The 57,671-nt window shown below is 68.0% G+C and carries 44 protein-coding genes; 25 read left to right on the plus strand and 19 right to left on the minus strand.

From position 1 onward, the window contains the following. Positions 1-140 precede the first annotated feature (140 nt). From AC3WOE_RS27170 to AC3WOE_RS27180, 3 genes are all read right to left on the minus strand, one after another. Positions 141-449 carry a hypothetical protein gene (locus AC3WOE_RS27170; protein ID WP_492695024.1) on the minus strand — a complete coding sequence of 103 codons (309 nt, stop codon included), beginning with the start codon at positions 447-449 and terminating at the stop codon, positions 141-143. 485 nt (positions 450-934) lie between these two features. After that, positions 935-1,198 carry a hypothetical protein gene (locus AC3WOE_RS27175; protein ID WP_492695026.1) on the minus strand — a complete coding sequence of 88 codons (264 nt, stop codon included), beginning with the start codon at positions 1,196-1,198 and terminating at the stop codon, positions 935-937. Between the two features lie 85 nt (positions 1,199-1,283). After that, a complete protein-coding gene (locus tag AC3WOE_RS27180; RefSeq protein ID WP_492695027.1) occupies positions 1,284-1,550 on the minus strand; it encodes a hypothetical protein in 267 nt (88 codons plus the stop codon). A 126-nt stretch (positions 1,551-1,676) separates the two neighbouring features. Here AC3WOE_RS27180 and AC3WOE_RS27185 point away from each other — a divergent pair, with 126 nt between their 5' ends. Continuing rightward, the gene (locus AC3WOE_RS27185) at positions 1,677-2,321 is read left to right on the plus strand and encodes a phage integrase N-terminal SAM-like domain-containing protein (RefSeq protein WP_492695029.1); all 645 of its coding nucleotides are present in this window, start codon (positions 1,677-1,679) and stop codon (positions 2,319-2,321) included. A 186-nt stretch (positions 2,322-2,507) separates the two neighbouring features. Beyond that, the gene (locus tag AC3WOE_RS27190) at positions 2,508-3,002 is read left to right on the plus strand and encodes a c-type cytochrome (protein ID WP_492695031.1); all 495 of its coding nucleotides are present in this window, start codon (positions 2,508-2,510) and stop codon (positions 3,000-3,002) included. A gap of 1 nt (position 3,003) precedes the next feature. On the opposite strand, the gene pulA is transcribed toward AC3WOE_RS27190, so the two are convergent. After that, complete coding sequence (gene pulA, locus AC3WOE_RS27195) at positions 3,004-5,703, minus strand: pullulanase-type alpha-1,6-glucosidase (RefSeq protein WP_492695033.1); 2,700 nt, start codon at positions 5,701-5,703, stop codon at positions 3,004-3,006. Between the two features lie 117 nt (positions 5,704-5,820). On the opposite strand from pulA, the gene AC3WOE_RS27200 reads away from it, so the two are divergent. From AC3WOE_RS27200 to AC3WOE_RS27210, 3 genes are read left to right on the plus strand one after another with little or no spacing between them, the layout of a single operon-like run. Continuing rightward, complete coding sequence (locus AC3WOE_RS27200) at positions 5,821-7,497, plus strand: alpha-amylase family glycosyl hydrolase (protein WP_492695035.1); 1,677 nt, start codon at positions 5,821-5,823, stop codon at positions 7,495-7,497. A 3-nt stretch (positions 7,498-7,500) separates the two neighbouring features. Beyond that, positions 7,501-9,087 carry an alpha-amylase family glycosyl hydrolase gene (locus tag AC3WOE_RS27205; RefSeq protein WP_492695037.1) on the plus strand — a complete coding sequence of 529 codons (1,587 nt, stop codon included), beginning with the start codon at positions 7,501-7,503 and terminating at the stop codon, positions 9,085-9,087. Continuing rightward, the gene (locus AC3WOE_RS27210) at positions 9,084-10,925 is read left to right on the plus strand and encodes a glycoside hydrolase family 13 protein (RefSeq protein ID WP_492695039.1); all 1,842 of its coding nucleotides are present in this window, start codon (positions 9,084-9,086) and stop codon (positions 10,923-10,925) included. Before AC3WOE_RS27205 ends, AC3WOE_RS27210 begins: the two co-directional genes overlap by 4 nt. A 51-nt stretch (positions 10,926-10,976) precedes the next feature. Here the strand turns inward: AC3WOE_RS27210 and AC3WOE_RS27215 are convergent, their stop codons facing one another. From AC3WOE_RS27215 to AC3WOE_RS27235, 5 genes are all read right to left on the minus strand, one after another. Further along, on the minus strand, positions 10,977-11,642 hold the full coding sequence (locus AC3WOE_RS27215; protein ID WP_492695040.1) for a PEP-CTERM sorting domain-containing protein: 666 nt from the start codon (positions 11,640-11,642) through the stop codon (positions 10,977-10,979). A 146-nt stretch (positions 11,643-11,788) separates the two neighbouring features. Then, positions 11,789-13,297, minus strand: a complete 1,509-nt coding sequence (gene malQ / locus AC3WOE_RS27220) for a 4-alpha-glucanotransferase (protein ID WP_492695042.1) — start codon at positions 13,295-13,297, stop codon at positions 11,789-11,791. Further along, a complete protein-coding gene (gene glgX, locus AC3WOE_RS27225; RefSeq protein WP_492695044.1) occupies positions 13,294-15,384 on the minus strand; it encodes a glycogen debranching protein GlgX in 2,091 nt (696 codons plus the stop codon). The genes malQ and glgX overlap by 4 nt, the downstream gene beginning before the upstream one ends. A 17-nt stretch (positions 15,385-15,401) precedes the next feature. Beyond that, positions 15,402-17,579, minus strand: a complete 2,178-nt coding sequence (gene glgB, locus AC3WOE_RS27230; protein WP_492695046.1) for a 1,4-alpha-glucan branching protein GlgB — start codon at positions 17,577-17,579, stop codon at positions 15,402-15,404. Positions 17,580-17,581: 2 nt separating this feature from the next. Then, positions 17,582-20,038 (minus strand): glycogen/starch/alpha-glucan phosphorylase, encoded by a 2,457-nt coding sequence (locus AC3WOE_RS27235; protein ID WP_492695198.1) that lies wholly within the window; start codon positions 20,036-20,038, stop codon positions 17,582-17,584. Between the two features lie 361 nt (positions 20,039-20,399). Between AC3WOE_RS27235 and AC3WOE_RS27240 the strand changes: the two genes are divergently transcribed. From AC3WOE_RS27240 to AC3WOE_RS27280, 9 genes are all read left to right on the plus strand, one after another. After that, positions 20,400-21,521, plus strand: coding sequence for an ABC transporter ATP-binding protein (locus AC3WOE_RS27240; protein WP_492695047.1), 1,122 nt, complete (start codon positions 20,400-20,402; stop codon positions 21,519-21,521). Next, a complete protein-coding gene (gene malE / locus AC3WOE_RS27245) occupies positions 21,518-22,687 on the plus strand; it encodes a maltose/maltodextrin ABC transporter substrate-binding protein MalE (RefSeq protein ID WP_492695049.1) in 1,170 nt (389 codons plus the stop codon). The genes AC3WOE_RS27240 and malE overlap by 4 nt, the downstream gene beginning before the upstream one ends. 5 nt (positions 22,688-22,692) lie before the next feature. Then, positions 22,693-24,279 (plus strand): maltose ABC transporter permease MalF, encoded by a 1,587-nt coding sequence (malF, locus tag AC3WOE_RS27250; RefSeq protein ID WP_492695051.1) that lies wholly within the window; start codon positions 22,693-22,695, stop codon positions 24,277-24,279. Positions 24,280-24,358: 79 nt separating this feature from the next. Further along, a complete protein-coding gene (gene malG, locus AC3WOE_RS27255) occupies positions 24,359-25,249 on the plus strand; it encodes a maltose ABC transporter permease MalG (RefSeq protein ID WP_439462883.1) in 891 nt (296 codons plus the stop codon). Then, positions 25,246-26,802 carry an alpha-amylase family glycosyl hydrolase gene (locus AC3WOE_RS27260; protein WP_492695053.1) on the plus strand — a complete coding sequence of 519 codons (1,557 nt, stop codon included), beginning with the start codon at positions 25,246-25,248 and terminating at the stop codon, positions 26,800-26,802. Before malG ends, AC3WOE_RS27260 begins: the two co-directional genes overlap by 4 nt. A gap of 47 nt (positions 26,803-26,849) precedes the next feature. Further along, complete coding sequence (locus AC3WOE_RS27265; protein WP_492695055.1) at positions 26,850-29,222, plus strand: glycoside hydrolase family 13 protein; 2,373 nt, start codon at positions 26,850-26,852, stop codon at positions 29,220-29,222. Then, complete coding sequence (locus AC3WOE_RS27270) at positions 29,219-30,097, plus strand: aldo/keto reductase (protein ID WP_492695057.1); 879 nt, start codon at positions 29,219-29,221, stop codon at positions 30,095-30,097. Before AC3WOE_RS27265 ends, AC3WOE_RS27270 begins: the two co-directional genes overlap by 4 nt. Next, the gene (locus AC3WOE_RS27275; RefSeq protein WP_492695059.1) at positions 30,079-31,167 is read left to right on the plus strand and encodes a hypothetical protein; all 1,089 of its coding nucleotides are present in this window, start codon (positions 30,079-30,081) and stop codon (positions 31,165-31,167) included. The genes AC3WOE_RS27270 and AC3WOE_RS27275 overlap by 19 nt, the downstream gene beginning before the upstream one ends. Positions 31,168-31,203: 36 nt before the next feature. Continuing rightward, positions 31,204-32,091, plus strand: a complete 888-nt coding sequence (locus AC3WOE_RS27280; RefSeq protein ID WP_492695061.1) for a hypothetical protein — start codon at positions 31,204-31,206, stop codon at positions 32,089-32,091. Positions 32,092-32,103: 12 nt separating this feature from the next. Here AC3WOE_RS27280 and AC3WOE_RS27285 read toward each other — a convergent pair whose 3' ends face one another. The 8 genes from AC3WOE_RS27285 to glk form a co-directional block, all read right to left on the minus strand. Next, a complete protein-coding gene (locus tag AC3WOE_RS27285; protein WP_492695063.1) occupies positions 32,104-32,943 on the minus strand; it encodes a PA4780 family RIO1-like protein kinase in 840 nt (279 codons plus the stop codon). Then, positions 32,909-33,316 carry a Rid family hydrolase gene (locus AC3WOE_RS27290; protein ID WP_492695065.1) on the minus strand — a complete coding sequence of 136 codons (408 nt, stop codon included), beginning with the start codon at positions 33,314-33,316 and terminating at the stop codon, positions 32,909-32,911. The genes AC3WOE_RS27285 and AC3WOE_RS27290 overlap by 35 nt, the downstream gene beginning before the upstream one ends. Further along, complete coding sequence (locus AC3WOE_RS27295; RefSeq protein ID WP_492695067.1) at positions 33,309-34,055, minus strand: sugar nucleotide-binding protein; 747 nt, start codon at positions 34,053-34,055, stop codon at positions 33,309-33,311. Before AC3WOE_RS27295 ends, AC3WOE_RS27290 begins: the two co-directional genes overlap by 8 nt. Beyond that, positions 34,052-35,443 (minus strand): glycoside hydrolase family 32 protein, encoded by a 1,392-nt coding sequence (locus AC3WOE_RS27300; RefSeq protein ID WP_492695069.1) that lies wholly within the window; start codon positions 35,441-35,443, stop codon positions 34,052-34,054. Before AC3WOE_RS27300 ends, AC3WOE_RS27295 begins: the two co-directional genes overlap by 4 nt. Beyond that, positions 35,440-36,666: an alpha-amylase family glycosyl hydrolase gene (locus AC3WOE_RS27305; protein WP_492695071.1), complete on the minus strand. Its 1,227-nt coding sequence runs from the start codon at positions 36,664-36,666 to the stop codon at positions 35,440-35,442. Before AC3WOE_RS27305 ends, AC3WOE_RS27300 begins: the two co-directional genes overlap by 4 nt. A gap of 72 nt (positions 36,667-36,738) precedes the next feature. Then, positions 36,739-38,253 carry a tryptophan halogenase family protein gene (locus AC3WOE_RS27310; protein WP_492695073.1) on the minus strand — a complete coding sequence of 505 codons (1,515 nt, stop codon included), beginning with the start codon at positions 38,251-38,253 and terminating at the stop codon, positions 36,739-36,741. A 73-nt stretch (positions 38,254-38,326) separates the two neighbouring features. Next, a complete protein-coding gene (locus AC3WOE_RS27315; RefSeq protein WP_492695075.1) occupies positions 38,327-41,134 on the minus strand; it encodes a TonB-dependent receptor in 2,808 nt (935 codons plus the stop codon). A gap of 464 nt (positions 41,135-41,598) precedes the next feature. Then, positions 41,599-42,591, minus strand: coding sequence for a glucokinase (gene glk, locus AC3WOE_RS27320; protein ID WP_492695077.1), 993 nt, complete (start codon positions 42,589-42,591; stop codon positions 41,599-41,601). Positions 42,592-42,934: 343 nt separating this feature from the next. Here glk and AC3WOE_RS27325 point away from each other — a divergent pair, with 343 nt between their 5' ends. The 6 genes from AC3WOE_RS27325 to AC3WOE_RS27350 all read left to right on the plus strand — a co-directional run bounded on the left by AC3WOE_RS27325 (position 42,935) and on the right by AC3WOE_RS27350 (position 50,804). Beyond that, positions 42,935-44,836, plus strand: coding sequence for a glucokinase (locus tag AC3WOE_RS27325; RefSeq protein ID WP_492695079.1), 1,902 nt, complete (start codon positions 42,935-42,937; stop codon positions 44,834-44,836). A gap of 206 nt (positions 44,837-45,042) precedes the next feature. Further along, positions 45,043-46,197, plus strand: coding sequence for an efflux RND transporter periplasmic adaptor subunit (locus AC3WOE_RS27330; RefSeq protein WP_492695081.1), 1,155 nt, complete (start codon positions 45,043-45,045; stop codon positions 46,195-46,197). A gap of 1 nt (position 46,198) precedes the next feature. Beyond that, positions 46,199-48,211, plus strand: coding sequence for an ABC transporter permease (locus AC3WOE_RS27335; RefSeq protein WP_492695083.1), 2,013 nt, complete (start codon positions 46,199-46,201; stop codon positions 48,209-48,211). Positions 48,212-48,219: 8 nt separating this feature from the next. Beyond that, positions 48,220-49,602: a TolC family protein gene (locus tag AC3WOE_RS27340; RefSeq protein WP_492695085.1), complete on the plus strand. Its 1,383-nt coding sequence runs from the start codon at positions 48,220-48,222 to the stop codon at positions 49,600-49,602. Positions 49,603-49,675: 73 nt separating this feature from the next. Then, positions 49,676-50,014 carry a low molecular weight protein tyrosine phosphatase family protein gene (locus AC3WOE_RS27345; protein ID WP_492695087.1) on the plus strand — a complete coding sequence of 113 codons (339 nt, stop codon included), beginning with the start codon at positions 49,676-49,678 and terminating at the stop codon, positions 50,012-50,014. Between the two features lie 4 nt (positions 50,015-50,018). Beyond that, positions 50,019-50,804 (plus strand): glutaminyl-peptide cyclotransferase, encoded by a 786-nt coding sequence (locus AC3WOE_RS27350; protein WP_492695089.1) that lies wholly within the window; start codon positions 50,019-50,021, stop codon positions 50,802-50,804. A gap of 9 nt (positions 50,805-50,813) precedes the next feature. Here the strand turns inward: AC3WOE_RS27350 and AC3WOE_RS27355 are convergent, their stop codons facing one another. Further along, positions 50,814-51,263: a YybH family protein gene (locus tag AC3WOE_RS27355; protein ID WP_492695091.1), complete on the minus strand. Its 450-nt coding sequence runs from the start codon at positions 51,261-51,263 to the stop codon at positions 50,814-50,816. Positions 51,264-51,340: 77 nt separating this feature from the next. Continuing rightward, positions 51,341-52,519 (minus strand): acyl-CoA dehydrogenase, encoded by a 1,179-nt coding sequence (locus AC3WOE_RS27360; protein WP_492695093.1) that lies wholly within the window; start codon positions 52,517-52,519, stop codon positions 51,341-51,343. 136 nt (positions 52,520-52,655) lie between these two features. Between AC3WOE_RS27360 and AC3WOE_RS27365 the strand changes: the two genes are divergently transcribed. The 5 genes from AC3WOE_RS27365 to AC3WOE_RS27385 all read left to right on the plus strand — a co-directional run bounded on the left by AC3WOE_RS27365 (position 52,656) and on the right by AC3WOE_RS27385 (position 57,580). Beyond that, the gene (locus tag AC3WOE_RS27365; protein WP_492695200.1) at positions 52,656-53,549 is read left to right on the plus strand and encodes a LysR family transcriptional regulator; all 894 of its coding nucleotides are present in this window, start codon (positions 52,656-52,658) and stop codon (positions 53,547-53,549) included. Between the two features lie 13 nt (positions 53,550-53,562). Next, entirely contained in the window at positions 53,563-54,528 is a 966-nt protein-coding gene (locus tag AC3WOE_RS27370; RefSeq protein ID WP_492695095.1) for an Lcl domain-containing protein, read from the plus strand. A 78-nt stretch (positions 54,529-54,606) separates the two neighbouring features. After that, positions 54,607-55,905 (plus strand): hypothetical protein, encoded by a 1,299-nt coding sequence (locus AC3WOE_RS27375; RefSeq protein ID WP_492695096.1) that lies wholly within the window; start codon positions 54,607-54,609, stop codon positions 55,903-55,905. Positions 55,906-56,092: 187 nt separating this feature from the next. Beyond that, on the plus strand, positions 56,093-56,875 hold the full coding sequence (locus AC3WOE_RS27380) for a GH12 family glycosyl hydrolase domain-containing protein (protein ID WP_492695098.1): 783 nt from the start codon (positions 56,093-56,095) through the stop codon (positions 56,873-56,875). Between the two features lie 222 nt (positions 56,876-57,097). Beyond that, positions 57,098-57,580 carry a GNAT family N-acetyltransferase gene (locus AC3WOE_RS27385; protein ID WP_492695100.1) on the plus strand — a complete coding sequence of 161 codons (483 nt, stop codon included), beginning with the start codon at positions 57,098-57,100 and terminating at the stop codon, positions 57,578-57,580. Positions 57,581-57,671 lie beyond the last annotated feature (91 nt).

The raw sequence follows: 57,671 nt of genomic DNA on the forward strand, positions 1-57,671 counted from the left end.
CTTGAGGAAAACAGCAACGGCAACTATCGAATACCGCCCACATCAATCCGGTTGATTAACCGGGAAGTCCCTGTAGAAGGGTTAGGCCGCACTCGACGTGGGGCGGCACCGATGTTGTGGAGTTGGATCTCAATGGCCACTTAGTCGAACTCCTTGACTTCTACGCCCCCGGTTCGGATTTGTACCCCGGCAGCCGAATCGAAGACCAAGAACCCATCTCGATCGTCAGCGACCACTTCCAAGCGGGCGTTCGCCCACGAGATCGGCGCTTCGATGCGCAGTGGATCTATGCAAGAGACCAGCAAAAAGCCATTCCGATTTGGAGATTGCAAGAACAGTCTCAGCGTGCGGTGGCTTGATGTCAGCTCTTTTAACTGCGCATCCGCGCCATGCCAACGAGTCAGCAGCGTTGGGAAGTGCCTCAGCATTTCGATGCGACGATCAGTCATTTCGCTCTGGCACCTGTGCCGCCTAACGTGTGAGCTCAGCGGACGGCGAAGCCGTCCGCTGCAGTGAAAGGTTGGACGTCATTGCCGACCAGCGCCTCAAGCTCGCGTACATGAAGGGACCGTGCCAGCCCTTCCCCGCCTGCAGTGGCACAGCTGGCACACCATTGAGCGCGCTCCAACGCGAACCTGAGCATTACTTCCCTGAGCTGCGGAGATGCGACTTGCACACGCGCGGCCTGAAGTGCTACTGCCGCGTAATCGCAATCGCGAAACCAGCCAAGTCGATCTGATTCAGTTGCCAGCCGAGCGAATAGCGGGAGAAGCAACGTCGAGTCTTGCGAGTGCGCAATTTCTTGAACCAAGGCATCCGCAACGGCCGTACTTCCGCCAGTCGCCTGAACTTCTTTGCGATATGCCTGCAACTCACCCATGACGTTCAACGTCTGCGCTCAGCGGGCGGCGAAGCCGTCCGCTGCAGCAATGGGTTAGAAAGCATTGTCTTGCTCCTGCGCAGACGGCCCGCCATTGCAGATCACCGCCTTGAAGTAGTACGCCTCCCTAGGGATGTCAAAGATGAACTTGCGGGTCGTCACGTCATCCAACGGGCCGAAATTGAACCTCACCAGATCCGCACTTTCGGGCACCGCCTCTTCCTGGTACGACAAGCCGTGCTTGACGGCCACCTGACGAACCAGGTCTGCGTTCGCTCGAAGCGCCGTTATGAGTGCGGGATGCTTGACTAGGCGCATGATTTCTAACGTTGGAGTTCAGCCGACCGGCTGGCGCAGCCGGCCAGGGTCGGCTGCAATGAGAGGTTAGAGCGCATGCGCTGAGTCATAGCGGCACACAGGATTCAACTTCGAAGTGAATGTTGTCCGAGAAGTTAATGCAGGCCACCACAGCATCTTGAAACTCATCGAGCAATGCCATCCCAGTGGGATCTCCTTCACTTTGCGTGCTCAGCCGCAGAATGCCGGCTTGCCACTCACAGGTCACCGCTTGGTGCCAAGACCGTTGAGCGAACTCTGAAAGCATGTCTGCAACCGCCTCGGCGGTTTCGCCGTCCTTCAGCCCCTCGCAGATCACAGTGTTTCGAAACATGCGCTCTAACGTGTTCTCGGGAGACAGCCGCTGCTGCCTAACGCTGGCGACTGCGCCACAACACGGGCGCTGCAGCCAAACACAAGCCGTTGACTTGTCAGCGAATCTTGGCGATTGACTGTATTTTTGTACAGCATTAAATTCTTCCCTGAAAGCGGCGGGCGCTTACAAGTTCTCTTTGAACAGACGCCGGGGCCGTGGAGGCGCATCATGCCAGTCAGTCACGCCGACTTGCCGCCCCGGGGAACACTTCGCCCGACTTCGGTCGCCGCGGCATTGCCGCCGCTGCGATCCACCCGGGTTCTGGACCAGCTTCGCGAGAGGCTGCGGCTGTTGCACTACAGCCTGCGCACCGAAGAGGTCTACGTCTACTGGGTCAAGGCCTTCATCCGCTTCCATGGCATTCGGCATCCGGCTGAGATGGCCGGGCCGGAGGTGGAGGCCTTCTTGCTGCATCTGGCCAACGACCGCCACGTCTCGCCGTCCACGCACAACCAAGCGCTGTCGGCGCTGCTGTTCTTCTACGCCAAGGTGCTGCAGCACGACCTGCCCTGGCTGAAGGACATCGGCCGCCCGCAACGGCGCCCGCGCCTGCCGGTGGTGCTGACCGCGCCGGAGGTGGCGCGCGTGCTAGGCCAGTTGGACGGCGAACACCTGCTGCTGGCGCAGCTGCTGTACGGCACCGGGCTGCGCATCACCGAGGCGCTGCAAGGGCGGCGGCGCAGTGCGCAGCCCGCTGGATGTGCTGCCGGCACTGCGGTCATCCTTTGAAGCGTGCCCTGCGCCTCGGCGGGCCGGGACGGCGCTTGGGCTGTGCCGAAGCAGCTCTGCTCACACCCTGACGTCATCCACGAAAACAGCCCCGCCTTTCGCTCCATCACTTGCGCCAGCGCAAACCGCGCGGCGCACTGCCTCCTACAGTGGTCGGCAACCCGACGTCCTCTGGAGGCGCTTCCCATGAACACCCGACCCGACGCCGCCGCCCGGCGTGCCACCGTCGCCGGCCTGCTTGCCGTCGCGCTGCTTGCCGGCTGCAGCGTCGCCGTGCAGAACACCGAGCCCGCCCGGCGGCTCGCGCGTGAAGCCCTGCCGGCGGGCGACCTCGCAATCGGCTGGCGGGTGTTCCAGCAGAAATGCGCCGGCTGCCATGGCGTGGCCGCGACCGGCAGCGCCAATGCCCCCGACCTGCTGCCGCGGCTGCGTGAGATGGGTGCCCATCAGTTCGCCGGCCTGGTGCTGCGGCGCTACGACTGGATCTTCGCGGCCGCCGAGTCCAGCCCCGCCAACACCAGCCAGGACGATCTGGCCGACCGGGTCCTGCGCGGCCGTGAGGGCACGCTGACGATGCCGGCCTGGCAGGGCGACCCGGCCGTCACCGCTCACATCACCGACCTATACGCCTACCTGGCCGCACGGGCCGACGGTTCGCTGGGCACGGGCCGGCCGCGTTAGTTCACTCCAGCACGAACACTGCCGCACTGCGCGCCGGCACCTCGAAGCGGCCGGCCGCAAAGCGCGCCTCGCGCTTCACGCGCTCGTCGGCACCGCCGCGTTGCACCGGGTGCAGGCGCCAGGCCGCCCCCGCCTCCTCGGGCAGCGCCAGCGACTGGGCGGTCGGCGCCACATTGATCAGCGTCATCACCGCCTTGAAGCGCGCGCCGGGCAGGCCGCGGCCGTCGATGCGCGTCGCGACCAGCACCGGGTTCTGCCCCGCGCCGCTGCCGGGGAAGCTGACGCGCTTCTGGATCTCGGCAGCCGTCGGCAGCCGCAACAACGGCGTGCTGGCGCGGATCTTCAGCAGGTCGCGGAAGACGTCGCGCGCCCAGGCGATGTCGGCCGGCGCAGGGGGGATGGAAGCGTCGGCCAGCCGCTCGCGAGCCAAGGCCCAATCGCGGCCGTCGCGGCCGTAGTTGTCCTGCTTCGGCGGCAGGCCGGTGCCGAAGTGGTTGCTCTGGTAGCTCCAGTCGAGGCGGTTGAACCAGTCGCCCGAGTCGTAGCTGTTGCGGTCCAGGCTCTTGCTGCGCAGGATGTCCTGGCCGGCATGGAAGTAGGCCACGCCCTGGCTGAAGGCAACCAGGGCCGCGCCCAGCATCTGCACGCGAGCCCGGTCCTCACGACTCGTCGCCAGCGGCAGCTTCAGCGTGTCGATGTCGAACAGGGTCTGGTTGTCGTGGTTCTCGACATAGTTGACGACCTCGCCGGGCTCTGAAGCGAAGCCGGCAGGCTGGTCGCCGTAGGGCATGGCGTCGAGGCGCTTGGTCTCGCCGCGCCAGGTCGTCAGTTGATAGCCGCGCAGCGAGCCGGCCAGGCCGACGCGGATCATGTCGGCCGTGGCCAGCAATTCCTCCGGCTTCGCGTTGGCGGGCGCGTTGGGCGCGTAGACCAGACCATTCAGCCAGCCCTGGCGACGCACGCTGTCGTCGCCGCCCTCGCCTGCGCCGCCGCCGCGGGCCGCATCACGCATGCGGTCGCTGAAGCTGCCGATGCCGGAGCCGTTGAGCGACAGCTGCGAGGCCTGCACGAAGCGCGCGCCGTTGCCCACCTCGCCGAAGTTCCAGCCCTCGCCCAGCAGTTGCACCGGCCGGCCGGCCTCGGCGTTGACACGCGCCTGCAGGCGCTCCATGGCCTCGCGCGGCTGGTGGCCCATCAGGTCGAAGCGCATCGAGTCGATCTTGTACTCGCGCACCCACAGCGCCGCCGAGTCGATCATCAGCTTGGCCATCATGCGGTGCTCGGTGGCCGTGTTGTCGCAGCAGGTCGAGCGTTCGATTTCTCCCTTCGCATTCAACCGGTGGTAGTAGCCGGGCACGAGGCGGTCCAGCACCGACTTGGGCGCCTGGCCGGCGGCCGCCATGTGGTTGTAGACCATGTCCATGCCGACGCGCAGGCCGGCCTGGTGCAGGGCCATCACCATCGCGCGGAACTCGGTGACTCGCTTCAACGGATCGGTCGCATAGCTGCCTTCGGGCACGCTGAAGTGCCAGGGGTCGTAGCCCCAGTTGAAGCAGTCGTCGGCCGCCACGGCCATCACGGCGGCCTGCTGGGCCTCGCTGTCGGCCGGCGCCCTGGGCACGTCGGGCACCTTGCAGCCTCGCTCGGGCACGCTGGCGAGGTCGAAGACCGGCAGCAGATGCACATCCGTCAGGCCGGCCTTGGCCAGCGCCTTGAGGTGCTTCATGCCGTTGGACGCGCCCTCGGTGAAGGCCAGGTATTTGCCGCGCCAGGCCGGGCGCACCGTGGCATCGCTGGCCGAGAAGTCGCGCACATGCAGCTCGTAGATGACCTGGTCGGTCGCCGCCTTCACGCGCGCCGGGCGCGGCACGGTGTCCCAGCCGCGCGGCTTGAGCGCGGGCGAGGTCAAGTCGGCGACCACGCTGAGCCGCGAGTCGGCCGTCAGCGCCACCGAGTAAGGGTCGGTGACGAGGTTGCGCACGCGGCCGTGGGTGGGCGTGACGACATCGACGAGATAGCGGTAGGCCTGGCCGCTCAGGTCACCCGGCAGCTCGGCGCGCCAGGCGCCGGTGGCGGCATCGAAGCGCATGGCGTCCGCCGCGACGGCCGGTGAATCGGGGCCGCCATGGCGGCACAGCACCACGCGCTGGGCCGTGGGCGCCCAGACGGCAAAGCGCGTCTGCGCCTTGGCGGGATGGGCACCGAAGTCCTTCACGCCCTCGGCAGCCGCATAGAGGTCGTCCAGGGCGCCCGGCAGTTGCAGGCCGGTCGCAGCAATCACGCGCCCGTCGGCGCCTTCGTGCACCAGCACCAGTTGCTCACGCAGCAGTGCGGCGACGTCCACGCCCGCCGCCGTCGCGAAGCGGGGCCCGTCGCCGATGAAGCGAAAACGCATCGGCAGCGCGGCCGCGCTCGGCGCCAGGTCGAGCCCACCATCGGCCCCGCCGACAGCCTCACCCACCGGCGCCTTCACCCCAGCCGCCCGGGCGTGATACAGGCGCAGCCGCTCCCCCGCCTGCAACTTCAGCCCCGGCCATTGCAGCGTATGCGCGTCCAGCCAATAGGCCTCGGCGGCCGGCCGCGCAGCAGCGCTCGGCATCGGCACCTCGGCATTGCAGTCGTCCAGGTCGCTGGCCCGGGCAGCGCCCGCGATCAGGGTCAGGACCAGCAACGTCGACACCAGCCAGGGACGAGAAGGCATCAAGGTCTCCTTTGTGTTTTTGGAATAGTAGCAAAACTACATTCATCGAAATCCCGCTAGCGCTCCTCCCTTGGTCATCGCTATGCTCGGCGCAGTCTTGATGAGTAGTTTGATTACATGAAGCACTTCACGGACAAATTTTCGACCGCTGCGGCCTTGCTAGCGGCAGCCGCCCTGACGGCTTGCGGCGGTGGTGGTGGTGGCAGCGCGGCCCCTGCTCCAGCCCCCGCACCCGCTCCGGCGCCAGCCCCTGCTCCCGCACCGGCACCCCTGCCGGCACCCCTGCCGGCACCCGACGTCAGCGCCGTCACGGCCGCCGACCCCGGCAGCCCCCTGCCCGAGGGCTGGCAGCGCGGCGCCTTCATGCAGATCTTCGTGCGCAGCTACCAGGACAGCGACGGCGACGGCATCGGCGACCTGCGCGGCCTGATCGGCAAACTCGACTACCTGAAGGACCTGGGCGTCGGCGGCATCTGGCTGATGCCCGTCACCAAGAGCCAGGACGGCGACCACGGCTATGCCGTCGTCGACTACCGCGACGTCGAGCCCGCCTACGGCAAGCTGGCCGACCTGGACGAACTGATCAAGCAGGCCCATGCCCGCGGCATCGGCGTCATCCTCGACTATGTGATGAACCACAGCGCCGGCCAGCACCCGCTGTTCATCAATGCCAAGGACTCGGCCACCAACCCCTGGCGCGACTGGTATGTCTGGCAGAACCCGGCTCCCACCGGCTGGAGCATCTACGGCGGCAACCCCTGGCGCAGCACGAGCAACGGCGCCTATTACGCCCCCTTCTGGGACCAGATGCCCGACTTCAACCTGCTGAAGACCGAGGTCGTCGACTTCCACAAGAACGCGCTGCGCTTCTGGCTGAACCGCGGCGTCGACGGCTTCCGCTTCGACGCCGTCGGCAACCTGGTCGAGAACGGTCCCAATGCCTGGGAAGACCAGCCGCGCAACTACACGCTGATGAACGAGATGCGCGTGCTGCTGAACGGCTATTCGCGCCGCTACATGGTCTGCGAGGCCCCGGCCGACCCGCAGGGCTTCGGCGCGCCCACGGCCTGTGGCGGCGCCTTCGCCTTCGACCTGCAGAACGCGCTGATGGGCTCGGCCCGCGGCCAGGCGTCTGCCGTCACCAGCCTGGTCAACTACTTCAAGACGTCCACGCCGGGCATGGCGCCCATGCTGTCCAACCACGACAGCTTCGCCGGCCTGCGCCCGGCCGACCAGCTCAATGCCAACCTGGCCCAGCTCAAGCTCGCCGCCAGCGCCTATCTGCTGCTGCCCGGCACGCCCTTCATCTACTACGGCGAAGAGATCGGCATGCGCGGCGCCACGTCCCTCAGCGGCGACGCGGCCATCCGCACGCCCATGAGCTGGTCCACGGCCGCCAACGCCGGCTTCTCGATCGCGACGCCCTACCGTGCCCTGGCATCCAACGCCGCGACCAACAACGTCGCCACCCAGCAGGCCGACCCCGACTCCCTGCTCAACCACTACCGTGCCCTGCTCGACCTGCGCAAGACCCTGCCCGCCCTGCGCGACGGCAGCTTCGTGGGCGCCAGCGCCGTCGACACGGTGCTGACGTATCAGCGCCGCAGCGCTGGTCAGACGGTCGTGGTTGCGATCAACTTCGGCAGCAGCGCCGCACAAGCCAGCAGCGCCGACCTGCCTGCCAACGCCTCCCTGCAGGGCAAGCTCGGCGCCGCCGACATCGCGGCCGATGCCACAGGTGCCGTCCACATTGCCATGCCCGCCCAGAGCGTGCGCGTCTACGTCGTTCGCTGAACCATGCCCATCAAGTCCTTCATCAGCACCGCTCTTGCCGCCGCGTTGGCCCTTCCGGCCGCGGCTCAGATCGACACCCGCCCCGTGCCGGCCCAGCCCCAGGCCAGCACGCTGCCGGCGAACTGGCAGCACGGCGTCTTCATGGAAGTCTTCGTGCGCGGCTACCAGGACAGCAACGGCGACGGCATGGGCGACCTCAAGGGCCTCACGAAGCGGCTGGACTATCTTCAGCGCCTCGGCGTCAGCGGCCTGTGGCTGATGCCCATCACGGCCAGCTCCGATCACGACCACGGCTACGCGACGACCGACTACCGCAACATCGAGCCGCAGTACGGCACCCTCGCCGATTTCGACGAGCTGATCCGCGAGGCGCACAAGCGCGGCATCGGCATCGTCATGGACTACGTCATCAACCACGCGTCCTGGCAGTTCCCGCCCTTCCAGCAGGCCCTGGCTGACCGCAACAGTCCCTGGCGCAGCTGGTTCGTCTGGAATCCCAACCCCGGCCCGGGCTGGGACATCTGGGGCAAGGTCCCCTGGTACGACGCGGCGCAGAAGCCCTGGACCTGGACGGGCGAATGGAAGGACCTGCCCGCTGTTCAGCCCGGTTCGCCCGACATCTTCTTCGGCACCTTCGGGCCCCATATGCCGGACTTCAACATGCGCAATCCGGTGGTCGTGCAGTACCACGAGGACTCCATGCGCTTCTGGCTCAACCGCGGCCTGGACGGCTATCGCCTGGACGCCGTGCCTCACCTGATCGAGAACAGCGCCAAGGACTGGAACGACCAGCCCGAGAGCCGCGTGCTGACCAAGCATTTCCAGGACCTCATCAAGAGCTACCCGGGCCGCTACGTCGTCTGCGAGGCCACGGCCGAGCCCATCGCCTACGGCAACCCCGAACTCTGCGGCGGCGCCTTCGCCTTCAACCAGAACTACGAAATGATCAAGGCGGCCAAGGGCGACACGGCCGCCGTGCAGAAGATGGCCGACTACTACCGGACCATGTCGCCGACCATGGCAACCTTCCTGCACAACCACGACATCTTCACCGGCCAGCGCGTCTGGGACCAGCTGCATGGCGACGAGGCCCGCTACCGCCTGGCGGCCGCCAGCTATCTGCTGCTGCCGGGCACGCCCTTCGTCTACTACGGCGAGGAGATCGGCCAGGCCGGCATTGATGGCAAGGGTGACGACCCGCTGCGCTCGCCCATGAGCTGGACGGCCGCCGGTGGCTTCACCACCGGCCAGCCCTTCCGCCCGCTGGCGCTGAACCGCAGCACGCACAACGCCGAAAGCCAGCAGCGGGACGCCGGCTCGCTGTTCAATTTCTACCGTGAGCTCATCCAGCTGCGCCGCGACTCCGCGGCGCTGACCCTGGGCCGCTACGAAGCCGACAGGGTGGAAGGCGCCGTCTGGACCTTCCAGCGCGTGCAGGACCAGCAGCGCGTCCTCGTCGCCATCAACTACGGCGACACGACGGCCCGCATCGAACTGCCGGCTCGGGCCCGGGCGCTCTATCCCAAGGGCGCTGCCTCCGCCACGCTGCCACCGCTGTCGGTGCGCCTCTACAGGTTGCAAGCGCCATGAAGAAGTCCCTGATCACCCTGACCACAGCCCTGTTGATGAGCCTGAACACGATGGCCGCCGGCCTGCAGCACGTCGAACCGCCCAACTGGTGGGTCGGCATGCGCGACACCTCCCTGCAACTGATGCTGCATGGCAGCGGCATTGCCGACGCGCAGCCGGCGCTGGCACCCTACCCCGGCGTGACGCTGAAAGGCAGCCATCGCGCCACCAGCGCCAACTATCTCTTCGTCGACCTGGATGTCGGCCCCGAGGCCAAGCCCGGCGAACTGGTGCTGATGCTGGCCGGCCAGACGCTGCGCTACCCGCTGCTGGCCCGCGCACCGGGATCGGCGCAGCGCGAGGGCTTCGGCCCCAGGGATGCCATCTACCTCGTCGTGCCCGACCGCTTCGCCAAAGGTGAAAAGGACGGTGGCAGCGGCCGGCAGGCCAACATGAAGGAGGGCCTCCACCGCGACGACCCCGGCGGCCGCCATGGCGGCGACCTGGCCGGCCTGCGCGAGCATCTCGGCTATATCGCCGGCCTGGGCTTCACCCAGGTCTGGCCCACGCCCCTGGTCGAGAACAACAGCACCAGGTACAGCTATCACGGCTATGCGGCGACCGACTTCTACAAGATCGATCCGCGCTTCGGCACGAACGACGACTTCGGCAGCTTCGTCAGCGAGGCCCGCGCCAAGGGCGTCGGTGTCATCCAGGACATCGTGCTCAACCACATCGGTGGCGGCCACTGGTGGATGGCCGACCTGCCGGCGCCGGACTGGGTCAATGCCTGGCCTCAGTACACCGAAACCCATCACGCCCGCATGACGCTGCAGGACCCTTACGCGTCGACCGAGGATCGCAAGCGCTTCACCGACGGCTGGTTCGTGCCCGGCATGCCCGACCTCAACCAGCGCCGCCCCGAACTGGCCGTCTATCTGACGCAGATGACGCTGTGGTGGATCGAGCGCTACGGCCTGTCGGGCATCCGCACCGACACCTATTCCTACTCCGACCGCGACTTCCTGACCCGCTGGTCGGCCCGCGTCATGCAGGAGTACCCGCGCCTGAACATCGTCGGCGAGGAGTGGAGCCCGCACCCCGCCGTGGTGGCCTACTGGCAGCGCGGCAAGAGGAACCACGACGGCTATGTCTCGCAGGCGCCGAGCATGATGGACTTCCCGCTGCAGACCAACCTGCTCGCCGCGCTGACCGAGGACGACGGCCCGCACACCGGCCTGACCAAGCTCTACGAGGGCCTGGCCCACGACTTCGTCTACCCCGACCCCGCCAACCTCGTCCTCTTCGACGGCAACCACGACACGCCGCGCCTCTTCTCGCTGCTGAAGAACGACGTCGGCCTGACCCGGATCGCGCTGGCCTACCTGGCGACGACGCGGCGCATCCCGCAGCTCTTCTACGGCAGCGAGCTGCTGATGCAGAGCCCCGTGGAACGCGACGACGGCCGCGTGCGCGCCGACATGCCGGGCGGCTGGAAGGGCGACAAGGTCAACGCTTTCACCGGCGCCGGCCTGACGACCGAGCAGCGCGAGATGCAGGACTGGACACGCCGCCTCTTCAACTGGCGCAAGGGCGCCTCCGTCATCCATGACGGCGCGCTGATGCAGTACGCGCCCCTGGAGGGCTGCTATGTCTTCTTCCGCTACGGCGGCGGCCGCACCGTCATGATGGTGCTGAACAAGAACGCCAAACCGGTGGAACTGGCCCTGGCCCGCTTCGGCGAGCGCCTGGCTCCTGGCGACGCGGCGCGTGACGTGCTCGGCGGCCAGGCCTTCAAGCTCGGCACGACGCTGGGCGTGCCGGCGCGCAGCCCGCTCATCCTCGAGATCTCGCGCTAGAAAACAAAAGGGCTCCTTGCGGAGCCCTTTCCTGCTTGCGGCGCAGGCCGATCAACGCGGCTGGCGGCGGCGTGCGAACAGGCCGATGGCGCCCAGGCCGGCCAGCAGCAGCGCATAGCTCTCCGGTTCGGGCACCGGCACGGCTTCGGCCGTGAAGGCGTAGGCCAGCTTGTTCTGGTTCTGGGCCGTGATGGCCGCAAAGCTGGCGGCACCGGCATTGGCCGTCAACACCAGCTTGACGTCCTTGACCGTGAAGGCCGTGGCGTCGTTCAGGGCGCCCGACGTGGCACCGAAGTAGTTGCCGCTGGCCGACCGGTTCAGCGCCGTCTGCGGCAGCACGGTGGTCGCGCCACCCAGCACGCTGAGGGTGCCGCCGGCCGTCAGGCTGGTCGAAGCGGAAGCACCCGCCTCGAAGAAGACCACGTTGCCGGCGGCGCTGTTGAGCGTGTTGCCCAGATTCCAGCCGCTGTTCGCGGTCACGGTGAACTGGGGCAGCAGCAGGTCCTTGGTCACGACGCCCGCGCTGAAGGATTGCACCGACACGTCCTTGAAGCTCCATTCGAAGCCACCGGCGGTCACGGCGCCGAGCACGAAATCGCTGGCGGCGGCGTTGTCATAGCTCAGCTTGTAGGGGCCGGCGTCGATGGTCACGACGGCAGCGCTGGCCAGGCCGGAAACCAACAGGGCCGCCACAGCGGCAAGAGATTTCAACTTCATGCTTTTCTTCCCCTCGAGCACCGGGACGACGGCCCGGTGAAAACCCGGCAATGCTAGTCACCGTAACGGGAAGAAATTCCGTAAACACCGCAGAACTGACGATCCTAGGGGGGTGAAAACACCCCCCGATCTACGGGAAGAACGGTTCAGGGCAGGCGCAGCAGCTCGAAAGGCCCACGGCCCGACGCCGCGGTGATGAGGCCCAGCACACGCGCCGGCTCGCTGCCCAGCATGCCCCAATGGAAGCGCCAGCCCCAGTTGCCGCCCAGCACGCCCGGCACATTCATGCGATGGGCGCTCCCCAGGCCGAGCACGTCCTGCAGCGGGTAGACGGCCATGTTCGCCACCGAGTTGGCGCAGGCGCGGATCATGGCCCAGTGCACGTCCTGCTCACCGCAGGCCAGGTAGGAGCCCGCGAACGCGCGTTCACGAGGTTTCGCCTGGTCCCACCAGCCGCGCACGGTGTCGTTGTCGTGGGTGCCGGTGTAGGCCACCGACGTCTTGTTCCACATATGCGGCAGGAACTCGTGGTCACCCTCGGCACCGAAAGCGAACTGCAGGATCTTCATGCCCGGGAAGCCGCAGCCGTCGCGCAGGGCATGCACGTCGTCGGTGATGAAGCCCAGATCCTCGGCCACGATGGGCAGCGGGCCGAGGGCTTGTCTGATGGCGTCGAACAGGGCCATGCCGGGGCCGGTCTTCCACTCGCCGCGCTTGGCGTCGGGACTGTCGCCGGGGATCTCGTAATAGCCGGCAAAGCCGCGGAAGTGGTCGATGCGGAAGACGTCGGCCTGGCTCAGCGCCCGCCGCACGCGCGCCGTCCACCAGGCGTAGTTCTCGGCGGCCATCTTGTCCCAGCGGTAGAGCGGGTTGCCCCAGCGCTGGCCCAGTGGACCCAGGTCATCGGGCGGCACGCCGGCCACGACGGTGGTCTGGAAGTCCTTGTCGAGCTCGTAGAGGTCGGGGCGCGACCAGCAGTCGGCGCTGTCGTGGGCGACAAAGATGGGCAGGTCGCCCATGAGGTGCACGCCACGCTCGTTGGCATAGGCCTTCAGTGCGCCGATCTGCACATCGAACTGCCACTGCACGAACTGCCAGAAGGCGATCTCGTCGGCGTAGTCCTTGCGAGCCTGGGCAATCGCCTTGGGCTCGCGCTTCTTCAGGCCTTCCTTCCACTCCCACCAGGGCTGGCCGTTCAGCGGCGAGCGGATGGCCATGAAGAGCACATAGTCGTCCAGCCAGCTCTGCGCCTCCAGGCACCACTTGGCGAAGGCGATGCGGTCGGCGTCCACCGCGTTGGCGAAGAAGCCCTTGGCCGCGGCGCGCAACTGCTGCTCGCGCCATGGCGTGACGGAGCCGTAGTTGATCAAGCTGCCGTCGAAGGCGGGCACCTGCGGCTTGGCCAGCCAGCCTTTGGCGATCAGCGGCTCCAGGGCCACCATCCACTGGCTGCCGGCAAAGGCCGACACGCCCTGGTAGGGGCTGTCGCCGGGGCCGATGGGCGTGGTGGGCAGCAGCTGCCAGACGCTCTGGCCGGCGGACTGCAGCCAGTCGACGAAGCGGTAGGCATCGGGGCCGAAGTCGCCCATGCCGTGGGGGCCGGGCAGCGAGGTGATGTGCAGCAGCACACCCGAGGAGCGTTGGTTCAGGTTCATTGATGCCTCAACACGAGGAGGGAGCGGGCCGGCACGTTGAGCGGCTGGCCGGGAAGGACGAGGGGCGCGGCGGATTCGCCGCTGCTGTCGAGCACCAGCTGCCAGGGCCCGTTGCAGAGCAGGAAGGGCAGCGGCGCCGGGTCGGGGTTGAAGACGATCATCAGCCGCGGCGCGTTCGCGTCGGCTTCGCGCAGCTGGGCACCGAAGGCGCGCTGGCCGGCGTCGTGCCAGTCGTGCGGCGTCATCTCGTGGCCGCTGGGGGCGTACCAGGCGATGCTGGCTTCGCCCGGGCCGCTGGCGAACCAGCGTGGGTGGCGCAGCAGCGGCTCGGCGGCGCGCAGGGCCAGCAGTTCGGCGACCAGCTCGGTCATGCGGCCGTCGGCTTGCGCCCAGTTCAGCCAGGTGGTCGCGTTGTCCTGGCAGTAGGCGTTGTTGTTGCCGCCCTGGCTGTTGGCGATCTCATCGCCGGCGCACAGCATGGGCGTGCCCTGGGCCAGCAGCAGCGTGGCCAGCAGGGCGCGGCGCACGCGCTCGCGGGTGGCGTTGACGGCAGCGTCAGTCGTCGGGCCTTCGGCGCCGAGGTTGGCGCAGAGCTCGCCGTCGCGGCCGTCCCGGTTGTCCTCGCCGTTGGCCTGGTTGTGCTTGCCGCTGAAGCTGGTCAGGTCGGCCAGCGTGAAGCCGTCGTGCACGGCGACGAAGTTGACCGAAGCCGTCGGCAGGCGCTGGCCGTGGTGGAAGACATCGCTGGAGGCCATGAAGCGACGCGCCAGCTCGCCGCGGCCAATGCCGGGTCCGGCCGTAGCTTGACCATGGAGCCAGTAGCCGCGCACGGCATCGCGAAACTTGTCGTTCCACTCCAGGAAGCGGCCAGGAAAGCGGCCCACCTGGTAGCCGTCGTAGGCCGCGTCCCAGGGTTCGGCGATCAGGTGCACGCCGGCCAGCAGCGGGTCCTGGCGCAGCGCGGTGAAGAAGGCGGCGTTGGGGTCGTAGCCCTGGTTCGTGCGGCCCAGCACCGGCGCCAGGTCAAAACGGAAGCCGTCGACGCCCATCTCGGCCACCCAGCAGCGCAGCGAGTCCAGCACGAACTGGGTCACGCGCGGGTGGGCGCAGTTGACGGTGTTGCCGCAGCCGGTCAGGTTCTCGTTGCGGCTCTTGTCATCGGCGACCAGCCGGTACCAGGTCTTGTTGTCCAGGCCACGGAAGGACAGCGTCGGGCCGAACTCGTTGCCCTCGGGCGTGTGGTTGTAGACGACGTCCAGCACCACCTCCAGGCCGGCCTCGTGCAGGGCCGCCACCATCTGGCGGAACTCGGCCGTCACGGCGCTGGGGTCATTGCGGTGCGAGGCCTGCGCCCAGCGCGGGTCCGGGCAGAAGAAGCCCAGGGTGTTGTAGCCCCAGTAGTTGTGCAGGCCGCGCTCGGCGAGGTGGGGCTCGTCGATGCAGTACTGCACCGGCAGCAGCGACAGCGTCGTGACGCCGAGGCGCTTGAAATGAGCGACAGAGGCCGGATGGGCCAGGCCGGCATAGGTGCCGCGCAGCTCTTCCGGCACACCGGGCAGCAGCCTGGAGAAGCCCTTGACGTGGACCTCGTAGAGCACGACCTCAGCAGGCGCGCGGCGCGGGCGATGCGCGCGGCCATGCAGCACCGGCGGCGGCGCGACGCGCGCCTTCAGCGCTTGCGTGGCGTTGTCGCGCGTGTCCAGCGAGCGCGGCCCGTCCGGGTGGCCCAGTTCGTAGCCATGGTGCTCGGCGCGCCAGCCGAAGTGGCCGACGATCTCACGCGCATACGGGTCCAGCAGCAGCTTGTGCGGGTTGAAGCGGTGGCCCTGCTCGGGCGCATAGGGTCCGTGGGCGCGCAGGCCGTAGACCAGCCCGGGACCGACGCCGGGCAGGAAACCATGGAAGACGCCGTCGTGCGGGCCGTCCAGCGTGTAGCGGCGCAGCTCGCGCTGCCCTTCGCCGTCGAAGACGCAGAGCTCGATGCGCGTCGCGTTGTCGCTCGCGACGGCGAAATTGACGCCGCCATCACGGGCAAGCGCACCCAGCGGCTCGTGCCAGCCGGGTTGTAGATCAGGCAAATGAGCCATGGACTACAGACTCAAGTTCAGATGGGGACGAAGAAGAGCGTCGCCAGCGGCGGCAGGTTGATGGTGATGGACAGGCGCCGGCCATGCGCCGGCAGTGCCTGCACCGGCAGGCCCGCGGCGGCGACGCCGTTGCCCATATTGCTGCCACCGTAATAGGCGGAATCGGTGTTCAGGGCTTCCTTCCAGGCGGTCACGCCGTCGGGCACACCCAGCGAATAGCCCTCGCGGGGCACCGGCGTCATGTTGACGACGACGATGACCATGCGGCCCGTGCCGTCACGGCGCGCCCAGGCATAGATGGAGTGCTCGGCATCGTGGGCGCTGATCCACTCGAAGCCGCCCTGCTCGCAATCCAGGCGGTGCAAGGCACTGTGCTCGCGGTAGAGCTTGTTGAGGTCGCGCACCAGGCGCTGCACGCCCGCATGGCGGTCGTCCTCGAGCAGGCCCCAGGGCAGCGACTCGGCGTGGTTCCACTCCTGGCGCTGGGCGAATTCCTGGCCCATGAAGAGCAGCTTCTTGCCCGGGTGGCCCCACATGAAGCCGTAGTAGGCGCGCAGGTTGGCGAACTTCTGCCAGTCGTCCCCCGGCATCTTGGCCAGCATGCTGCCCTTGCCGTGCACGACCTCGTCGTGCGAGATGGGCAGCATGAAGTTCTCGCTGAACGCATAGATCAGGCCGAAGGTCATCTTGTCGTGATGCCAGCGGCGGTTGATCGGGTCCTCGGCCATGTAGCGCAAGGTGTCGTTCATCCAGCCCATATTCCACTTGTAGTGGAAGCCCAGGCCGCCGGCGTAGGTCGGCGCCGAGACGCCCGGGAAGCTGGTGCTTTCCTCGGCCACGGTGATCGCACCCTCGATCTCGCCGACATGCTCGTTCATCTCGCGCAGCATGGAGATGGCCTCGAGGTTCTCGCGGCCACCACGAATGTTGGGAATCCATTCGCCCGCCGGGCGCGAATAGTCGCGGTAGAGCATGCTGGCCACGGCGTCCACGCGCAGGCCGTCCACACCCCAGCGCTCGATCCAGTAGACGGCGCTGCCGATCAGGAATTCGCGCACCTCGGTGCGGGCGAAGTTGTAGATCAGCGTGTTCCAGTCGCGGTGGAAGCCTTCCTTGGGGTCGGCATATTCGTAGATGCGCGTGCCGTCGAACTCGGCCAGGCCATGGGCATCGGCCGGGAAATGGGCCGGCACCCAGTCCAGCAGCAGGCCCAGGCCCTGCTCATGGCAGGCCTTGACGAAGCGGGCGAAGCCCTCCGGCGGGCCGAAGCGCGCGCTGGGCGCGTACATGCCGAGGGTCTGGTAGCCCCAGGAGCCGTCGAAGGGATGCTCGCTGATGGGCATCAGCTGCACGTGCGTGAAGCCCATGTCGGCCACATAGGCCGGCAGATGCTCGGCGAGTTCGTCCCAGGTGGGGAATTCGCCCGACACGCCGCGGCGCCAGGAAGCGGCATGCACCTCGTAGACGCTGATGGCCGACTCGCGCCGGTTGGCGCGCTCGCGCTGGCGCGGCAGCGGCGTGGGTTCGGGCAGGGCCGCGACGATGCTGGCGGTCTCGGGCCGCAGCTGGGCGCGTCGCGCATAGGGATCGGCCTTCAGCGGCAGCAGCGCGCCGGCGCCGTTGACGATCTCGAACTTGTAGAGGTCGCCCTCGGCGGCATGCGGCACGAAGATCTCCCACACGCCGGCCTGGTGGCGCAGGCGCATGGGATGGCGGCGGCCGTCCCAGTTGTTGAAGCTGCCGACGACGCTGACGCGCCTGGCGTTGGGCGCCCAGGTCGCGAAGCGCACGCCGGCGACGTCGCCATGCTGGATGAGGTGAGCACCCAGGCTCAGCCAGGGGCGGAAGTTGCGGCCTTCGGCGAAGGACTTCAGCTCCTCGTCGCCCAGCTGGGGATAGAAGGCATAGGGGTCGGCATAGACACCCTCCCCGCCCCCGAGCCAGCTGACGGCCAGGCGGTAGTCGAAGCGATGCTTGCGACGCGGCACCATGGACTCGAAGAAGCCGGCGCGGCGCTGCTCCAGCTCCACCAGGCGCTTGCCGCTGGCCGCATCCACCAGCGCGACGCCAGCCGCACCCGGCAGCAGCGCGCGCACCCAAAGCCGACCCGAGTCGTCCGTATGCAGGCCCAGCCGAGAGAAGGGGTCGGCGTGGCGTCCTGCCAGCAGGGCGTCGAGGTCGGCGTCGGTGATCATCGTCAGCTGTTCAAACTCTTCACGGACCAGACACGGTCCACGTACTCGTTGATCGTGCGATCGGACGAGAACGGGCCCATGCCGGCGATATTGCGGAGGGCGCGCTGGCCCCAAGCGGCACGGTCGGCAAACAGCGCATCGACCTTGGCCTGGGTGGCAACGTAATCGGCGAAATCGGCCATCAGCAGGTAGACGTCGCGGTGCAACAGGCTGTCCACGAGGCTGCGATAGCGCTCGGTGTCGCCGTTACTGAAGACGCCCGCCGCGATGGCATCGATGACGCGCTTGAGCTGGCGATTCTCTTCGACATACAGGCGCGGGTCGTAGCCCAGCTGCTTGATCTTGGCGACGGCGTCCGCCCGCAGGCCGAACACGAACATGTTCTCCACGCCCATGGCCTCGGCCATCTCGATGTTGGCGCCGTCCCAGGTGCCGATGGTGACCGCGCCGTTCATGCCGAACTTCATGTTGCCGGTGCCCGAGGCCTCGGTGCCGGCCGTCGAGATCTGCTCGGACAGGTCGGCCGCCGGGATGATGCTTTCGGCCAGCGTGACGCTGTAGTTGGGCAGGAAGACCAGCTTGAGCTTGTCGCCCACGCGCGGGTCGCTGTTGATGACGCGGGCCACGTCATGCGCCAGGCGCACGATGCTCTTGGCCATCTGGTAAGCGGAAGCCGCCTTGCCGGCAATGATGACGGTGCGCGGCACCCAGTTCGCTTCCGGGTTGTCGCGGATGGCCTGGTAGCGGCTGATGACGTGCAGCAGGTTGAGCAGCTGGCGCTTGTATTCGTGGATGCGCTTGATCTGGATGTCGAACAGGCTGTCGACATTGACCGCGATGCCCAGCTCGCGGCGGATGACGGCGGCCAGGCGTTCCTTGTTGGCGCGCTTGACGGCCAGGAACTCCTCGCCCAGCTCGCGGTCGGCGGCGAGCGGCTTCAGATCGGCCAGCTCGGCCAGGTCCTTGCGCCAGCCATCGCCGATGCGGCTGTCCAGCAAGGTGGACAAGGCCGGGTTGGCCTGCTGCAACCAGCGGCGCGGCGTGACGCCGTTGGTGACGTTGTGGAAGCGCTCCGGCCAGATGCGGGCGTAGTCGGCAAAGATGGTCTGCACCATCAGTTCCGAATGCAGGGCCGCGACGCCGTTGACGCGGTGCGAGGCCACCAGGGCCAGCGAGGCCATGCGCACGCGGCGTTCGCCGCCGTGACTGCCTTCGTCGATCAGCGACACGCGCGAGGCGAAGGCATGGTCGCCGGGGAAGCGCAGCTTCAGTTCTTCCAGGAAGCGGTGGTTGATCTCGTAGATGATCTCGAGGTGGCGCGGCAGCAGGTTCTCGAACATGCGCACCGGCCAGGTCTCCAGCGCCTCGGGCATCAGCGTGTGGTTGGTGTAGGCCACCGCCTGGCGGGTGATCTTCCAGGCCTCGTCCCAGCCCAGGCCATGCTCGTCCAGCAGCAGGCGCATCAGCTCGGCGGGCGCCAGGGCCGGATGCGTGTCGTTGAGGTGGATGGCGTTGGTCTTGCCGAGGTTGTGCAGAGAACCGAACTCGCGCAGGTGACGGGCGATCAGGTCCTGCAGCGAGGCGCTGACCAGGAAGGCCTCCTGCTTCAGGCGCAGCTCGCGGCCGGCCTCGGTGCTGTCGTCGGGGTAGAGCACCCAGTTCAGCGCATCGGCCAGCACCTGATGGCGGGCGGCGCGGGCGTAGTCGCCCTCGCAGAAGGGCTTGAAGGCGATGGGCGCGGCCGTGGCCTGCCACTGACGCAGCGTGGAGACGCGGTCGCTGTGGTGAGCGGGCACGACGAAGTCGAAGGCCTGGGCCTCGATGTTGTCGGCCGGCATCCAGCGCCGCACGCCCGAGGCATCGGCCTCGACGCGGCCGCCGAAGCCGACATGGAAGCGCACGTCATGGCGCGGCAGCTCCCAGGCCGGCGAATCGCGCGTCCAGTCGTCGGGCTGCTCCAGTTGGCGGCCCTGGCTGATGATCTGGGCGAAGGTGCCATAGCGGTAGCGCAGGCCATAGCCGAAGGACGGCAGTTCCAGTTCGGCGAACGAATCCAGGAAGCAGGCCGCAAGGCGACCCAGGCCGCCGTTGCCGAGAGCTGCATCGGGCTCGCGCTCCAGCACATCGCCCAGGGCCACGCCCTGCTCGGCCAGCTTGGCCTCCAGCGGCTCGGTCAGCTTCAGGGCCGCGAGCGCATTGGACAGCGCGCGGCCCATCAGGAATTCCATCGACAGATAGTGGACGCGGCGCACCGGGGCCTTGTCGCCACGCGCGGCGTCTGCGGCCTGCGTCTTGGCCCAGCGGCGCGCAAGCGTCTCGCGGCAGGCGATGGCCGCGGCATGCAGGGCCGCCTGGGGCGTGGCGCCATGGCTGGATTGGGACAGCTCGCGCTCGTAGGCGACCTCGAAGGCGGCGCGCAGCGCCTTGTCTTCGGCAGAGAGGGCAGACGGCTTCTTCATCGCGGTGGAGGCCTTCGCGGCGGGCTTGCGTTGAACGGGCATGCGGGTTGGGGTGTTCATCAGTGCCAGCCCCCGGCGACGGGGGCAAGAATGCTACTCGAGGAGTGGCGTTGTCCGAAGTATCAACCAGCTCCGACCCGTTGTGTAGTTTGACTACATCGGGAAAACCCGGTGAGTTTTATAAATGCTTGATCCGTAAGGGTTTCATGAAGGTTCAAGCGGGTCTTTGCTGTTGTTGTTGGCGAAGTCGGAATGTATATTGTCTACAAAGACGGGCAAAGACGAGAAATTTGAGCCCGATTTGGCGAGACAAGCCGGCGTAGTTCGACAACACGGACGCCCGGAGACTGAAAGGTTAGAAGTGGCAGACGTTCGACTGACCGGCGTGGAGAAGGCCTATGGCGACATCCGCATCCTTCACGGCATCGACCTGGAGATCCGCGACGGCGAGTTCATGGTCTTCGTCGGCCCCTCGGGCTGCGGCAAGTCCACGCTGCTGCGTTCCATCGCCGGCCTGGAGGAGATCACCGGCGGCGAACTGACCATCGGCGGCCGCGTCGTCAACGATGTGCCACCGAGCGAACGCGGCATCGCCATGGTCTTCCAGTCGTATGCGCTCTACCCGCATATGAATCTGTTCGACAACATGGCCTTCGGGTTGAAGCTGGCGAAAGTGCCGAAGGCGGAGATCGAGACGGCCGTGCGCAACGCGGCCAAGATCCTGCATATAGAACACCTGCTGGACCGCAAGCCCAAGGACCTGTCCGGCGGCCAGCGCCAGCGCGTCGCCATCGGCCGCGCCATCGTGCGCAAGCCCGAGGTCTTCCTGTTCGATGAGCCCTTGTCCAACCTGGACGCAGCGCTTCGCGTGCGCATGCGCTACGAGTTCGCCAAGCTGCACGAAGATCTCAAGACCACGATGATCTACGTGACCCACGACCAGGTGGAGGCCATGACGCTGGCCGACCGCATCGTCGTGCTGTCGGCCGGCAAGGTCGAACAGGTCGGCTCGCCGCTGGAGCTGTACGAACACCCGCGCAATCTCTTCGTGGCCGGTTTCATCGGCAGCCCCAAGATGAACTTCATCGCGGGCGAACTGGTCGCGGTCGATGCTGGCCATGTGGACGTGAAGCTGACTGGCAGCGGCATCGTGCTGCAGGCGCGGGTGGACGGCAGCGGCGCCAAGGTGGGTGACAAGGTCACCCTGGGCGTGCGTCCCGAGCACATCCGCCAGGGCGGCCCCGGCAACCTGCTGCAGAGCACGGTGGCCTTCGTCGAGTCGCTGGGCGGCATCACCTTCGCCTACTGCCCCTACCCGGGCCTGGAAGAGCCCCTGACCTGCCAGTTCGAAGGCCGCAACGGCAACGACCGTCTGCGCAACGGCCAGGCCCTGGACCTGCATCTGCCGGCCGAGGCCTTGTATGTGTTCAACGCCGACGGCCTCGCGCTGCGTCGCCTGGCTGCGCCGGAGCTGAACGCATGAAGTGGCTCCCCCTGCTGGCCGCGCTCGCTGCGGCGCCGGCCCTGGCCGAGAGCCCGAAGCTCCTCGTCTGGATCAACGGCGACAAGGCCTATGGTGGCCTGCAGACCGTCGGGAATGCCTTCGAGAAGGTCTCCGGCGTCAAGGTCGTCGTCGAGCACCCGGTCGACCCGACCGACAAATTCCAGCAGGCGGCAGGTGCCGGCAAGGGCCCGGACATCTTCTGCTGGCCGCACGACCGCGTCGGCGAATGGGCCAAGGCCGGCCTGCTGACGCCGCTGCGCCCCTCCGCCAAGCTCAAGGCCGAGTCCGAGGAGCAGGCCTGGAATGCGCTGAGCTACCGCGGCCGCATCTGGGGCTACCCGATCGCCATCGAGACCACCGGCCTCATCTACAACAAGGCCCTGGTGCCCACGCCGCCCGCGACCTGGGACGAACTCATCGCCATCGACAAGAAGCTGCAGGCCAGCGGCAAGCACGCCGTGCTGTGGGACTACAACAAGAGCTTCTTCAGCTGGCCCATGATTGCCGGGGCCGGTGGCGTCATCTTCGGCAAGGACGCGCAAGGTGACTTCGATCCCCGCAAGGTCGACGTCAACAACGAAGGCGCTCTGGCGGGCGCGCAGATGATCGAGCGCCTCATCAAGGACGGCCACATGCCCAAGGGCGCGCGCTACTCCGAGATGGAAGCGGCCTTCGCCCGCGGCGAGGTGGCCATGATGATCTCCGGACCCTGGGCCTGGGACAACGCCAAGAAGGCCAAGATCGACATCGGCGTGGCGCCCATTCCGGCCGTCATCGCCGGCAAGCCCAGCAAGAGCTTTGTCGGCGTGCTGGGCTGCATGATCTCGGCGCCCAGCAAGAACAAGGACATCGCCAAGGAGTTTATCGAGAACCACCTGATGCGCCCTGAGGCCTTGAAGATCCTGGACGCCAACGTGCCCATCGGCGTGCCGGCCAACAAGGCCTTCTATGCGGAGCTGTCGGTGAATCCGCTGATCGCGGCCAGCATGACCAACGCCCGCAACGGCGCGCCGATTCCCAACATCCCCGAGGTGGGTCGTTTCTGGACCGCGATGGACGCGGCCCTGGAAGCCATCACCAACGGCCTGCAAAGCCCCAAGGACGCGCTGGACGGCGCCGCCGCACGGATGCTGCTGAACAAATGAACGCCTTGTCCTCCTCCCTTGGCCAAGGCGCCTACTCGACGCTGCCGCCCACATTGACCGAGAAGCTGGCCAAGTGGCTGCACTGGCCGGTGGCCGCGGGCTCAATAGTCGCCGCGCTCTATCTCGTCTTCGTCGTCTACACCACCGGCCAGGCCGCCTGGGCCGCGGGCCTCTTGGTGTTGTTCACGGCCGGCTTCTATGTGTATCTCAGCCGCGGCGGCTTTGCCTGGCGCTATCTCTTCCCCGGCATCGCCGGCATGCTGGTCTTCATTGCCTTCCCGCTGGTCTACACGGCGCAGATCGGCTTCACCAACTACTCCAGCACCCATCTGCTCAGCGAGAGCCGGGTGCGCGAGTATTTGCTGGAGCAGCACGACGCGGTCGAGGACCAGGTGCTGGCTTACAGCCTGCATGCCGACGGCAGCGAGTTCCGCCTGGTGCTGCAGCCTGAGGGCGGCGCCGCACCGCGCTGGGTGTCGCCGCCGCTCGCTCTTCGCAACAGCAAGCAGCCCGTGCGCGTGGAACTGACGGCAGCGGACGCCGAGCACCTGCCGCTCACCGCGCCGCTGCAGGCCGCCCTGCCCTTGCCTGAACTCATCAAGCACCGCGAGGCGCTGGCGCGGCTCGTACTGGCACTGCCCGACAAGACCGAGTTGCATTACCTCGGCCTGCGCGAGTTCGGCCCCGTCAAGCCGCAGTGGACGGCGAATGCCGACGGCAGCCTGACGCGCACGCTGGACGCCGCCGTCTTCACGCCCAACCGCGACACCGGCTTCTTCCAGACCGCCGCCGGCGAGACCCTGCAGCCCGGCTTCAAGGCCTTCATCGGCGCAGCCAACTACGCCCGCATGCTGTTCGACGCCGAGTTCCGCGGCCCCTTCCTGTCCATCTTCACGTGGACGGTGGTGTTCTCGGCGCTGACGGTCTTCTTCGCCACGGCCATCGGCATGCTGTTCGCGGTGATGCTGAACTGGGAGGGCATGCGCTACCGCACCACCTACCGCACCCTGCTCTTCCTGCCGTATGCGGTGCCGGGCTTCATCTCCATCCTGGTCTTCAAGGGCCTGTTCAACCAGAACTTCGGCGAGATCAACGCCATCCTGAACGCGCTGTTCGGCGTCAAGCCGGCCTGGTTCGCCGACCCGCTGCTGGCCAAGACCATGCTGGTCATCGTCAACGTCTGGCTGGGCTATCCCTATGTGATGATCCTGTGCTCGGGCCTGCTGAAGGCGATTCCGGCGGACCTCTACGAAGCCTCGGCCCTGGCCGGCGCCAGCCCCGCGACCAACTTCTTCAAGATCACCGCGCCGCTCATCATCAAGCCGCTGGCGCCGCTGCTGGTCAGCGCCTTCGCCTTCAACTTCAACAACTTCGTGCTGATCGCGCTGCTGACCGATGGCCGGCCGGACTTCCTGTCCACCAAGCTGCCCGCGGGCCAGACCGACATCCTGGTCAGCTACACCTACCGCATCGCCTTCCGCGACTCGGGCTCGGACTTCGGCCTGGCCGCGGCCATCTCGACGCTGATCTTCTTCCTGGTCGCGGCGCTGTCGCTGATCAACCTGCGGCTCTCCGCAAAGGCGCAAAAGTAAATGAAGCCCCCAGTTCATTCCATTCACTGCCCCCCGAGGGGGCGCTCAACGCCCTACGGGCGGCCGGGCGGGCGTTGACATGGCCATCGTCCTCGGCAAACAAGCCCGCTGGCGCACCTTCAGCGCCCACGCGGTGATGTGGATCTTCATCGCCATCACCCTCTTCCCGCTGCTGGCCGTCGTGTCCATCTCGCTGCGCCCCGGCAACTTCGCCACGGGCAGCCTGATCCCGACCGAGATCAGCCTGGAGCACTGGAAGCTGGCGCTCGGCATTCCCTATCAGGCCGCCGATGGCAGCCTGGTGCAGCCGCCCTTCCCGGTACTGACCTGGCTGTGGAACTCCATCAAGATCGCCACGGCCTCGGCCTTCCTCATCGTCGCCATCTCGACGACCGCGGCCTACGCCTTCGCGCGGCTGAAGTTCAGCTTCAGCAAGCCGGTGCTCAACGGCATGCTGCTGCTGCAGATGTTCCCGCCGGTGCTGGCCCTGGTGGCGATCTTTGCCATCTTCGAGACCATCGGCAACTACGTGCCGGCGCTCGGCGTCGAGACCCACGCCGGCCTGGTGCTGGCCTACCTCGGCGGCATCGCGACGCACGTCTGGACCATCAAGGGCTACTTCGAGACCATCCCCGTCGAGATCGAGGAGAACGCCAAGGTCGACGGCGCCACGCACTGGCAGGCCTTCTCGCGCGTGCTGCTGCCCATGGCCGTGCCCATCCTGATGGTGGTCTTCGTGCTGGCCTTCATCGGCACCATCATCGAGTACCCGGTCGCCTCCATCCTGCTGCGCGAAGAGGGAAATCTGACCCTGGCCGTCGGCTCCAAATACTTCCTGCACGACCAGCGCTTCCTGTGGGGCGACTTCGCGGCCGCGGCCGTGCTGTCGGGCCTGCCCATCACCCTGGTCTTCCTGCTGGCCCAGCGCTGGATCGTCTCCGGTCTGACCGCCGGCGGCGTGAAGGGATGAAACGCGCCCTCGCCGCGGCAGGCCTGGTTCTGCTCGGCACCCTGTCGGCCCAGGCCGGCCCCTACGAGGACCGCGAACGCGACTGGCGCAATGGCGCCGTCGTTTACCAGATCATCGTGGACCGCTTCGCGCCGTCGCAGAACCTCGAGGCCAAGCGCGCTCTCTATCCCGCGCCGAAGCGGCTGCGCGCCTGGAGCGAGGTGCCGACGCCCGGCCCCTACCTCGAGGCGGAAAAGCTGTCGGCCCACGAGCTGGACTTCTGGGGCGGCGACCTCGCCAGCGCCACAAGCAGGCTCGATCACGTCCAGCAGCTCGGCGCGGACGTGCTCTACATCAACCCCATCCATCACGCCTACACCAACCACAAATACGACGCGCTGGACTTCAAGGCCATCTCGCCGGAGTACGGCAGCCGCGAGGACTTCAAGCGCCTGGCCGCCGAGGCCCACCGCCGCGGGCTCAAGGTCGTGCTGGACGGCGTCTTCAATCACATGGGCCGCAATGCGCCGGCCTTCAAGGCCGCGATGGCCGACGCGAAGAGCCCCTGGCGCGAGTGGTTCGCCATCGACCCGCAGTACGCTGGCGGCGCACGGGTCTGGACGGGCTTCCAGAACCTGCCGGAGCTCAACCTCGAATCGCCCGCCGTGCGCCGCTATCTCTACGAAGCACCGGACTCCGTCGTGCGCAGCTATCTGCGTGACGGCGCCGACGGCTGGCGGCTGGACACGGCCTTCGAGCTCGGCCCGACGTATCTCGCGGCGTTGACGAAGTCCGCTCATACCCAGAAGCCCGGCTCGCTCGTCGTCGGCGAGATCGTCAACTACCCCGGCGACTGGCTGAAGTCCATCGACGCGGTCATGAACTTCACGCTGCGCCAGATCATCAACGGCACCGCCGGTGGCGAACTGGACGGGCCGATGGCCGGCCGAATGATCGACCGCATGGTGCGTGATGCCGGCATCGAGCCCATGCTCAAGTCCTGGATCGTCATCGACAACCACGACATCCCGCGCATCGCCAGCCAGTTCCCCGACACCGCGCAGCGCCGCTTCGTGCAGGCCCTGCAGTTCACGCTGCCCGGCGCACCCAATGTCTACTACGGCGTCGAGGTCGGCATGGCCGGCGGCATCGACCCCGAGAACCGCGGTCCGATGCGCTGGGACCTGGCCACCGACGGCAACCCCGAGACCGTCTGGGTGCGCAAGCTGATAGCCCTGCACAAGTCCCACCGCGCCCTGCGCGTCGGCGACTTCCGCCTCGTCGAATCGGCCCGGCTGCTCGCCTTCGAGCGCTACACCGACAAGGCACTGGACACCCTGATCGTCGTCGCCAACCCGTCGGACCGGCCCGTTCGCGACCGCCTCATGGTGGCGAACTGGGCGCTGATGGACGACACCCCGCTGCAGGATGTGCTCGGCCTGGTGCCGAACGCGGCGCCGTTGACCATCGGCTCCGGCTTCATCACGGTCGACGTGCCCGCGCACGGCGTGCTCGTGCTGCAACCCGTCCCGCGCGAGATGGGCGGCTACAACCGCTACAAGCGCGTGCACTGAAGCATCAACCCCATGGCCGCAGTCGCGGCATCACGGATCGCCATTCCATGTTCAAGTCACTCGCGCTCTGCGCCGCCCTGCTCGCGCTGGCGCCTGCCGCCCACGCCGCCGACTGCAAGCCCGCGCCTCTCGGCGACGCCACCCTCTATCTGCGCGGCGGCCTGAACAACTGGGCCGCCCAGGACGAGCAAGCCTTCGAATACCGCTGCGATGCCTACTACCTGAACCTGGCCGCCAAGGGCACGCAAGAGTTCAAGATCGCCGACGAGGACTGGACGGCCTCGCACACCTTCGGCGGCGACGCCAAGGGCAACCCGGCCCGCGGCGCCAGCGGCAACCTCAAGCGCGACTTCAGTGGCGAGCACGCGCTGCGTCTGGCCATCGCCGCGGACGGCGGCGCGACGCTCGCCGTCGGCCCCAAGACCTTCAAGCCCGCGCCGCCCCGGGCCATCACCGACAAGGCCGCGCTGAGCACCCGCTTCGACTCGCGCACCGAGGAGTTCAAGTCGCCCTTCGGCGCCCAACCCCAAGGCCGCGAAATCCGCTTCTACGTCGGCAACGACGTGCCCGGCCTCAAGCGCGCCACCCTCGTCATCGAACGCCGCCGCATGACCGGCAACCAGGAGCAGCTGGCCTACGAGCCACTGACCCGCATCGCGATGACGCCCGAGCCGCGCGGCCTGGGCACCGGCTTCGCCACCCGCTACCGCTTCGACGAGGTCGGCGTCTTCGGCTACTGGTTCGAGATCGAGACCGACCAGGGCCAATACGCGCTGCAGAACAACAAGGACAGCGTCTACTGGACGCGCGAGAAGGGTTCCATGGGCCCGGCCACCGTCGAGCGCCTGCCGGGCAACCTGAACCGCGTGCGCCGCTACCGCCAGACCGTCTACGCGCCCGACTTCAAGGTGCCGGACTGGGCCCGGGACATCGTCTACTACTACGTCTTCCCCGAGCGCTTCCGCAACGGCGACAAGAGCAACGACCCGCGCCCTGGCGGCGGCCGGCCCCAGGACCGCTACCAGGATCGCGACGTCGAGCGCCACGCGAAGTGGAACGAGAAGCCCTTCAAGCCGGGCACGGGCGACGGCTCCGACAACCTCTACAACAACGACTTCTTCGGCGGCGACCTGGCCGGCATCACGAGCAAGCTCGACTACATCAAGAGCCTGGGCGCCAACGCCCTCTATCTGACGCCGGTCTTCCGCGCCCCCAGCAACCACAAATACGACGCGGCCGACTACAAGAACATCGACCCGGCCTTTGGCACGAATGCCGACTTCGAGCGCCTCTGCGCGGAAGCCGCCAGGCGCGGCATCCGCGTCATCCCGGACACCTCGCTGAACCACGTCGGCGCCGACTCCCCCTACTTCAATCGCTACGGCAACTTCCCCGCCGGCGGCGCCTTCGACAACGGCAAGCCCAACCCGACCTCGCCCTACTACGGCTGGTTCAAGTTCAAGCCCGACGAGACCGACCCGAGCAAGCAGTACCAGGGCTGGGTGGGCGTGAGCGACCTGCCGGAGATTGACAAGAACAACCCGTCCTTCCGTGCCTATGCCTACCGCGACAAGGACTCGGTCACCGACCTCTGGCTGGACCGCGGCGCGGCCGGCTGGCGCATGGACGTGGCGCCCTGGGTGCCTGACGATTTCTGGCGCGAGTGGCGCCAGGCCGTGAAGGCCAAGAAGCCCGATGCGCTGACGGTGGCCGAGACCTGGTTCGACAGCTCGAAATATCTCCTCGGAGACATGTTCGACAGCACGATGAACTACATCTTCCGCAACGCCGTGCTGGACTACGCCGCCGGCAAGAGCGGCAAGCTGATGGCTGCCAACCTCGAGCTGATGCGCGAGGCTTATCCGCCCCAGGCCTTCTCGGCGCTGATGAACCTGCTGTCCACCCACGACCAGCCGCGCGCCCTGCATCACTTCGGCGAAGACCAGGATCTCCGGCTCGCCAAGCAGCGCCTGCGCCTGGCCGTCTTCTTCCAGATGACCTACCCCGGCTCGCCCACCATCTACTACGGCGACGAGGTGGGCCTGGGCGGTGGCGATGACCCCTACAACCGCGCGCCCTATCCCTGGGCCGACGAAGGCGGCCAACCCGACGAAGCCCTGCTGGCCGACTTCAAGCGGCTGACGACGTTGCGCCACGACCTGCCCGTGCTGCGCCACGGCACGCTGAGTGCGCCGCTGTACGTCGATGAGCACGTCGTCGTGCTGGCCCGCCAGGACGGCAAGACCTGGGCCATCACCGCCACCAACAACAGCACGACCGCCAAGACGGTCAGCTTCTTTGCACCCGTCGAATCCAGCACGCTGCGCGACGCCCTCGGCGGCGCAGCCGTCACCGTCAAGAACCACGAAATCCAGCTGACCGTGCCGCCCCTGTTCGGCCGCGTCCTCATCACCCCATGATCCTCAATCCCCTCGGCCACACCGGCCTCCAGGTGTCCGCCCTCGGCTTCGGCGCCATGCACATCAACGACGAGCGCACCACCGAAGCCGAGGCCGGCGCCCTGCTCAACCATGTGCTCGACCAAGGCATCAACCTCGTCGACACCGCCCGCGGCTATGGCCTGAGCGAAGAGCGCATCGGCCGCCACATCGCCCATCGCCGCGACGACTTCGTGCTGTCCACCAAGGTCGGCTACGGCGTCGAAGGCCTGCCCGACTGGACCTATGACTGCATCGTGGCCGGCGTCGAGCGCGCGCTGAAGCTGATGAAGACCGATTGGCTCGACATCGTCCACCTGCACTCCTGCCCGCTGCCGGTGCTGCAGCAGGGCGACGTCGCCCGGGCACTGAACGACTGCCGCCAGGCCGGCAAGCTGCGCGTGGCCGCCTACTCGGGCGACAACGACGAGATCGACTTCGCCATCAGCAGCGGCGCCTTCGGCAGCCTGCAGACTTCCATCAGCGTCTGCGACCAGGCCCACCTGAAGACCCGCGCCGCGCGGGCCGACCATGCCGGCATCGGTGTCATCGCCAAGCGCCCGCTGGCCGGCGCGGTCTGGCGCCACGCCGAACGCCCCAACGACTTTGCCGAAGGTCAGTACTGGGACCGCTTCAAGGCCATGGGCCTCCCCGGCGCCGAGGACTGGGCCGACGTCGCGCTGCGCTTCGCCGCTTTCCACACCGGCGCCGCCAGCGCCATCGTTGGCACGGCCAAGCCGGCCAACCTGCGCCGCAACCTCGATGCCATCGAGCGTGGCCCGCTGCCGGCCGAGCTGGTCGTCAGCATCCGCGCTGCCTTCGACCGCCACGGCGACGCATGGCCGGGCCTGATCTGACGCTGGACGCCCGGCGCCAGCAGGCCAACCTGGCCTTCATGGCCAGCGGCGCGGAGTTCGCGTTTGGCGACACGGCAGCCCTGCCCTTGCCGATCGCCGAATTGCAGGCGCTGGATGCCGACAGCCCCGACGTCGAGGCCGTCCACGATGGCGGCCTGACCGCCGAAGTGTTCTGCCTCCACCACGCCGGCCGCCACTGGGCCATCAAGCGGGCGCGCGCCGAATGCAGGGTGCGCAATCCCGACGGCGAGACCTCCTTTCTGAACGAGCTGCAACGCCACGCCGAGCTGGCGCCACTTGACCTGCCCGGCGTCATCGCGCCCGTCTACGGCTCGCTGCGCGACGGTCTGGTCGTGTCGCCATGGATAGCAGGTCGCCACCCCGGCGTGCTGGACGAGCGCCAGGCCCGTGCCCTGCTCGACACCGGCTGCGCGCTGATCGAGCACGGCTTCTTCGAGTGGGACTACAGCGCCGGCAATCTGCTCGACGATGGGCAGCGGCTCTGGCTCTACGACTTCGGCTACTGCTACCGTTTCGACCCGTTGACCCAGCTCAACAGCGCTGGCAACGGCCGCGACTGTCCGCAGTTCCATCTCGCCGAGCGCATCGAGGGCCGACATCTCTTCGGCGCCCTGCTCGATGCCGGCAGCGATGACGAGGCCCTGCCTCACTTCCTGGCCTTCAAGCGCCTCGCCATCGAGGCCTACGACGCCCTGGTTGAGCGGCTGGCCCGCCGGGGTGCGACATCCCTCGTGCTCAACCACTACCGCGGCCTCGCCGCGCACTGGCGCGACGAGCTGGCCCATGCACCGGCCCGCCTCTACCTGGCCGACGCCTGGCAGGCCCACAGCAGCGATCTCGAGGACGACCTGCGCGGCCGCAGCTGCACGCAACGCACGCTGCGCCGCGCCCAGTGGCTGCAGCGCACGTTCCGCGAGCACGGTGCCAGCCTGCGCGCCAGCGGCGCCCTCGCGCCTGCGGACGCGAAACTGAGCGACGCCACCCTGCTCGCCTGCCTGTACGAACGCGAGCTCGAAGCCCGCCATCATCAGCTCCGAGCCCAGGGATAACCCGACATTGCGCCGGCTGCCTCATGATGGCGGCCGATGCCCGTCATCTTTCCGCCGACACGCCGCCGCGCCCTGCTGAGCCTGCCCCTGCTGCTGGCGGCCCGGCCGCTGTTGGCCCAGCCCGGCGAGCCGGTGCGCCTGCCGCGCCACATCACCATGCCCGACCCGCAGCTGGTCTATGTGCGCCGCATCGTCGAGCTGGCCCTGAACCGCACGGGCAACCGCCTGGCCATCCAGCCGGTGGACCTGGACATGACCCAGGGCCGCACCCTCGTCGAGCTGGCGGCCGGCCACGCCCCCATCGACCTGATGTGGACGATGACCGACACCCAGCGCGAATCCAGCGGCCTGCTGCCGGTGCGTATCCCCATCGACCGCGGCCTGCTGGGCTGGCGGCTGCTGCTGGTGCGCCGCAGCGAGCTGGCGCAGTGGCAGAAGGTGCGCACGCTGAAGGACCTGGGCCAGCGCCTTGCCGGCCAGGGCCATGACTGGCCGGACACGGCCATCCTGCGTGCCAACGGCCTGCAGGTGGGTACCAGCAGCGTCTACGACGCCCTGTTCCGCATGCTGGCGGCCGGCCGCATCGACTACTTCCCGCGCTCCATCCTCGAGATCGACGCCGAGATGGCCGGCGGCCGCTACCCCGAACTGGCCATTGCGCCCGACCTGATGCTGCACTACCCGGCGGCGGCCTATCTCTTCGTCAGCCCCGGCCGCCCCGAGCTCGCCGCCGAGCTGAAGACCGGACTGGAGGCGGCAGTGGCCGACGGCAGCTTCCAGCGCCTGCATCGCGAGTTCTACGGCGCCGTGCTCAAGGCCCACCCGATCGCGCCGGACCGCGTGCTGAAGCTGAGCAACCCGCTGCTGCCGCCCGAGACGCCGGTGAACCGCCGCGAGCTGTGGATGCAGCCGGGCGAGAGCTGAGCCGCCTCGCGGTCAGCTCATCCGCAGCAGGCGGTCCGCCTCTTCGCGCCGCGCGTCCTCGATCTCGCGCAGCACGGCCGACAGGTCCACCTCGCCGGGCCTGTGTTCATAGCGCCCCGTCAGCGGCGTGTCGGGCAGCAGGCGGCCGGCGGCATAGAGGGCCCAGATCTCGGGGCCGTACTGCGTGGCCAGCAGGGCCGGCGCATGCTGGCCGAAGAAGTTGCGCAGGTTGTCCACATCCCGCAGCAGCATGCGTGGCGCGTGGTTGTTGCCGGCGGCATCCACGGCCTGCGGCAGGTCGATGATGACCGGGCCGTCGGCGGCCAGCAGCACATTGAACTCGGACAGGTCGCCATGGATGACGCCGGCGCAGAGCATGCGCACCACCTCGCCGATCAGCGTCGCATGATGCTGGCTTGCCTCGTCCTCGCTGAAGGTCAGATCGTTCAGGCGCGGTGCCGCGTCGCCGTCCTCGTCGGCCACCAGTTCCATCAACAGCACGCCGTCGTGGAAGTTGTCCGGTCGCGGCACGCGCACGCCCGCAGCGGCCAGGCGGTAGAGGGCATCGACCTCGGCACTCTGCCACGCGGCTTCCTGCTGCTGGCGGCCATAGGCGGTGCGCTTGCTCATCGCGCGCGCCTGGCGGCTGTTGCGCACCTTGCGGTTCTCGGTGTAGTCGACGGCCTGGCGGAAGCCCCGCTTGTTGGCCTCCTTGTAGACCTTGGCGGCGCAGGTGTCGTCGCCGCAGCGCACGACATAGACATCGGCTTCCTTGCCGCTCTTCAACTGGCGCACGACGCTGTCGATCAGGCCTTCTTCAATCAATGCCTGCAGGCGGGCGGGTGCTTTCATCGACCGATTGTCGGTGCGCCGCGCCAACGGCTGCCGCGACAACCACCAGCTCCACCTGCAGACCGGGCGCCAGGCCGGACTGGAAGCAGGCCCGCTGCGGCCAATGCTCGGGATCGGGGCCTATCCAGGCCTGCCACTGCCGGTCGAAGGCGTCGCGGTTGGCGATGTCGGTGAGGATGACCTGCAGCGACAGCAGATGCGTGCGCGCCGAGCCCGCTTCGGCCAGATGCGCGTCCAGCATCTGCAGGCTCTGGCTGACCTGGGCCTCGAAGCCCGCCGCCGGGTCGCTTGCATTGGCCACCGTCCAGACCAGGCCGCCACAGGCGACCGTGCGGCTGCGGCCCCTGCCGTTGATGGGCCAGCGTTCAATCACGGGCCAGCCCCGGCAGGCGGCCCGACAGCGGTGGCAGGCGGCTCGAGCCCCCCACCAGGCGCTGGTCGTGGCGATAGTCCTCATGCGCCTCGACTCGCCAATCGCGCCCGAATTGCCGGGCGAGCGCGCGGGCCAGCTCGTCGAAGCGCCAGCCCTCTTCGGCGTTGCTGTCCAGATGGTGCACGCCGGGCAGCGGCCGCTCGATCAGCGCCAGCAACGCGGCGGCCGTGTCGGCCATGAAGCTGCAGGCCGGCGTCCAGGCATGGCTCGCCGCCACGCGGCCCTCGCGCTTGTGCCAGTCGTCCAGCGCCATCAGCATGTTGTTGCCCCGCTGGGTGGGGTCGATCTGCCAGCCGATGCGCGCAATGACGGGCGTCTCGCTGGCCAGCAGGATGGCGTCATCGCAGTCGGCCTTGTAGCGGCCGTAGTCGTCCTTGGCCGTGCGCGGGTCGGCCACGTCATGCGGACCGTCGGGACGATGGTCGAAGACCATGGCCGTGCTGGTGAACAGCAGGTTGTGGCAGCGCGCCGCCAGCCAGCCGGCGAAGCGGGCCGAGCCCATGCCCAGGTGGGCCACGGCGTCCACGGACTGGGCCGACAGCCAGGCCGCGGCCAGGGCTTCGTCGTCCGGATTCACGGCGCTGCGATCCCAGCCCACCACCTGATGCCCCGCCGCCCGGGCCGCTTCGGCGAGCCGCGGCGCCAGCGTGCCGTTGAGACCAGTGATGAGGATCTTCATGCCAGCGCCCAGACGGTGAGCACGCTGCGCAGCCAGTCGCCGCCACCCTGCTTCAGCACGGCCACGCCGCGGCTGGCCGGACCGGGGTAGATCACCTCGGTCAGCGCCACGCGGCCATCGTCAGAGAAGACTTCCACCGAGCAGCGGTCCACGATGACGCGCAGCGCCAGCCGCCCGCGTGCGCCATCCCAGGCCTGCTCGCGCCGGCCCTGCCAATGCGCCGCATCGGGCAGCTGGCCGCTGGCGCTGCGATCGATCCAGACCCTACCGCGGCGATGGTCGATGCCGACACGCGTGAACTCGCCGCCCGGCCCACAACGCAGGTCCAGCGTCGATGCCTCGGCCTCGCCCGGATCCAGCTCCCAGTGCACTTCGATGACGTCGCCGGCGGCATCGACGAGGCCGGCGCCGACGAGGTGGCGCGGCTCGCCGCGCAGTGCTCCGGTGGACACCGGCGACTGCAGCAGGCGCCAGCCCTCGGGCGTCTGCGCCAGCGCCAGCTCGCGCGGCAGGCTCATGGCCCCGCGCCAGGGCGCCGTGGGCGTGTGCTTGGCGTAGGCATGCTGGTTCATCCACGCCAGCCACACCGGCGCGCGCCCGGCAGGCAGGCCGGCGAAGGACAGGGCCGCGTAGAAATCGCTGCCGTGGTCGGCCCAGAAGGCCTCGCCCTCGGCCGTGAAACGATCGCCGTCGAAGCGGCCGACCCAGCACTGGGCGCCGCTGCCGGCGGGATGGCCCTCGAAGGTGTCGACCTTCAGCAGCCAGCGGTCCTGGGCCGGGAAATGGATGAGATCAGGGCACTCCCAGATCGCGACGGCGCAGCCCGTCGGGCCGAATTGGCTCAGCGGCGTCCAGCGGCGCAGGTTGGCGCTGGCGTAAAAGGCCACGCGGCGCTCCTCCGGCAGCACGACGGCCATGATCCAGCGGCTGGTGGCCTGATGCCAGAACACCTTGGGATCACGGAACTCGCGCAGGCCCAGGTCCAGCACCGGGTTGCCGGCGTACTTGGTCCAGCTCAGGCCGCGGTCCAGGCTCCAGGCCAGTTCCTGGGCCTGGCCACCCTCGGGCCTGCGCAGGCAGCCCGTATAGCAGGCCACCCAGGCGCCGGCGCCGAAGCCGGCCGTGTCGTGCTCGTCGATGACGATGGAGCCCGAGAAGATGGAGGCCCGTTCGTCCTCGGCAATGGCCAGGGGCAGCTCGGTCCAGTTCAGCAGGTCGGGGCTGCTGGCATGGCCCCAGCTCATATGGCCCCATTCGTCGCTGAAGGGGTTGTGCTGGAAGAACAGGTGGTAGAGGCCCGTGGCCGCGTCGAAGACCAGACCGTTGGGGTCGTTGATCCAGTTCCGCCGCGGCGCGAAATGGAGGCGCGGGCGGAAAGCTTCGCTCATGCGACGGACCAGCCCCAGGCCGGCAGGGTCTTGCCGCCGAACAGCTGCGGCGACTTCGACAGATTGACGGCCACGCTCACGGCGTCGCTGCCCAGGCGGCGCTCGAAGGCGACGACATCGGCAGGCGCCTCCAGCAATTTGACCGGCGCGCCGTACTGGCCGGCGGCCAGGGCCGGGTGCTTGTGCTTGAGGGCGACGAGGCCGGCGTAGAAGTCGCTCAGCTCATAGGTCTTCCAGGCGATGGGGTCCTTCTCGAAGAACTCCAGCTTTTTCGTCAGGCGCGACTCCTGGCCGTTGTAGATCAGCGGCATGCCCGGCAGCGTGAAGCTCAGCACCGCGAGCGCCTGGTAGGCGTCGCCATAGAGATCGGCGTCGGTGCCATGCCAGGAATTGAAGTCGTGGTTGCTGGTGAAGCGCATGCGGTAGGCATGGGCGGGGTAGCCCGCCGGCTGCTTGTCCAGCCATTCACGCAGCAGGGGAGCCCCCGCCTCGCCCTTGCCGATCTTCTTGAAGACCTGGTCGGCCAGGTCCCAGGAATAGGTCATGTCGAAGGCGCCGCTGGTGTGCAGGTCGATGGCGTCGGACTCGGCCAGCATGAACATGGGCTTGACCGCATCCAGTTCCTTGCGGGCGCGCACCCAGAAGTCAACGGGCACCAGGCTGGCCACATCGCAGCGGAAGCCGTCGAGGCCGGTCTCGAGCACCCAGAATTTCATCGCGTCGATCATCGCCGCGCGCAGGCCCTCGCTCTTGTAGTTCAACGCGACGACGTCGTCCCAATGCTCTTCGCTGGGCTGGCCTTCGTTGAAGGTGACCGGATAGATCTCGCCCTTGGCATTGAGCTTGTACCAATCCTTGTGGGCCGTGGCCCAGGCATGGTCCCAGGCCGTGTGGTTGGCCACCCAATCGAGGATGACCTTGAAGCCCATCCGGTGGGCCTCGGCGACGAAGGCCTTGACATCGGCCAGCGTGCCGAACTCCGGGTTCACGGCCGTGTAGTCGCTGATCGAGTAATAGCTGCCCAGCGTGCCCTTGCGGTTGAGCTTGCCGATGGGCTGGACAGGCATCAGCCAGAGGATGCCCACGCCGAGCTTCTTCAGGCGCGGCAGGTCGGCCTGCACGGCCCTAAAGGTCCCCGCCTGCGAGTACTGACGGATGTTGATCTGGTAGATGACGGCCTGGCGGGACCAGGGCAGATGGGACATGTCTTGAGAGGCGCTCATGGCGGGCAACATGACGGAGGAGGCAGCTGCGGTCAGCACGGTGCGGCGGGTGGGCATGTGGTCCTATGGGTGTCAGGCGGCGGTACTGCAGTTCTTCGCAATGAACTCTTCATGCGAGGGCATCACCTCGACGCAGTTGGCGATGACCTCGCGCACGCCCTGCAGATAGGCTTCGGTCTCGCTGTCGTCGATCAGGTCGGCAAGCGGGTGATAGCCCTGTGCGCTGAGGTTCTGGCCGTGCATGACCTGCAGCCAGCCCACCTCGGCGAACAGTTCCGCGCCCTCACGCACGATGCGGCCGTTGCGTTGGTAGAGCTCAATCTTGGCAGCCAGCGTGTCGGGAATGGACATCTGGCGGCAATGGCGCCAGAACGCCGAGTCCTCGCGCTGGTTGACGTGATAGTGCAGGATCAGGAAGTCGCGGATGCGCTCGTACTCGAAGCGCGAGAGCCGGTTGTACTCGTCGATGTCGGCCTGGTCGAAACCGGTCGAGGGGAAGAAATCGATGAGCCGCGCGATGGCCGTCTGCACCAGGTGGATGCTGGTCGACTCCAGCGGCTCCATGAAGCCGCTGGCCAGGCCCATGGAGACCACATTGCGGTTCCAGGACTGGCGGCGCATGCCAGTGGTGAACTTCAGCATGCGCGGCTGGGCCAGCGGCTTGCCATCGAGGTTGTCGAGCAGGATGCGCTCGGCCTCGGCCTCCTCCATGAAGCGGCTGCAGAACACATGGCCGTTGCCAATGCGGTGCTGCAGCGGGATGCGCCACTGCCAGCCGGCGGTGTGGGCGGTGGCGCGCGTATAGGGCAGTAGTTGCGCCGAGCTTTCACAGGGCACGGCGATGGCGCGGTCGCAAGGCAGCCATTGCGACCAGTCTTCGTAGCCCGTGTGCAGCACCTGCTCGATGAGCAGGCCTCGGAAGCCCGAACAGTCGATGAAGAGGTCGCCGGCCACGGCGCGGCCGTCGGCCAGCAGCACCGACTCGACACGGCCGCTCAGGCCGCTGAGGCGTGCGTCGACGATGCGCCCCTCGACGCGCGTGACGCCACGGGCCTCCGCGTACTTGCGCAGGTAGCGGGCGTACAGCGAGGCGTCGAAATGAAACGCATAGGCGATCTCGGCCAGCGGCGAGTTGCCGGCATCCGTCACCGGCCGCATGAAGCGCCCGCGCGCCGCGGCGGCGCGGGTGATGGAGTAGTCGGCCAGGTCACCGGCCTTGCCTGCCTGGTTCAGCTTGCGCCAGTAGTGCTCGAAAGGCACGGTACCCAGGGCCTGGCCGATGCGGCCGAAGCCGTGCATATAGCGCTCGCCGACCTTGCCCCAGTTGACAAATTCGATGGCGAGCTTGAAGGTCGCCTGCGTCTCCCGCATGAACTCGTTCTCGTCGATCTCCAGCACCTGGTTGAAGCGCTGGATCATCGGGATGGTGGCCTCGCCGACGCCGACCGTGCCGATCTCTTCGGATTCGACGACGGTGACCTGGATCTTGTTTTTCAGCAGCTTGGATAGGGCCGCCGCGGTCATCCAGCCTGCCGTGCCGCCACCGACGACAACGACGTTGCGGATGAGACGTTGTGCTTCGTGCATGAATTCCCCGAAATGAAAAGGCCCCCGCCCGGACGATACCGAACAGGGGCCTTGCAAAGAACCTTTTCGGTGGTCAGAACTTGTAGTTCACGCCCATCAGATAGGTCTTGCCGTACTTGCGGTTCGTGGACGGGTCCAGACGCGACTGCTTGTACTCGGTGTAAGGCTCGTTGTTGACGTTGTTGGCTTGCAGCAGCAGCGTCAGGCCCTTGAGCCAGCCGTCCTGGAAGTTGTAGGACATCTGGGCGTCGGTCACGCGCTCGGCCTTGATGTAGATCAGCTGGCTGTCGCCGTACTGGTCGCTGATGGAGCCGACGAAGTCCGTGCGATAACGCTGGCCCACGCGCGCCTCGAAACCCCACTTCTCGAAGTACAGCGCCCAGCCGCGCGTTTCCTTGGACAGGCCCGGCATCGAGATCGAGGGCGTGGTCAGGCCGCTGTTGAAGCCGGAGCTCGGCAGCTGCAGCGAACTGTGGGTGCGCGAGTAGTTGCCCTGCACGCCGAAACCATCCAGCCAGCTGGTCACGATGTTCAGCGGCAGCGAGGCAGCCAGTTCCATGCCGCTGATGTTGCCACCGTCGCCGTTCACCGGCGCCGTGCGCAGGCCGACATTCGACAGCGGCTTGGGCGTGTTGGCGGTGATGTAGGGCGTGAAGTCGTAGGCCTGAGGCACGCGCAGGATGTAGGTGTTGAGCTTCTTGTAGAAGCCCGCCACGCTCACGTATGCCTGCTTGCCCCAGTACTTCTCATAGGACAGGTCCAGCGCCGTGGCTCGGAAGGGCTTCAGCTCCGGGTTGCCGCCGTTGCCGCTGATCACGTGGCTGGTGCCGTCGACGTTGAAGTCCAGGCTGGCGCGCATGTCGTCCAGCGTCGGGCGGGCCAACTGGCGAGCCAGGGCGAAGCGCAGCGTGTTGCCGTTGCCCAAGTCGCCGACCAGGTTCATGCTCGGCAGGAAGTCGTAGTACTTCTTGCCCAGCGTGTTGGTACCCAGGGCGCAGACGTCACCCGGGCAGGCTACGGTGCGGTCGGCGCTGAAGGCGGTCGAGCTCTGGTCGGTGTTCACCAACTGTGCACCCGCATTGCCGCGGACCGGGATGCCACCGAGGGTGGTGTCGATGCCGAACTTGGCGTAGGCGGTGGCGACCTTCTCGGTCACGACCCAGTTCTTGTTGGCGATGTCCGGCACCAGCTTGGAGGCGATGGTGTAGATGGAACCGACGGAGCCGTCCGGATTCCAGGCGACGTAAGGCGTGCCTGTCTGCGGACCCACGGCAGCCGTGCCACCCGGGACCGTGACGCCGGCGAACGGGTCGGTGGCGGCTGCCACCAGCAGACGGCCTTCCACGTAGGTGCGGGTCTTCTTGCGGTCGGAGTAGTTGAAACCCAGATCCATGTCGCTGAAGAAACCGCCGTCCAGGTTGCGCTTGGCGCTCACGCGGAAGGAGTTCAGCTTGTCGTCGGTGGCGGCCACCTTGGAATAGCCGGCCTGCGGCAGGTTCGGGCCACCGCCCCAGCCTTCCACGTCGGTCAGCTTGATCTTGTTGACGTCGTCCAGGGCGTAGGGGAAGGTGTACTTGGCGCTTTGCACGGCAGTGCCGTCAAAGCCGGTCCACGAGGCGCTGCCGCACAGCGCAGGGTTGGCCTTGCAGTTGCCCGTGAGGCCTGCTGTCGTTTCCAGGTGAGGCGCGTTGCGCTTGGCTTCGGACGTCGCCAGATCCAGCACGCCGGTCCAGTCGCCCATCACGAGCTGGTTGTTCCAGCCGATGGAGTGGACCTTGTCGTGGTTGGCGTTCACGTCATTGCGCGACACAGCCTTGAAGCCGTTGATCGAACCTGCGGTGATGACGCCACCGGTGACCGTCGTCGGCGTGACGGTCGTGCCACCGTAGTTCTGACCCCACTCGGGGTAGGCCGGCGCCAACGGAATCTGAGCGCCCTGTTCCAGTTGCGTCTGGTCGAACTTCGTGTAGAACACGTCCAGCGTGCTGTTGAAGTTCTTGTTGGGCTTGTACTGCAGCGTGCCCATGAAGGCATCGCGCTTCTGATCGCCGCTGTCCACCAGGTCGTTGAAGCCGCCAGGTGCCTTGCCCAGCGTCGCGACCGGGCAGTTGCCGCCCACGTTGGAGACCGGGCAGACGTTGTTCACGCCCCAGGAGCCGAAGTTCTGCTGAACGCCCAGCGTTTCCTTCAGACGCGCAAAGCCCAGGGCCACACCGAGGGTGCGGTCAGCGAATTGATCGATGTAGGCCAGGTTGATGCGCGAGCCATTACCGGCCGGCGTGCTCAGGCCCTTGCCCAGCTTTTCGTCGCGATAGTTCAGGACGATCTGGCGCGAGCTGAAGTTCAGCGGGCGGGCAGTCTCCATGTTGACCGTGGCCGACAGGCCCTGGCCCACAAGGCCGGCATCCGGCGTCTTGTACAGGGTGACGCCGCTCATCAGCTCCGACGGGTACTGGTCGTACTCGACATAACGGCTGTCGCCGGTGGAGACCTGCTCGCGGCCGTTCAGCAGCGAGGTGGCGAAGTCAGGCGCGAAGCCGCGCACGCTGATGCCAGAAGCCCGGCCCGTCGCCGCGTTGCGCTGGGCAGCAACGCCAGGCAGGCGGGCGATCGACTCGGCGATGCTGGTGTCGGGCAGCTTGCCGATGTCTTCGGCGGAAATAGCTTCAACGATGGAATCGCTGTTGCGCTTGACCGAGATGGCGTCCTCGATGCCCTTGCGGATGCCGGTGACGACGACCGTCTCCAGTGATTGCGGGGCTGCAGCCTGCTGCGCCATCGCGCCGGTCGCAGCGATCAGCAGCGTGCAGCCGACGGCGACCGGGCTGATGCGGAAGGACGCCGCGCTGCCCGACCCGCGCTTGTCTTGGCTCATGGTCATGAATGTCTCCTGTGGTTCATTGGAAAACGGTTGGCCCGAAGGACGCCGCCGGGGTTGTCGGCAGGCGTCTTGTGGGCGAGAACCCAACGTCTCGAACCGGTTTGTATCAAAACTAGATTTTTTTCCGCACCTGCGTAAACCCTAGACGTTGCGAAGAAGCGACCCGATTTCGACCAAAAACCAAGGGCAAACCCGCATGGAATTGATACTTGCGAGCATTTGCTCTGTTTGACAACCCCGTCAGAACTTCAATCTTGTAGCCCAACTACATCGTCAACCTAGGGATAACAACAGGGTCGTCGGGCGTGACGAAATGCGCAGAACAGGACGAGCGGCACCGCCCCGCAGGACAACTGGTATGCATGGCGGGCCCGGAAATGCCGAAGCCACGCCGACCGCACGAGGCGGTGGGCGTGGCTTCAGGAGGAAGGCCAGAAGGCGGCGCGCGATCGGCGCGCGGCGGCTCAGGCGTCGGTCTGCTCCAGCGCCAGGGAGGCACCGGACAACGCGGCCAGCGTGTCGGTGATGAGGGCCGTGGGAATGCCCGCCAGGAAGGACTGGAAGCGGCCCTTGGCCTCGAAGCGGCTGCGGAACTCCGACTGGAAGAAGCGCTCGCCCAGCCGCGGCACGATGCCGCCGCCGATGAAGACACCGCCGCGCGAACCCAGGGTCAGCGCCACGCTGCCGGCAAAGCCGCCCAGCATGGCGCAAAAGACGTCCAGGGTGCGCGAGCAGGCGGGCGACTCGCCCGACAGGCCGCGGGCGACGACCTGCTCGGTCGGCAGCGCGCTGACGTCCTCACCCTGCCCCAGCGCCGCCGCCACACAGCGGCACAGCGTCGGCAGGCCGATGCCCGACAGGAAGCGCTCGGCCGACACATGGGGAAACTCGCGGCGCGCGTGGCTGAGCACGGCGCTTTCGAAATCGTCGGCCGGCGCCAGCGTGGCGTGGCCACCTTCACCCGGCAGCGCCAGCCAGCGGCCCGGCGCGCGCACCACACCACCCACGCCCAGGCCGGTGCCCGGGCCGATGACGGCCATCACCGTGCCGACCGCCACATCGCCGGTCGACGGCGGCGGCGCGCCCCAGGCGCGCAACTGGTCGACGCGCAGCCGCGGCAGCGACAAGGCCTGAGCCTCGAAGTCATTCAGGCAAAGCAGCGTCTTCAGGCCCAGTTCGGCCTGGGTGCCGGCGCGCGAAAAGCTCCAGGCGCCATTGGTCAGCTCGATGCGATCGCCATCCAGGGCCGTGGCCAGTGCGAAGGCGGCACTCTGCGGCCTGGCCTTGCCGGCCGGCTGGCCCTCCAGATAGGCACGCACCGCCGCCGCCGGACCGGCATGGCCCGCCACCGGCAGCACCCGCACATCCTCCACCGGAGCGCCCGGGCCGGCCACCGTGCCGAAACGGGCATTGGTACCGCCGACGTCGGCCACCAGCCAGGGATAGGCGGCGCTCATGCCAGGACTCCCGAAACGGAGAAGAATGAAAGGCGGCGGATATTCAGGGGTCGGACGTAGGCAGACACAGGGCTGAAAAGGCTGAAATTGGGTCGGGGCGGACGGTAGCAAAACTACATCAAATCGACAATACAGCCTCACCCTGGGTTTCCGTTTTCTACCCCGAAAACGCTTTCAAAACCCGGCAACTGCGGCCTCGTCCTGGGGAAACTCGATTGCCGAGGGCCTGTAGTGAAGCTACAACCACTTTTCACACCAGCCCTCGCTGCCGAGACAGCCGACCGCCACCCGCGGGCCTGCTGATAATCGGCCGCCTTTTCTTCCCGGTTATCCGCCAGCGCCCATGCCCCGTTTCGACAGCCCCCGCCTGCTTGCCGATATTGGCGGCACCTATGCCCGTTTCACGCTGGAAATCGGCCCGGGTGAATTCACGCAGATGGCCTCGCTGCGCTGCGCCGACCACGCCGACTTCCACGCCGCCGTGCGCGCCTACCTGGCGGGCCTGAGCTGGCAGGACACGGGCGGCCCGCAGCAGATCGCCCACGCGGCCATCGCCATCGCCAACCCGGTCGAGGGCGACCGGGTGCGCATGACCAACTACCACTGGCAGTTCTCCATCGACGAGATGCGCCAGCGCCTGAGCCTGGACACCCTGGTCGTCGTCAACGACTTCACCGCCCTGGCCATGGCCCTGCCCCGCCTGGCCGAGGTGGACGTGCACCAGGTCGGCGGCGGCCAGGCGCGGCGACCCAGCGTCATCGGCCTGCTGGGCGCCGGCACGGGCCTGGGCGTCTCCGGCCTCATCCCCGCCGGCGAAGGCTGGATCGCGCTCGGCACCGAAGGCGGCCACGTCAACTTCGGCCCGCGCGACGAGCGGGAGATGGACATCCTGAAGTTCGCCTGGAAGACGCTGGACCATGTCTCCTACGAACGCCTGATCTCCGGCCCCGGCCTGGAGCTGATCTACAAGGCCCTGGCCGACCGCAACGGCGTGGCCGATGCCGAACCGCTGCTCGCTCCCGCCATCACCCAGCGCGCGCTGGAGGACGGCGACAAGCTCTGCCTGGAGACGCTGGAGGTCTTCTGCGGCCTGCTGGGCACCGCCGCGGCCAACCTGGCGGTGACGCTGGGCTCGCTGGGCGGCATCTATATCGGCGGCGGCATCGTGCCGCGCCTGGGCGAGTACTTCGACCGCAGCCCGTTTCGCGCCCGCTTCGAGGACAAGGGGCGCTTTCACGACTACGTGGCGGCCATCCCGACCTTCGTCATCACCGCCGAGCACGCCACCTTCAAGGGCGCGTCGGCCATCCTCGAGAACCAGCTGCGCAATCTGCAGGCCTCGCCCGGCTCGGCCATCCTCGGACAGATCCGCCGTGCCCGCAGCGAGCTGTCGCCCGCTGAGCTGCGTGTGGCCGACCTGGTGCTGGCCCAGCCGCGCTCGGTGCTCAACGACCCCATCGCCGAAATCGCCCGCGCCGCCGGCGTCAGCCAGCCCACCGTCATCCGCTTCTGCCGGTCGCTGGGCTGCGAGGGCCTGTCGGACTTCAAGCTGCGCCTGGCCTCGGGCCTGACCGGCACCGTGCCCGTCACCCACACCCAGGTCAACACCAACGACTCCATGCTGGAGCTGGGCGCCAAGGTGCTGGGCAACACGGCCAGCGCCATCCTGCAGGTGCGCAGCCACCTGAACCGCGACACCATCGACCGCGCCATCGACATGCTGCTGGGCGCCGGCCGCATCGAGTTCTTCGCCTTGGGCCACTACGGCGTCGTGGCCCAGGACGCCCAGTTCAAGTTCCTGCGCTTCGGCATGCCCTGCGGCGCCTACACCGACCCGCGCCTGCAGCTGCTGGCCGCCGACGTGCTGCGCGAGGGCGACGTGGCCGTCGTCATCAGCAGCGGCGGTCGCCTGCCCGAGCTGCTGTCGGTCGTCGAGAAGGCGCAGGAGCGCGGCGCCAAGGTGGTGGCCATCACGGCCAGCCAGAGCCCGCTGGCCAAGAAGGCCGACGTGACGCTGATCGTCGACCACATCGAGGACATCGCCACCCACCTGCCCATGGTCAGCCGCATCCTGCACCTGCTCGTCATCGACATCCTGGCCGTGGGCGTGGCCATGCGCCGCAACCCGGACAGCATCGCGGCCCTGTCGGCTGGCGGGCCGGAGGACGAGGACAGCAAGCCGGCGGCGGCGCCGGGCGTCAGCATGGCTTCGCCGCTGGCGCGGCTCACGTCACACAGCCGCTGAGCGTTGCGGGCGCAAGCCCTCTGGGCAGACTTTGCGCCTTGAAGGCGCAAGCCCTGACCCCGTGACTTTAGCCAAGGTGATATTCACTCGCGACGATGAGTGAACCGGAGCCTTGGCGCTCCATTCGACTGCTACGCTAGCCGACCCATCGCGCCGACGCCGGCCAGAAGGGGCGAAAGAAAAGACCCCGAAGTCCTGGGAGGGACATGAAGAAAGCATCGTTTCTGAAGCGTTGGCGCGTGCGCCTGATCGTCGTCGCCGTGCTCGCCATCGGTGGCGCCGCCTGGTGGTTCACCCGCACGCCGCCCCCGCCGCCTCCCCCGCCCAGCGGCATCGTCGCCCTGGCCGACGTGACCCAGAACGTGCAGGCCGCCGGCGTGCTGCAGGCCAAGACCAAGGTCGATGTCGGCGCCCAGGTCAGCGGTCAGGTCCAGACCATCCACATCGAGCTGGGCCAGCAGGTCAAGAAGGGCGACCTGCTCGTCAGCCTCGACCCCGAGCTGGCGCGCAGCGACGTGGCCCAGGCCGAAGCCGCCGTGGCCCAGGCCAGCGCTTCCATCGACAGCCGCAAAGTCGACGCCGATGCCGCGCGCCGCGAACTCAAACGCCAGCAGCGCCTGCTGGCCGGCCAGGCCACCTCGGGCAATGAAGCCGAGAAGGCCGAGATCGAGCTCGCCAAGATCGAAGCCGACCTGCGCGGCCAGGCCGCCAACCTCACACGCCTGCAGGCCGAGCTGGACAAGCGCAAGGTCAATCTCTCCTACACCCGCATCACGGCGCCGATGACCGGCACCGTCGTCAACCTGCCCGTGCAGGTGGGCCAGACGCTGATCTCGGTGCAGATCACGCCCGTCATCCTGACGCTGGCTGATCTCGACACCATCACCGTGCGCACCAAGGTGCCCGAGGCCGATATCCAGGCCATCAAGGTCGGCCAGACGGCGCGCTTCTCCACGCTGTCGGGCGAAGGCAAGCGCTACGAGGGCAAGGTGCGCGTCATCCAGCCCGTGCCCGAGCGCGCCGGCAACGCGGTCTTCTACAACGTGCTGTTCGAGGTGGACAACCGCGAACGCGCCCTGTTCAGCGACATGACGGTGCAGGTCGACATCGAGACCGGCGCGGCCAAGCAGGTGCTGGCCATGCCCGTCGTCGCCCTGGGCGAACGCGGCAAGGACGGCCGCTTCACGGTGACGGTGCTGGACGCCGCCAACAAGCAGACGCCGCGCCAGGTCAAGGTCGGCCTGCAGGACGGCGCCAAGGTGCAGGTGATCGACGGCCTGAAGGCTGGCGAGAAGGTGCTGCTGGCACCGCCGAGCGCGGCGGATGCGGCGGCCTCTGGCGCCAGCGCAGCCTCGAGCTGACATGGCCCTCATCGAGCTGAAGGACGTCGCCCGGCACTACCAGCTGGGCGAGATCGACGTCCCGGCGCTGGACGGCGTCAGCCTCGACATCGAGGCCGGCGAGTTCGTCGCCATCATGGGCCAGTCGGGCTCGGGCAAGAGCACGCTGATGAATGTGCTCGGTTGCCTGGACAACCCGACCCGCGGCAGCTTCGTCATCGACGGCCACGACGCCAGCACCCTGGGTCCGGATGAACTCGCCGCCCTGCGCCGCGAGCGATTCGGCTTCATCTTTCAGCGTTACCACCTGCTGCCCCACCTGGACGCGCGCGCCAACGCGGCCCTGCCCGCCGTCTACGCGGGGGTGGGCACCGGCCCGCGCGGCGAGCGCGCCCGCGCGCTGCTGGAGCGCCTGGGCCTGGGCGAACGCCTGCACCACCGCCCCAACGAACTGTCGGGCGGCCAGCAGCAGCGCGTCTCCATCGCCCGCGCACTGATGAACGGGGGCCAGATCATCCTGGCCGACGAACCGACCGGCGCGCTGGACTCGGCCTCGGGCGCCGAGATGCTGCGCCTGCTGAAGGAGCTCAACGAGCGCGGCCACACCATCATCCTGGTCACGCACGACCCCGGCGTGGCCGCCCATGCGCGCCGCGTCATCGAGCTCAAGGACGGCAAGGTCGTCGCCGACAACGGCACGCCGGCTGGCCATGTGCCACCGACCGAACTGCCCAGCGACGCGCCGCCGGTCAAGGAAGGCGGCCGGCTGCGCCGGCTGCAGGTGCAGTGGCGCGAAGCCGTCGCCACCGCGCTGCTGGCGCTGCGGGGCAACCGCCTGCGCACGGCCCTGTCCATGCTGGGCATCAGCATCGGCATCGCCTCCGTCGTCAGCATCGTGGCACTGACGACCGCAGCGCGCGCCTCCATCGAGACCGACCTCTCCAGCCTGATCTCCGGCCGCATCCCGGTCTGGCGCGGCAACCCCAGCCTGCCGCCGGGCGCCGTGCCCCAGCCCTTCCGGCCCAACGAGATCGACTCGCTGCGCGCCCTGCCCGGCGTCAAGGGCGTCACGCTGAACCGCCAGATCCAGCTCACCGCCCGCCACCAGTCGCGCGACGCGATGCTGGAGGCCATTGGCGGCGACGCCAACACGCTGAAGGCGCGCAAGCTCAAGATCATCCAGGGCCGCTACCTGAACGCGATGGACTTCGAGTCGCGCAGCCAGGTCGTGGTGCTGGACGAGAAGTCGCGCGATGCGCTGTTCAAGAAGAACGAGTCGCCCCTCGGTCAGCTCGTCTTCGTCAACCCCGGCATGGCGCCGCCCGACCAGGCCGCCGTGCCCGGCGCGCCACCGCCGCCCACGGCCGCCCTGCCCTTCACCGTCGTCGGCGTCGTCGCCCCCGAGGGTGGCGCCTTCAGCTTCGGCAGCTGGCTGGGCCAGCTCTATCTGCCCCACACCACCTTCTCGCGCAAGCTCGATGCCCGTCCCGATGTCGACAACTTCGACGTGCTGCTGGACCTCAGCGTGCCGCCCCAGCAGGTGCGCGAGCAGATCATCCACCGCCTCAAGGCCCTGCACGGCGCCGAGGACTTCGGCACCTGGAACGGCGAAGAGGAGTTCCGCAAATTCCAGAGCGTGACCAGCGCGATGGCGGCGCTGTTCGCCGGCGTCGCGGCCATCTCGCTGCTCGTCGGCGGCGTGGGCGTCATGAACATCATGCTGGTGTCGGTGTCCGAGCGCACCCGCGAGATCGGCATCCGCATGGCCGTCGGCGCGCGCCAGGGCGACGTGAGGCTGCAATTCCTCATCGAGGCCATCGTGCTGTGCATCCTCGGCGGCCTGGTGGGTGTGTTCCTGAGCTGGCTGGCGGCGCAGGCCGTCAACGCGGCCCAGCAGCATCTGCATGTCGACGTCAGCTGGGCGGCCCTGGGCGTGGCCTTTGCCGTCTCCAGCGGCGTGGGCCTGATCTTCGGCACGCTGCCGGCAAGGCGTGCCGCAGCGCTGAGCCCGGTCGATGCCCTGGCACGGGAGTGAACAAGAAAATGAAACTGACTGCCATCACCCTTGCAGCCTCTCTGCTGCTCTGCGGCTGCGCCCTCGGCCCGTCGATCAAGGCACCTGAAGTCGCCACGCCCACGGCCTGGAGCCTGGCCAGCGGCGATGTCGCGCCCGACTGGGCCGGCCTGCTCGACCCCCAGCTCGCCGCCCTGCAGGCCCGCGCGCTGGAAGCCAACCGCGACATCGCCCGCGCCGCGCTGGCCTGGCGACAGGCCCAGTTGCTGGCCGAGCAGAGCGAGTTGCGCTGGCTGCCCAGCGCCGGCGTGTCCGCCAACGCCAGCCGCCCCGTCGAGACCCAGAGCAGCACCCGCAATGTCGACATCGGCGGCGTCACGGTGCCCGTCACCACGTCCACCGGCTGGAGCCGCAGCTATGGCGCCTCCCTGGGCATCGGCTACGAACTCGACCTGTGGGACCGCCTCGGCCAAACCACGGCCGCCCAACGCGCCCAGGCCGAAGCCGCCCGCACCGACATCGCCGCCGCCCGCCTGCTGATCCGCAGCCAGGTGGCCGAGGCCTACTGGACCCTGGCCGCCATCTGGGCGCAAAAGCCGCTGGCCGAAGACCAACTCGCCATCACCCGCGAGACGCTGGAGCTGACCCGGGCCCGCGTGCGCGAAGGCAAGCTGCTGCCCATCGAGCTCGACAAGATCGCCGTCAGCGTCCAGGCCGCCGAGTCGCGCCTGGCCGACCTGGCTGCCGACCAGCTGCTGCAGCGCCAGCGCCTGGCCCTGCTGCTCGACGAACCCCTGCCCGGCCCTTCGCCCGAGGCCGCCCTGCCCGCCAACGCGCCGCCGCGCTGGCGCCTGGCCGAGCCCGCCGACGTGCTGGCCCAGCGCCCCGACGTGCAACGCGCCCGCCTCGGCGTGGACACGGCCCTGGCCCGACTGCGTGTCAGCGAGGCCGAGCGCTACCCGCGCCTGAGCTTCTCCGCCGGCCTGAGCACGGGCGGCACGCGGGCAAGCGACTGGCTGTCGCAGCCGCTGGCCTCCTTCGCCGCCAACCTCGCCGTGCCGCTGATCGACTGGCAGCGCCTGAACCTGCAGCGCGACGGCGCGCGCAGCGAACTCGACAGCGCGGCGCTGAACCTGCTCGATTCCCTGCAGAAGGCCCTGGCCGAGATCGAGACCCAGCGCATCGAGGCCGAGCGTTCGGCCCAGCAGCTGCAGGCCAACGCCGGCCGGCTGAAGGAAGCCGTCGAGAACGAACGCCTGGCCAAGCTGCGCTACGAAGTCGGCGCCATCTCGCGCGCCGACTGGCTGCAGATCCGCAGCAGCGTGCTCGACGCCGAGCAGGCTCGCATCAACCTGCGCCTGCAGCAATGGGTACGGCAGGCGGCGCTGTTCAAGTCACTCGGCGGCGCGTGAGCGCAGCGCCGGGCCGCCCCAAGCAAGCTCGCTCCCGCGTGGCGGGACAGGCCGAAGGCCGAAGGGTGCACCAGTGACCGACCGGCTCAACGTCCTCTTCATCTGCAGCCGCAATCAGTGGCGCAGCCCCACGGCCGAGCAGGTGTTCAGGCGCGACCCGGCCCTGAACGTGCGCTCGGCCGGCACCAGCGCCAGCGCGCGCAAGCAGGTCAGCGCCGCGGACATCGATTGGGCCGACCTCATCCTCGTCATGGAGAGCAAGCACCGCTCGCGGCTGATGCAGGAGCACGCCACTTTGCTGGCGGGTAAAGAACTGCATGTGCTCGACATCCCCGACGACTATCGCTTCATGGCCCCCGAACTCGTTGAACTGCTGCAGACAGCTGTGCCCCCGCTGCTTCAGCTAGGCTGACGGGATGCGTTCGATTCTTTCCTCCCTGATGCCGCGCCGCGCGGCCCTGGCCCTGCTCGCTGCCGCCCTGGCCGCCCCCGCCATCGCCGCCACGCCCGTGCAGGGTTTCAAGGTCGTCAACACCTGGCCGCACGACCCCGACGCCTTCACCCAAGGGCTCTTCTTCCACGACGGCTTCCTGTTCGAAGGCACCGGCCTGCGCGGTCGCTCCAGCATCCGCAAGGTCGAGTTGGAAACCGGCAAGGTGCTGCAGCAAGTGGACCTGCCGCAAGACGTCTTCGGCGAAGGCATCTCGCAATGGGGCGACCGCCTCATCGGCATCACCTGGACCGAGCAGACCGCCTATGTGCTCGACCTCAAGACCTTCAAGCTGTGGCGCAAGTTCAGCTACCCCGGCGAGGGCTGGGGCCTGACGCACAACGACAAGGAGCTGGTCATGAGCGACGGCAGCAACGAGCTGCGCTTCCTCGACCCGCTGACCTTCAAGGAACTGCGCCGCGTGCGCGTGACCGGCGACGGCAAGCCCATCGACCAGCTCAACGAGCTGGAATGGGTGGAGGGCGAGGTGCTGGCCAATGTCTGGATGACCGACCGCATCGCCCGCATCGACCCCAAGACCGGCCGCGTGACCGGCTGGATCGACCTGAGCGGCCTGCTGCCCAGCGCCCAGCGCCCCAACCCCGACGCCGTGCTCAACGGCATCGCCTACGACGCCAAGAAGAAGCGCCTGTTCGTGACGGGCAAGCTGTGGCCCAAGCTGTTCGAGATCCGGCTGACCAAGCAGCGCTGAAGCGCTGGCTCAGGTCCCGAAGTCGAACACGATCTCCCAGCCGCCGGCGGGCTTGCGCCGCCAGGTCGACTGGAAGCGGCCGACCTGCTTGCCGTCCGGGTCGATCACCGGCCCGGAGGTGCGGGCGAGATCACCGCTGGGCAGCACCAGCACCAGATCCGGTCCCCAGCTGAAGGGGGGCTTGGCCGAGGTCAGCAGCCCGTTCCAGGCCGCCATGACGGCATCGGGCCCGTGCAGGGGCGCCTTGCCCATCCAGATGGTGTCGGGCGCTAGGAAGCGCCGGAAGCCCGCCACGTCACGCGCCGCGAAGGCCGCGGCAAAGGCGGTCTCGGTGGCTCGGGCTTCTTCGACGCGCTTGGCGATCTCGTCAGCGCTGGGCCAACCGGCCTGAGCGGTGGCGGTCCCTGCCGCGGCGGGCAGCGTGGCAGCAGCGAGCAGGGCGTGGCGGCGGCTGGTCATCGGCGGTCTCCTGTTGAAGGAACCGCAGCATGCCGGCCTGCCGCCGCCCTGCCATTAGGCATAGCGAGCGCCGAGCGTCAGAACGCGGCGATGCCCGTCTGCGCACGACCCAGGATCAGCGCATGGATGTCATGCGTGCCCTCGTAGGTGTTCACCACTTCCAGGTTGACCAGGTGGCGGGCGATGCCGAACTCGTCGCTGATGCCATTGCCGCCGAGCATGTCGCGCGCCATGCGGGCGATGTCCAGGCTCTTGCCGCAGCTGTTGCGCTTCATGATGGAGGTGATCTCCACGGCCGCCGTGCCCTCGTCCTTCATGCGGCCCAGGCGCAGGCAGCCTTGCAGGCCCAGCGTGATCTCGGTCTGCATGTCGGCCAGCTTCTTCTGCACGAGCTGGTTGGCCGCCAGGGGCTTGCCGAACTGCTTGCGGTCCAGGGTGTACTGGCGCGCCGTGTGCCAGCAGTCCTCGGCGGCGCCCAGGGCGCCCCAGGCGATGCCGTAGCGGGCGCTGTTCAGGCAGGTGAACGGGCCCTTCAGGCCGCGCACCTCGGGGAAGGCGTTCTCCTCGGGGCAGAACACCTTGTCCATGACGATCTCGCCGGTGATGGAGGCGCGCAGGCCCACCTTGCCGTGGATGGCCGGGGCGCTCAGGCCCTTGGCGCCCTTCTCCAGCACGAAGCCGCGGATCTGGCCACCATCGTCCTTGGCCCAGACGACGAAAACGTCGGCGATGGGGCTGTTGGTGATCCACATCTTGCTGCCCGTCAGCTCATAGCCGCCGTCGACCTTGCGGGCGCGGGTGATCATGGAGCCGGGGTCGGAGCCGTGGTTGGGCTCGGTCAGGCCGAAGCAGCCGATCCATTCGCCGCTGGCCAGCTTGGGCAGGTATTTCTGCTTGGTGGCCTCGTTGCCGAACTCGTTGATGGGCACCATCACCAGCGACGACTGCACGCTCATCATCGAGCGGTAGCCCGAGTCCACGCGCTCCACCTCGCGGGCGATCAGGCCGTAGCTCACGTAGTTGAGGCCGGCGCCGCCGTACTCGGTCGGGATGGTCGGTCCCAGCAGGCCCAGCTCACCCATCTCGCGGAAGATGCTGGCGTCGGTCTTCTCGTTGCGGAAGGCCTCCAGCACGCGCGGACGCAGGCGGTCGGTGCAGTAGGCGGCGGCGGCGTCGCGCACCATGCGCTCGTCATCGGTCAGCTGCTCATTCAGCAGCAGCGGGTCGTCCCAGTGAAAGCTTGCCTTGGTGGCCATGGTGGTGTCCTTGACTGTTGTTTCGCCGGCCGACAAGCCGCGCGCGTATCCGCCCAGTATTCCTCTCGTCGCGATTCGTGTCCAATTCAGAAAACGACTTCGACGATTCGCCATGCCTATCGACACCGCTCGCGCCCTGGAGTTCCGCCATCTGCGCTATTTCATCGCCCTGGCCGAGGAGCTGCACTACGGCCGCGCCGCCCAGCGCCTGGCCATCTCGCAGCCGCCGCTGTCGGTGGCCATCCAGCAATTGGAGGCCAGCGTCGGCGCCCGTCTCTTCGACCGCGACAGCAAGGGCGTGCGCCTGACGCCCGCCGGCGAGACCTTCCGCGGCAGCGCCCAGGCCCTGCTCGACCGCGCCGAAGACGCCTGCGCCCTGGCCCGCGAGGTGCAGGCCGGCGAGGTCGGGCGGCTGCGGCTGGGCTTTGTCGGCTCCACGCTGTTCAACGGCCTGTCGGCCTGGCTGCAGGCCTTCCAGGCCGCCCATCCCAAGGTCGAGGTCGTCGTCGTCGAGCTGAACTCCCAGGACCAGATCGAGGCCCTGCTCGGCGAGGAGCTGGACCTCGGCCTGGTCCACACCGACCGCCTGCCGCCGGCACTCGCGTCGACCCCCCTCTACAGCGAACCCTTCGTCGCCTGCCTGCCGGCCAACCACCCGGGCGCGAAGCTTAAGAAACTGCCGCTGGCCTCGCTCAGCGACCAGCCCTTCATCCTGTTCTCCCGCAAGGGCTCGCCCGACTACCACGCCCGCATCGTCGAGATCTGCCGCCAGCACGGCTTCTACCCGCGGCTGCAGCACGAGGGCCGGCACTGGCTGTCCGTCGTGTCGCTGGTGTCTCAAGGCCTGGGCGTGAGCATCGTGCCGGCGGCCTTCCAGCGCTCGGGCGTGCAGGGGGCGGTGTTCAAGCCGCTGGCCGAGACCATCGAGCCGTCGGCCGTGTTTGCGGCCTGGCGCAAGGATGCGGCCGGCGTGCTGAGGGAGAAGTTCCTGGCCGCGATGCCCCCACTGGCGGCCGGCAGCGCCCCCTAAGATGCCGCGCCCCATGAAGCCCGCGCGCCGCCCGTCACCCGCGAAGCCCAAACCCAGGCTCGAGTGGATCTTCGCCACCGTGCTGATCGTCCTGGTCGCCCTCGCCATCCTTGGCGGGTTGAAGAAGGCCCAAGCCTGGCTCTCCGGCCCTCGGGTGGACACCTCGCGCTACGTGGTCCTCGACTTCTCCTCGGGCATGGTGCTGGATCGCAAGACCCGGCTCGTCTGGCACCGCTGCCCCAAAGGCACGGAGCTGGGTCAGGATGGCGTCGGGCCGCTCTGCAAGGGCGATGCGGCCTGGATCGACGTCGACTTCGCACACGCCGAGGAGAAGCATTTCTCCCAGTTCGGCGAGCCCTGGCGCCTGCCCACCGTCGACGAACTCCAGGGCCTGTCCGTCGCCGCGCCCGACCGCTGCTGCTATTCGCTGGACCCCATCGCCTTCCCGGTGATGGAGGAGCAGCCCGAGCGCATCGTCGGCCAGGGCCATGCCTTCCACACGGCGGCCATCCACAAGGCGCGCCGCGTCAGCACGCGCGTGGACATCGGCAACGGCCACACGGTGGAAGAACCGCTGCGCCAGGAGGCCTATCTGCGCCTGGTGCGCCAGGCCACGGCCGAGGAACTGTCCCTCTGGTCCAGCGCCACCAAGGCCATCGACCGCTCGCAGTTCAAGAATGCCGAGGCCAGCCTGAAGCTGCGCCCGCGCCCACGCTCCGACTGGTTCGCCGAAGGCCGCAGCGACGCCATGCACGCCGACTGGCTCACCGGCCACGAATGCGAGGCCATGGCCGACGACCAGCGCAAGCGCGGCTGCCGCGAAGGCGTCAAGGCCAACGTCAATGCCCGGCTCAAGCAGGGCGTCGAATGGGCCCAGGCCAACAAGCCGGCGAGAACCGAAGACTGCGGCGTCCTCGACGGCTATGCCGTCCAGGGCTGCCAACACTACGTCTACCGCTACCTCGCCGACGAGCGCTAGCGTCTTCGCCCGGCCGCCGGGCTGCACTTGTCACCATCCATTGCAGCTCCGCGGGTCATTTGGCGATATCACTGGCGGATGCGAATCCAGGACAAGAACAACAAGCTCGGCCCGCGACTGCTGCTGGCCGCTTCGGTGGGACTGATGATGACGGCCTGCGGCGGGGGCGGCTCCTCTGCACCGGCCCCGGCGCCCTCGCCTGCACCCACCCCCGCGCCGACACCGGCGCCCCCTCCGCCAGCGCCGGCTCCTACGCCGGCACCCACGCCCGCGCCCTCACCGGCTCCTTCACCTGCGCCTGCGCCGGCCCCAGCGCCCGCACCCAGCCCCGGCGCCGCGCCGCAGATCGGTGGCTGCGACGTCTTCCCCGCCACCGCCGTCTTCAACACGCGCATCGATGACGCACAGCGTTTCCCCGTGCATGCCAGCAGCGCGACGTGGATCGCCAACATCGGCACCACGCGGGCCTTCCACCCCGACTGGGGCAGCAACGACAACCCGCAGCAGACGGCCGACTACTACGGCATTCCCTACAACGTCGTCGACGGCACCATCGCCACCACGTACTGGCCCCTCGTCTCCTTCAACCCCACCGACCCGCGCGCGGGCAGCGGCGACGGCGCGCCCGACGAGAGCGACTGCGCCATTCCGGCCGGCGACAACCTCTACGCCCTCCAGCGCGACTGCACGACGATGAGCGCGCCCTACCGGCGCTTCCCCTTCCCGCGCGACGAGCTCATCAAGGCCGAGGGCGGCGCCTGCAACGACGCCCGGCAATGCGGCGACCGCCACGTCCTCGCCGTCGAGCAAGGCTTCTGCCGGCTGTGGGAGAGCTATGCCAGCTACCAGCTCAATGGCCAGTGGTACAGCTACTCGACGGCCGCCTGGGACCTGAAGAGCAACGCCATGCGCCCCGACACCTGGACCTCGGGCGACGCGGCCGGCCTGCCCATCCTGCCGCTGCTGGCCCGCGCCGCCGAGGCCAGCGCCGGCGAGATCCGCCATGCCTTGCGCGTCACGCTGCGCGACAGCGTGCTTGCGCGCAGCCATGTCTGGCCGGCCCGCCACGACGCGGGTGGCGCCACGACAGGCGGCGTGCCCTTCGGCGCCGTCATGCGATTGAAGGCCAGCTTTGTGCCACCAGCCTCGTGGAGCGCCCAGGCCAAGGCGGTTGCGGTGGCGATGCAGCGCTATGGCCTCTATGTGGCCGACATCGGGTCGGACCTCTATGTGCAGGGCGAGCCGAGTGCGCAGTGGCAGGACGCGACCCTCGAGAACCTCAAGACGCTGAAGGCGTCGGATTTCGAGTTCGTCGACATGGGCGCCGTCACGCGCGACAGCCGGTTCAGCGCGAACTCCTTCCAGGGCAGCTGGTAGCTGCAGGCGCTCCGCGCTGCCGGGTGCGATCCACGTCCCGCAGCCCGGGTTGGCGGCCCGGGTAAGCCCGATGGTCGAACTAATTGTTCGGCGCTCGAATTAATTCACCCGATGACAACGCTGCCATGGCGGCCGTCGCGGGCGTGTTCCTTCAATCATTCGATCAATCAAACGACACCGGAGACATATGAAGAAATCCATCCGCCGCGCGTTGGGCGCAACTGCCGCCTTCGTCGCCCTGGCTCTCGCCTCTACGGGGGCACAGGCCGCCACCTGGGCCGCCTCCTCGCCCGCCACGGCGTCCTGTTCGGCCACCAACCTGTTCGCCACCTGGACCTACGGCAAATACGGCTTCAACAACGACGTCTGGTCGCCCTGCAGCGGCGTGGCCGCGGGCGCGCAGACCATCTGGGCGAACACGAATGCCGATTGGGGCGTCTGGTCCGAGCAGCCCAACACCGGCGGCATCAAGTCGTACCCGCACATCGGCTACACAGTCAACCGCACCATCAGCTCGCTGTCGCAACTGTCGTCGACCATCTCCGCCACCACGCCGTCCGGCGGCGCCTGGGAATCCGCCTACGACATCTGGGTGGGCAACAACGCCCACGAGATCATGCTGTGGCTGAACTACACCGGCACCGCGGCCGGCTGCGGCAACGTCAAGCCCATCTCCTACAACTGGACCTCCGCCGGCTGCGCCATTCCCGTCTACACCAACGTGAACGTGGGCGGCGCTACCTGGAACGTCTACCGCGGCAACAACGGCAGCAACATGGTGTATTCCTTTTTGCGCACCACCAAGACCAACAACACGAGCATCGACGTGCTGGCCATCCTCAACTATTTGAAGAACCTCGGCTGGATGAGCGACCTGGTGGTGGGGGATGTGCAGTACGGCTTCGAGATCACGTCGTCGTCCGGCGGGATGAACTTTGGGTCAAAGAACTTCTCGGTGACGGTGAAGTAGGCGGGACGGGCACGGCGCCAGGGGGCGCCGGCCTTCCGACGAGCACTGGCCGGGGCGGGGCTTTTGCTTCAAGACCTGACCCCGATCCCCGCGCCATCACCCGGGTGTAAGCACACTGCCCGCCGCGCCGACCACCTCCGACGTCAGCCTCACAGCTGTCGCGAGGCCGCACGGCTATGCGCCGGAGCCGAGCGGGCTGACCTCGTAACGCTCGAAGCTCACATGCGCCCCCAGCACCCCACCGCCACCTTCACGCTGCGCCCGGCCTGCCGCGCCGACGTTCCCGCCATCGCCGCCCTGGCCGAGCAATTCGCCCAGCACATGCGCGAACTCGGCGACACGACGCCGCTCGCCCTCAACGCGACGGCCCTCGAACGCGACGGCTTCGGCCCCGACCCGGCTTTCCGCGGCCTCGTGGCCGAACGCAATGCCCAGGTCGTCGGCTACCTGCTCCACCACCCGGGCTACGACACCGACACGGCCCGCCGGCTGCTGTTTATCGTGGACCTCTTCGTCAGCCCGAGCGCTCGCGGCCTTGGCATCGGGGCCGCGCTGGTGGAGGCCGCGCGCCAAATCGCGGCGAGCGCGGCGGCAGCGCAGTTGGTGTGGACGGTGGACCGGCGCAATACCGGTGCGTCGCAGTTCTACAAAAGCCTCGGCGCGCAGAGCGTCGAGGCGCTGGACTTGATGGGCCTTGACGTTTGAAGCGGGTGCCGGCGAGGGCGATGACATAGGCCGCCTGCCGCCTGAACGCGCGCGCATGGCGCGACTTGTAGAACACCGAGTTGGAGCAACT

This window comes from Roseateles sp. FW305-36 (genome assembly GCF_058787015.1).

Excerpts from the sequence above, each read along its gene's own strand:
- AC3WOE_RS27360 (WP_492695093.1), bottom strand. The coding sequence starts at position 52,519 with ATGGCCACCAAGGCAAGCTTTCACTGGGACGACCCGCTGCTGCTGAAT.
- malE (WP_492695049.1), top strand. The coding sequence starts at position 21,518 with ATGAAGTGGCTCCCCCTGCTGGCCGCGCTCGCTGCGGCGCCGGCCCTG.
- AC3WOE_RS27265 (WP_492695055.1), top strand. The coding sequence starts at position 26,850 with ATGTTCAAGTCACTCGCGCTCTGCGCCGCCCTGCTCGCGCTGGCGCCT.
- AC3WOE_RS27305 (WP_492695071.1), bottom strand. The coding sequence starts at position 36,666 with ATGAGCGCCTCTCAAGACATGTCCCATCTGCCCTGGTCCCGCCAGGCC.
- glk (WP_492695077.1), bottom strand. The coding sequence starts at position 42,591 with ATGAGCGCCGCCTATCCCTGGCTGGTGGCCGACGTCGGCGGTACCAAT.
- AC3WOE_RS27175 (WP_492695026.1), bottom strand. The coding sequence starts at position 1,198 with ATGCGCCTAGTCAAGCATCCCGCACTCATAACGGCGCTTCGAGCGAAC.
- glgX (WP_492695044.1), bottom strand. The coding sequence starts at position 15,384 with ATGGCTCATTTGCCTGATCTACAACCCGGCTGGCACGAGCCGCTGGGT.
- AC3WOE_RS27335 (WP_492695083.1), top strand. The coding sequence starts at position 46,199 with ATGGCCCTCATCGAGCTGAAGGACGTCGCCCGGCACTACCAGCTGGGC.
- AC3WOE_RS27355 (WP_492695091.1), bottom strand. The coding sequence starts at position 51,263 with ATGACCAGCCGCCGCCACGCCCTGCTCGCTGCTGCCACGCTGCCCGCC.
- AC3WOE_RS27235 (WP_492695198.1), bottom strand. The coding sequence starts at position 20,038 with ATGAAGAAGCCGTCTGCCCTCTCTGCCGAAGACAAGGCGCTGCGCGCC.
- AC3WOE_RS27340 (WP_492695085.1), top strand. The coding sequence starts at position 48,220 with ATGAAACTGACTGCCATCACCCTTGCAGCCTCTCTGCTGCTCTGCGGC.
- AC3WOE_RS27200 (WP_492695035.1), top strand. The coding sequence starts at position 5,821 with ATGAAGCACTTCACGGACAAATTTTCGACCGCTGCGGCCTTGCTAGCG.
- AC3WOE_RS27170 (WP_492695024.1), bottom strand. The coding sequence starts at position 449 with ATGACTGATCGTCGCATCGAAATGCTGAGGCACTTCCCAACGCTGCTG.
- AC3WOE_RS27210 (WP_492695039.1), top strand. The coding sequence starts at position 9,084 with ATGAAGAAGTCCCTGATCACCCTGACCACAGCCCTGTTGATGAGCCTG.
- AC3WOE_RS27270 (WP_492695057.1), top strand. The coding sequence starts at position 29,219 with ATGATCCTCAATCCCCTCGGCCACACCGGCCTCCAGGTGTCCGCCCTC.
- AC3WOE_RS27215 (WP_492695040.1), bottom strand. The coding sequence starts at position 11,642 with ATGAAGTTGAAATCTCTTGCCGCTGTGGCGGCCCTGTTGGTTTCCGGC.
- malG (WP_439462883.1), top strand. The coding sequence starts at position 24,359 with ATGGCCATCGTCCTCGGCAAACAAGCCCGCTGGCGCACCTTCAGCGCC.
- AC3WOE_RS27285 (WP_492695063.1), bottom strand. The coding sequence starts at position 32,943 with ATGAAAGCACCCGCCCGCCTGCAGGCATTGATTGAAGAAGGCCTGATC.
- AC3WOE_RS27385 (WP_492695100.1), top strand. The coding sequence starts at position 57,098 with ATGCGCCCCCAGCACCCCACCGCCACCTTCACGCTGCGCCCGGCCTGC.
- AC3WOE_RS27260 (WP_492695053.1), top strand. The coding sequence starts at position 25,246 with ATGAAACGCGCCCTCGCCGCGGCAGGCCTGGTTCTGCTCGGCACCCTG.
- AC3WOE_RS27375 (WP_492695096.1), top strand. The coding sequence starts at position 54,607 with ATGCGAATCCAGGACAAGAACAACAAGCTCGGCCCGCGACTGCTGCTG.
- AC3WOE_RS27350 (WP_492695089.1), top strand. The coding sequence starts at position 50,019 with ATGCGTTCGATTCTTTCCTCCCTGATGCCGCGCCGCGCGGCCCTGGCC.
- AC3WOE_RS27325 (WP_492695079.1), top strand. The coding sequence starts at position 42,935 with ATGCCCCGTTTCGACAGCCCCCGCCTGCTTGCCGATATTGGCGGCACC.
- AC3WOE_RS27330 (WP_492695081.1), top strand. The coding sequence starts at position 45,043 with ATGAAGAAAGCATCGTTTCTGAAGCGTTGGCGCGTGCGCCTGATCGTC.
- AC3WOE_RS27380 (WP_492695098.1), top strand. The coding sequence starts at position 56,093 with ATGAAGAAATCCATCCGCCGCGCGTTGGGCGCAACTGCCGCCTTCGTC.
- AC3WOE_RS27310 (WP_492695073.1), bottom strand. The coding sequence starts at position 38,253 with ATGCACGAAGCACAACGTCTCATCCGCAACGTCGTTGTCGTCGGTGGC.
- AC3WOE_RS27180 (WP_492695027.1), bottom strand. The coding sequence starts at position 1,550 with ATGTTTCGAAACACTGTGATCTGCGAGGGGCTGAAGGACGGCGAAACC.
- AC3WOE_RS27370 (WP_492695095.1), top strand. The coding sequence starts at position 53,563 with ATGAAGCCCGCGCGCCGCCCGTCACCCGCGAAGCCCAAACCCAGGCTC.
- AC3WOE_RS27205 (WP_492695037.1), top strand. The coding sequence starts at position 7,501 with ATGCCCATCAAGTCCTTCATCAGCACCGCTCTTGCCGCCGCGTTGGCC.
- AC3WOE_RS27280 (WP_492695061.1), top strand. The coding sequence starts at position 31,204 with ATGCCCGTCATCTTTCCGCCGACACGCCGCCGCGCCCTGCTGAGCCTG.
- AC3WOE_RS27295 (WP_492695067.1), bottom strand. The coding sequence starts at position 34,055 with ATGAAGATCCTCATCACTGGTCTCAACGGCACGCTGGCGCCGCGGCTC.
- AC3WOE_RS27275 (WP_492695059.1), top strand. The coding sequence starts at position 30,079 with ATGGCCGGGCCTGATCTGACGCTGGACGCCCGGCGCCAGCAGGCCAAC.
- AC3WOE_RS27315 (WP_492695075.1), bottom strand. The coding sequence starts at position 41,134 with ATGACCATGAGCCAAGACAAGCGCGGGTCGGGCAGCGCGGCGTCCTTC.
- AC3WOE_RS27190 (WP_492695031.1), top strand. The coding sequence starts at position 2,508 with ATGAACACCCGACCCGACGCCGCCGCCCGGCGTGCCACCGTCGCCGGC.
- glgB (WP_492695046.1), bottom strand. The coding sequence starts at position 17,579 with ATGATCACCGACGCCGACCTCGACGCCCTGCTGGCAGGACGCCACGCC.
- pulA (WP_492695033.1), bottom strand. The coding sequence starts at position 5,703 with ATGCCTTCTCGTCCCTGGCTGGTGTCGACGTTGCTGGTCCTGACCCTG.
- malQ (WP_492695042.1), bottom strand. The coding sequence starts at position 13,297 with ATGAACCTGAACCAACGCTCCTCGGGTGTGCTGCTGCACATCACCTCG.
- AC3WOE_RS27300 (WP_492695069.1), bottom strand. The coding sequence starts at position 35,443 with ATGAGCGAAGCTTTCCGCCCGCGCCTCCATTTCGCGCCGCGGCGGAAC.